Genomic DNA, 57,671 nt, shown 5'->3' on the forward strand with positions numbered 1-57,671 from the left:
CGCCCCGCAGAAACGGGTACGCCCGGGCCGGTGCCGATCCGGTCAGGCTGTGTTGTTATGTGCCGCCGGGGTATGGCCGATCTGCTTGATCGCCGGCGCCGCCACGGGCATGCCCAGGTACGGGTTCATGGCGGTAAAGTCGGTGCGGTTGCTGCGCTTGGGCACCACGCCGTTGAGGATGCCGCCCAGCAGCGTGGCATTGGCGCGCGCCAGCCGCTTCAGCGATTCGTCCACCTGCGACGGCAGCGTGGTATCGGCGCGCAGCACCAGCAGCGTGGCGCCGGCGCAGTTGGCCACCAGCGTCGCATCGGCCACGGCCATCACGGGCGGGGTGTCGATGATGACCAGGTCGAAGCGCTCCGCGCAGGCGTCCAGGCACTTGGCAAAGGCCGGGCTCATCAGCAGCTCCGACGGGTTGTCGGGCGGTGCGCCGGCCGGCAGCACCGACAGGCCGTTGACGATGGTCAGCTTGACGGCGTCCGGCAGCGTGGAGTGGCCCGCCAGCACATCGGCCAGGCCGGCACCGACGGGCAGGTCGAACCAGTTGGCCACCTTGCCGCGCCGCAGGTCGGCGTCGATCAGCAGCACGCGCTGGCCCGCTTCGGCAAACAGCACGGCCAGGTTGACCGAGGCGAACGTCTTGCCCGCGCCGGCCGTGGGGCTGGTCACGGCCACGGTGCGCAGCTTGCTGTCGCGCAGCGAGAAATGCAGCGCGGCGCGCACGTTGCGCAGCCCTTCCACGGCCATCGAATGCGGGGCGTTGCGGGCCAGCAGGAACTGGTCGTGCAGGCCCAGGCGCAGCAGGCGCTCGGCGCCGTCCATGTCGTCGTCGGTGGTCTCCGCCAGTTCGTCGGGATTGACCAGCGCGTGGCCCGGCTGCTGCGGCAGCAGGCCCGCCAGCGACCCCGGCGACCAGCCGGCCTGGGCGCGTGCGTCGATCAGGCGCTCCAGCTCCACCTGTTCCTGGCTGAACACCACGTCGCCCAGCATCGGCAGGCCCAGGCGCGCCTCGGCCTCGTTGACGTTTTCCAGCGTGGGGCGGATGCGCTGGCGCACGGTCACGCACGCCATGGCCAGGCACAGGCCCATCATGGCGCCGGCCAGCGTGGCCGGCCACGGGCCAAAGCCCACCGGGCGCACCGGCACCAGCGCGCTGTCCAGCACGCGCACCTGGCCCGTGCGGTCCAGCTGCACCAGCGACAGCTGCTCGGCCTTGTTGCGCAGCGTCATGTACATGTCCTCGGCCACCTTGACGTCGCGCGTCAGGGCCACCGATTCGCGCTCGGTCGACGACAGGTTCTGGTAGCGCGAATCCATGTCCTTGCGCTCGCGCATCAGCTGCTGGATCTGGCTGTCGATGGTCTTGACCTCGTTGGCCTCTTCCGTAAAGCGCTGCAGCATCTTGGTGCGTTCGAGCTTGAGCAGCGCGATCTGGCGCTGGTAGTCCATGCTGCCGGTCAGGTACGACTGGGCGTCCTGCGTGGGCGCGATGGTGCCGGCCTTCGAGCGGTAGCGCGTCAGCGCGGCCTCGGCGCGTTCCAGCTCGGCCTTCACGCGCGGGATCTCGGCGGACAGGAAGCCCAGCGTGGCGGCCGTGTCGTCGCGCCGCTGCATGGCCTGGTTGCCGATGAACGACTCGGTGATGCCGTTGACCAGCGCGGCGGCGGCCATGCGGTCGGTGGTGCGCCAGCCGATGCTGACGGTGCCGGCGTCGCCGGGCTGCATCTCGATGCGCAGCGCGTCGGCCACGGCATCCACGGTCTGCACCAGGTCATGCCGCGTCACGGTGAAACGCGTGCCGGGCCGGGCGTCGATGCGCGTGACCTGCATCGTCACGCCATTGGCCTGCGCCACGCCACCCACGGCGCCGGTCAGCAGTTCGGCATCGCGATAGGAGAGGCGGTAGCGGTCGCCCTGCAGCACTTCCAGCGTCAGCGGCGCGTTGAGCAGGCGCTCGGGCACGGCCAGACGGTCTACGGTGAGTTGCTCGCCGCCCCAGGCGTAGCCCAGGCTTTCGGGCCAGGGGCCGGACAACTGCCCGGGCGTGGCGAAGTACGCGGCCAGTCCGCCCAGCAGCGGCGCGCGCAGCGGACGCACCGAGATGTCCAGATGCAGCCGCTCCACGACCGGCGCCACGACGGTACGGCTGCGCAGCATGCCGACATCGAGCGGCATCGGCGTGGCGGCCATGGTGGCCGCCGCGTTGCGCGCCGCCGCCATGCCCTCGCGCGACTGCTGCACCTGCACCAGCGCGCTGGCGCTGTATTCGTGCGGCTGCGAGACCGCGCAGACCCATGCAACGAGCCCGCCGGCCAGTGCCGCGCCCAGGATCCAGCCGGCGTGGTCCAGCATCGCGCGCCGGGCGCTTCCGGTGCCCGCGGGCGGCGTGGCCGCTGTGGCCGGCGCCGCTGCGCCCGCATAAGTCATGTTGATCACGGTGTCCCCCTTCTACCTCGAAAGCCGCCCGGCCGCGCCGGGCGACGGATACTACTTGCGACCGTAGTTGTCCTCGTACCTGACGATGTCGTCCTCGCCCAGGTAGGAGCCCGACTGCACCTCGATGATCTCCAGCGGCGTCTTGCCCGGGTTTTCCAGCCGGTGCTGGGTGCCGATGGGGATGTAAGTCGACTGGTTCTCCGACAGGATGCTGACCGTGTCGCCACAGGTCACCCGTGCCGTGCCGCGCACCACCACCCAGTGCTCCGCGCGGTGGTAGTGCATCTGCAGCGACAGGCTGGCGCCCGGCTCCACCACGATGCGCTTGACCTGGAAGCGGTCGCCATGGTCGATGGAGTCGTAGCAGCCCCACGGCCGCTGCACCTTGCGGTGGTTGACGATCTCGGCGCCGTGCTCCGAGCGCAGCCGCTGCACCACGTTCTTCACGTCCTGCACGTGGGCCTTGTCGACCACCAGCACGGCGTCGGCGGTTTCCACCACCACCACGTCCTGCACGCCCACGCAGGCAATCAGCCGCCCTTCGGAATGGGCCAGACACGACGACGCGCCATCGAACAGCACGCGCCCGCGCGCCACGTTGCCGGCCGCGTCCTTTTCGGCGATGTCCCAGATCGCGGCCCACGAGCCCACGTCGGACCAGCCCGGGTCCATCGGCACCAGCATGGCCGGGATGTCGGCCAGCGTCTCGATCTGTTCCATCACCGCGTAGTCGATGGAGTCCGACGGGCACGCCTCGAACGCCTCCTTGCACAGGCACAGCGCGTCGCCCTTGGCGGCGCGCTCGGCGGCCTCGTAGGCGGCACGGCACTGGCGCGCCATCTCGGGCTGCAGTGCATCGAGCGCGCGCAGCCAGACCGTGGCGCGCACCACGTAGACGCCGCTGTTCCACCAGTAGTCGCCCGATTCCACGTACGCCTGTGCCAGTTCCAGGTGCGGCTTTTCGACAAAGCGCTCCAGCGGCAGCGCGCCTTCCTGCGACGCCTGGCCCGTGCGGATGTAGCCAAAGCCGGTTTCCGGCACGCTGGGCCGCACGCCCAGCGTCACGATGGCGCCGCGGTCGGCATGCCGCACCGCCACCGCCAGCGCGGCGCGGAACGCCTCGGGATCGGTCACGGCGTGATCGGCCGGCGTGGCCACCAGCACCGCGTCGCCCATCTCGCCGGCATTGGCCACCGCGTGCAGCGCGGCCATCGTCAGCGCGGGCGCGGTGTTGCGGCCGCACGGCTCGGCCAGGATCTGCGCGGGCTTGCCGCAGCGCTTCATCATCGCCTCGATCATGAAGCGATGTTCCTCGCCGCACACCACGATCTGCGGGGCTTCCACCCCGACCGTGCGCCCGGCCATGACCGCCAGCCCTTCGAGCCGGCGCGCCGTGGCTTCCAGCAGCGTGTTCTCGGCCACCAGGTTCAGCAACTGCTTGGGATGCTGCTCGCGCGACAGCGGCCAGAGCCGCGTGCCGGAACCGCCGGCCAGGATCACGGGCTGGATCAGCGCCTGTCGCGTCTGCGGCGCGGACATGCCGTGGCCCGTATGCTCCATCATCGTCGGCACGGCGGCGGAGGGAAGGCTTTTCCCCCGGGTCGGAAGTCTCATCATGTTCCCCTGCTGGTGACTGCTTGTCGGCGCGAACTGGCTTCCGGACCCGGCACGGCGGGCGCGACGCCACGCGCATGCCCGCCCCGTGTCCCGGAAGGATGGGGCCAGTGTAGGAATGTGCGTCGGCGGGACTCTGTTCGATTCCGCACACGCTGCCGCCCGCCGTGCGCGGCACCCCGGCCAGCGCGACTTTGTTGGACACCGTACCGATGCCCGGCGCGCACGGGGCTCCAATACGGTTGGCCATCCGACACGGACACGGAGGACACGAGATGGAGCAAGCAAACGCGCTGGCGCCGCTGGCCGACGCCCCCGCCCCCGCGCAGCCGCCGGCCCGCCCGGTGGTGGCGCCGCAGCGGCTGCTGCACGGCGAGGCATCGGTCTGGCAGGAGACCAACTGCTACATGGACGTGTGGATCGAGCTGCTGTACGGCTGGCACCTCGACCCGTGCGCGGCGCTGCCGTTCACGGTGGCGCAGGACTACGAAGGCGACCACTTCACCTTCTTCAAGTACCCGCAGGCCGACCTGGAACTGCTGTATGGCACGGTGGTGCAGGAAAGCGCGATCTACGACACGCTGGAGGCGCACGTCGCCGCGCAGGTGCGGCGCGGCCACGCGATGCTGGTGGAAGTGGACAGCTTCTACCTGCCGGACACCCGCGCCACCGCGTACCGCGCCGCCCACGTCAAGACGACGATCGCCATCGACGCGATCGACACTGGCGCGCAGCGGCTGCACTACTTTCACGGGCTGGGCCGGCACATGGCCGAGGGCGACGACTACCAGGGGCTGATGCGCCTGACCCCGGCGCTGCAGGGCGACGGCAACATCCTGTTCCCTTACGTGGAATGCGCCAAGCGGGTACGCGCGCCGTTGCAGGGCCGCGCGCTGTCCAACGCCGTGGCGCAACTGCTGCGCCGCCATCTGGGGCGCCGGCCGGCCGAGAGCCCGGTGGCGCGCTGGCGTGCCGAGTTTCCCGAGCATGTGGCGGCGATCCTGGCGCGCGGCGACGCCTATTTCCATCACTATGGCTTCAACCTGCCGCGCCAGCTTGGCGCGAACTTCGAGATGCTGCATCACGGGCTGAACTGGCTGGGCGAGCACGGCCACCGCGCGCCGCCGGACGTGGCCGAGGCGGCGCTGACCATCGCGTCGGAATGCAAGGTGCTGCAGTTCCGCCTGGCCCGCGCACTGGCGCGGCGGCGGCCCGATCCGTGCACGGAGAGCCTGGACACGCTGGAGGCGGCCTACGCCACCGTGATGGCCGGGCTGCTGGCGTCCTTCGGGAGCGTGGATCCGGCGCATGGCTAGCGGCCCGTGGCGCCGGCGCGGCGCGCGGCGGGCGGGCCGGACATCGCGGTCATGCGGCGACATCCGGCGCGCTGCCCGCCGGGCCGGTCAGGCGTGCGCCAGCGTCAGCGCCGGCAGCAGGCGGTCGTATTCGCGCTTGACCAGCTTGTAGCACTCGCAGGAGTGATGCTCCAGCCCGCAGCGGTCCAGCACGGTGATGTGGCCGCGGCTGTGGTGGATCAGGCCCAGGTCCTCCAGCTTGCCGGCGGCCTCGGTCACCCCCTCGCGGCGCACGCCGAGCATGTTGGCGATGACCTGCTGCGTGATGACCAGCTCGTTCGAGTTCATGCGGTCGATCGCCAGCAGCAGCCAGCGGCAGAGCTGCTTGTTCAGCGAATGGTGGCGGTTGCACGCGGCGGTCTGCGCGATCTGCGTCAGCACGGCCTGCACGTAGAGCAGCGTCACGCGCTGCAGCGACGGCAGGTGCGCCAGTTCGCTGCGCAGCGCGCGGGCCGGAATGCGGTAGGCAAAGCCGGGGCTGCGCACTTCCACGCGGCTGGGCATGGTGTCGCCGCCCGTGACCACCGGGATGCCGACCAGGCCCTCGTTGCCCACTGCCGCGAATTCCACCGTGGCGCCGTCTTCCAGCAGCGACAGCAGCGACACGACCGAGGTGGTGGGAAAGTACACGTGGACGATGCGCTGGCCCGAATCGGTCAGCAGTTCCCCTGCACGCAGGCGGACGAGTTCGAAATGGCGCGACAACACTTCCCACTCGTGGCGGGGCAGAGCGTTGAGCAGATGATTGACGTGCAGGTCAGACCGATGCGTGATCATTTTTCTTTCCTCCTATGTGCCAGGAGCGACATCGGTGTCCGCACGCAAGGGCGTCCCTGCGCGTGACGTGACCCGACTTCGCCGCCCCACCCGTTGCCGAAGCATGCTGGCGAATGCCCGGCGGCCTTCCAGCCGCCACCCGTAAATCCCGCCGGCGTTTCAGGCCCGGCGTTGTCTCTCGTTGTTGACTGTATTAAGTGGCATGGAACACAAACCTGACAGTAGGCAGACGGATAGGTCAGACGCTCATGCTTTGGTAGGTTGGATGGAGGAAAACGGCTGAGACGGGCCGCCTGCACGGGCGTGCGGTGGCACCCGTCGGGGTGGCCGCGTCGGGGGGATGGGACGGGGCGCCTGCCGGACCACCGCGCCGGTGCTGGACCGGCGGGTGGAAGGATGAGAAGGATGAGTCAGCCGGCGTAGCTGACGGGCCGGCCGGCGTTCAATGCGGCCACCTCGCCCGAAGGGATGGCGCCCGCACCTCCCGTGCCAGGGCCCTCGTGCATCAGGCGGATGCGGCGCGTTTCGCCCGGTCCCAGGTGGAACCAGTCGCACTCGGGCAGGTACGCGTGGTCATCCACGTGCACCCATCGTGCAAAGCGCTGGGCCGTGACGGTCAGCCACCAGACGCCGTCCTGGCGCGCCACGCTGGCGCACAGGCCAGGGTCCTGCAGCGCGTCGGCGCGGCGGTCGGGCAGGAAAACGGACTGGCTAAGCAACCGGTTGCCTGTCTCGTCCGCCGCTTCCGGCGCGTCGTCGTGCAGCGTGGCCAGCACCACATCGTGGGCCGGCGGGCCGAAGCGGTAGGCATAGGTCAGGTCGACAAAGTGATCGAACAGTTCCGCGGCCACCAGCCGGCGCGTCTCGCGCGGGGCCAGCGTCAGCGTACGCACGGCCGACTCCGCCACGTGTTCGCCATCGCGCAGGCAGCGCAGCGCCAGCCGCACCGTGCGCGGCGCGGGCGTCTCGTTGATCAGGTGCACGTGCAGGCCGTTGAGCCCCTCGTCGGTCAGGATGACCTGCAGCGGCTGCCACACCTGCCGCAGCGCGTGCCAGGCCGACTTGGGCCGCGCCATGGCATCGACGATGCCCCAGCCGGGGCCGGGCAGCAGGTCCTGCAACTGCCAGACCAGCCCGCCCTGGCAGGTGGAGCCGGCGCGACGCCATTCGCCAAAGACGTCGGTCATGATCTCGGCCACCACGGCGCGGGACAGCGCCAGGTAGCGTGCCGGGCGCTCGTAGCGCAGGCGCGGCGGATCGACGTCGAACAGCGCGCGCAGGTAGAAGTCGCGGATGTCCTCGAAATCCCAGGCCGCGCCGGCGTCGCGCGGCACGCGGGCCTTCCAGCGCGGGTCGTGCAGCGGCTGCGTCAGCCCCGCGTCTGCCAGCGTGCGCGCGCACGGCACGTTGGCAAACGCCAGGCATTCGGACGTGAAGCGGACATTGGCCAGCCGCGCATCGGCCAGCGGGCGCTGGTAGGCGCCCACGCCGTAGTAGTGCGACACGCCGGTATCGGCCTGGAACGGCCACGCGCCTTCGCACGGCGAATTGCGCACGTAGACCACGTCGGGGCGATGCTCGGCCACCAGCGACGGGATCAGCGTATCGAACAGCGGCTGGCGCCACGTGCCGCGCGGCGCGCCCATCATCGCCGCCTGTTGCTCGGACTCACTGCCGCCGCACAGCACGGCCACGCTGGCGTGCGCGCGCGTGGACGTGAGCCACTGCGACACCTCGCGCCGCGCATCGTCCATCAGCGTGGGGCTGGCGCTGGTCTCGCTGCCGTAGTCGAAGTTGGCGAACATGAAGTCCTGCCAGACCAGCAGGCCCAGCGCGTCGCACTGGCGGTAGAACGCCTCGCCGGGATAGCAGGTCACGCCGCTGACGCGGACCATGTTGGCGCCGGCGTCGCGCGCGAGCTGCAGCCAGCGGGCCACGGCCTCGTCGGTATCGGCCAGGCCGGGCAGGTCGTGGCTGGACACGCACGCGCCGCGGCAGAAGATGCGTTCGCCGTTGACGCGCAGCGCAAACGCGCCGGGATCGCCATCGCGGTCCTCGGTGACGGTGCGGAAGCCCACGTTGCCGCAGGCCAGCACCTGTCCGCCGATGCCGGCGTCGACGTGGTACAGCGCGGGCGTGCCGTGTGTATGCGGCCACCAGCGTTCCGCGTGGGGGATGCGTAGCGTGCCGGCCAGCGTATGCGGGCCGGCGCGGCGCAGTTCGCCATGCCAGACCGCGTGGTCCGGCCCGACGGCGGCGAACGTCGCCTGCGCCGGCGCCGCGCCCGGGAAATGCAGTTGCAGCGCGACGATGCCATCGGCGCCGTCGATGCTGCCCGACAGCTCGGCCCGCACGCCATGCGTGAGGTCGGTGGCGGCCGGATCGAGCAGTTCGATGTCGCGCCACGGGCCCACCGCGTGCACGGGCGGACACCAGCCGGCCATATGGCCGAGCAGCGTGGTGCGGACCGTGCGCAGCGACGGCGGCTGGATCATGCGCGGCTTCCACCGCACCGGGCCGCGCTGCGTGCGCAGGTATGGATGCAGCGCGCGGAAGCAGATATGCAGCACGTTGTCCGCGCCGGCCAGTTCCACCTCCACCTGGTGCGCGGCGAACATATGGCGCGTGGTCAGCACGTTCACGCCGTTGAGCCAGACCTCGGCGATCGTTGCCAGCCCGTTGCAGCGCAGCAGGCGGCGGCCGCTGCCCGAGAAATGCAGCCGGTACCAGTAGTCGTGCTGGTGCAGCGGCGGCGGCGCGGTGTCGTCCCAGCGCCGCGCGGCGCGCAGCGCGGCCGCCACGGTGCCCGGCACGGGCGCGGGCAGCCAGTGCCCGGTCTCCGACAGCTCGCCCGGATGCGCCGCCGCGTTGGCAAACGTCTCCAGGAAGGTCCAGTCGCCTTCCAGGCGTGCGCGGCCCACGGCCACGCCGGGGCGCAGGATGGGCAGCAGCGCCGGTACCGGATCGCGTGCGGTCATGTGACGGTCTCCCCGAAATGGGCCGCCAGCGCCGGCACCGTGCCCTGGTAGGCCAGCTCCAGCTGCTCCAGGCAGTCGTCGCAGCTATCGGGCTTGCGGCTGATGACCGCGCGCATCAGGCGGAACTGCATCACCATGGCCTCGGACGCCATCGTGTAGCACGCCTCGGCCACCGACTCGGGCAGGCTCTGGCCGTGCATCACCAGCCAGCGCACGTAGCGGCCCAGCAGCTCGAAGTTGGCCCCGAGCTGCCGCAGCACGCTGGCCGCGTAGATCTGGAAGTTCGGCTCGCCGCGCGCCATCAGTTGCTCCAGGTGCGCGGGAAACACGGCGCGGAACGCCTGGATCGGGTTGTCGCGCGGACGGCGCGCCAGATGGCCGCGCAGCAGGTCTACCGATGCCTGCAGCAGGTCGTCCTCGGTCAGCGCTGGAAAGCGCCGGCGCACCACCTCGGCCTGCGGGAACGTGGCCACGCCCCACATCGTCTCGTGGGCCGGCGTGCGGAAGATCGCCAGGTAGTCGTCGCCGCTGGCGGTGTGGTAGCCGTCGTGGTGGTAGTAGCCCACGGCCGTGGCGTCCGGCACCAGCACGTCGATGGCGATGCAGGCGCGCGCATGCTGGCGGCGGTAGGTGCTGGCCGGCTGCGGAAGCTGGTAGCTGTCCACCTCCAGCAGCACGGCGTTGCCGCGGTTGGTCTGCGCCGCCACGTGGGCCTCCAGCCGGCCGTAGGTGGACAGCTCGTCGCGCACGATGCCGAACAGCTGCTCCAGGTCGGCCGGCGGGATGTTCGACGGCGTGAACTGGTCGCCGGAGAAATCGAGCGTGACGGTAAAGGGCAGCGCGGCGATCGGTTCGAAGTTCCAGCCATGCAGCAGCTCGATCCATAGGTCGATATGCCGGTTGGCGTGCGACCAGACCGGATTGCCGCCGTGCAATGCATAGGCGCCCCCTCGCGCGCGAACAGCCTTGCCGTCACCGAACATTTACAGGTCTCCCAGCGTCTCGCGCACCGGTTGGGGCCACGCTGCCGGATCGAGCCCGTGATGCTTGAGCAGCGCCAGCGCCAGCCGCTCGATGCCGAAGCCGACGCAGCCCGTATGCGCCACGCCGCCATCGGCCAGGCCGATGTGCCACAGCGCGCCGAAGTGGTCCATGTGGTAGTTGAAACTCATGCAGGCGGTGGGCGGCGCGCCGTCGTTCACCGGCACCAGCAGCTCGAACTTGAGCTTCAGCTCGCGCTGGCTGTCGGCCACGATCTTGCCGCCGCGCCCGAAGAACGGGTCGTTGGCCACGTCCACCTGCACGGGCAGCTGCAGCGCCTCGGCCAGCGCCTGGCCGCGCGCCATCCAGAGCTGGCGGAAGGCCACGATGCGCTCGGGCGATCCCAGGCACACGTACTCGCGCTGCCGGAACAGCTGCATGCGCGTGGGCTCCAGCGACGGCTCGTGGCGGTAGCAGTACGACAGCACGTCCACCACCTTGCCCTCGGGCGGCAGCGGGCCGCGCCGCGCGACGACCGGATAGATCGGATAGCAGGCCGCCGGCGTCAGCACCACGCCGGTGAATGCCTGCTCGTCGGTCCACGGTTCCTTGTCTTCCAGCCGCGCCAGCAGGCGCCGGTGCCCGCGGTCGTCGCCGCAGAAGCTGTGGATGGTGCCGGCCAGTTGCGGAAAGCTCTTCAGGTACTCGCTGGTCTCGAAATCCTGCTGGCCCATGGCCGGCGGAAAGCGCAGCACCTCGGCGTGCTGGTCGGCGCCGATGCGCGAGATGGCCAGGTTCAGGCCGTCGGCGATGGCTTCGAACGCCGCGCTGCGGCCGTACAGGCCCTGGACGCCGGTGTCGATCAGCAGGCCGGCGGCGAGCAGCCGGTCAAGGTAGGTGGGCGCCGCGGCGACGGGCGCCGGGGCCATTTCACCGGCAGCGCCGCCCTGCGCGCGGTCGGTCAGTGCATGGGCATCCATCGGTCACTCCTCACGAACGGTCGGCCAGCAGCAGATTGGCCGTATTGGTCTGGATGCGGTCGTTGTTGATCATCAGCGGCGCGGACCACAGGTCGCGCAGGTGGCGGCCCAGGCTGTACGGCGTGCCCTGCTTGTAGCCGGCCATGCCGCACACCAGCAGCGCCTGCTGCACGACATCGAGCGCCATCGTCGACATCGACGTCTTGAGCCCGTTCATGCCGGCCGCGTGTGCGAACGCCGCGGACACCGACGCATTGGCGTGCCGCGCACGCTGGCGGGCCAGCGCCATTTCCAGCCGCGCCTCCATCATCTCCAGCATGCTCACGGCCTCGGCCACGCGCATGGCCGACGGCGGCAGCGTGCCGGGCCGGGCGCGTGCCTGGCCCTGGAAGAACGTCTTGGCGCGCGCCACGGCGTCGCCGCAGATGCCTACCCAGAGCGCGCTCCATAGGATGTGCGACACGGGCGTCATCGTGGCATCGGCAATCTCGCCGAACGGCACCGGCAGCACCTGGTCCACGTGGCCCGTGGCTTCGAGCCGGAAGCCGTTGCTGCACGTGCCGCGCATGCCCAGCGTGTCCCATGTGTTCAGCGACTGGAGCGTGTAGTCGGGCTGCATCGCGCAGACCAGCACCTGGTCGGACGGCGACGCATCGGCATGGCGCCGGGCCGTGATCAGGATGCCGTCGGCGTGCGCGCCGTACGAGATCGTGGGCGCCATCTTCAGCAGGTGAAAGCGGTCGCCGTCGGCATTGACCGCGCAGCCGCTGCTGCGCAGCGCGCCGCCGATGGCTTCCTCGGACGTGGCCGAGGCCAGCAGCAACTGCTCGGCGGTCACGCGGGCCAGCAGCGCCTGGTGCCAGTCGCTGGCGGCGCCGTGATCGACCAGGCAGGCCACCTGGATCTGGTGCATCGCGTAGATCATGCCCGTGGACGCGCAGCCCTGGCCCAGTTCGCGGCACAGCGCGGCCACCGTGGCCAGCGACGCGCCCGCGCCACCCTGGGCCTGCGGCACCATGGCGCCCAGCAGGCCGGCGGCGCGCAGCGCTGCGAACGCCTCGTGCGGAAAGCGGGCCTCTTGGTCCACGGCATCGGCATGGCGGCGGGCCACCTCGGCGGCGTCGCGCGCGGCGGCCAGCAGCGGGCCGGCATCGGGATTGGCGTGCGCCAGCGCCACCCGGTTGGTCGCGGCGCTCATGCCACTTCCTGCTTCTGGATGGTTTCCACGGCGGCCGCGAGCGAATCGACGCTGCGGAAGAGCTGCCGCGTCAGCATGCGGTCGGGGATCTCGATGTCGAAAGCATTCTCCAGCGCCAGCATCACGTGGACCGTGGCCAGCGAGGAAAGCCCCGCCTCGTACAGGTCGTCATGATCGGCAAGCGAAGCCACTGGCACATTGAGTCGGGCGACGTCGCCGAGTATGTTGCGGATGGTTGCTTTCATCTGGGGTCTCCGAATGCGTTGAGTGATCCATTTGACGACTTCCGGCCGCGTCGCTCGGTGCGACGTCGCACCAAACCGGGCCGGTGCCCGGGCGCCCTTCAGTAAGCGGTAGCGCCGGTCCAGCCGTGCAGCGCGGTGCGCAGGATGATCCGCAGGTCGAGCTGGAACGACCAGTGCTGGATGTAATAGATGTCGAACTCGATGCGCTTGCGCATCTTGTCGATGGTGTCGGTCTGGCCGCGCAGCCCGTTGATCTGCGCCCAGCCCGTGATGCCCGGCTTCACGCGGTGGCGCAGCATGTAGCGGTCGATCAGTTCCTTGTAGAGCTCGTTGTGCTCCATCGCGTGCGGGCGCGGGCCCACCACCGACATCTCGCCGCGCAGCACGTTCAGGAACTGCGGCAACTCGTCCAGGCTGGTGCGGCGCAGGAACGCGCCGATGCGCGTCACGCGCGGATCGCCGCGCGTGGCCTGCGTGACACCATGGTCCGCGTGCATCCGCATGGTGCGGAACTTGTACACCGCGAACGGCCGGCCATCGATGCCCAGCCGCTGCTGGCGGAACAGCACCGGCCCCGGCGACGACAGCTTCACCAGCGCGGCGATCACCAGCAGCAGCGGGCTCAGGCCCACCAGCACGGCGAACGAAAACACGCGGTCGAAGCTGGCCTTGACCACGCCCGTGATGCCCGACACCGGCGGGCTGTTCAGGTCGATCACGGGCAGGCCCATGAATTCGCTGAAGCGGTGGCCCAGCAGCTCCACCGACGAGACGTCGGGCACCCAGCGGATGTCGATCAGGTCGTTGCGGAACTGGCGCACCACGTCGGACAGGTCGCGGCAGGCGGCCATCGGCAGGGTCAGCCAGATCTCGCGCACGCCCTGGCCGCGCACGAAGGCGCTGACTTCGTCCAGCGTGCGCAGCGCGGGCACTTCGGGCGGCGTGGCGTCGGTGCCGTCGTCGTAGATGCCCACCACGCTGTAGCCGGCCGAGCGGAACTGCTGCACGCGGCGGTACATCTCGCGGCCGAGCGGGCCGTAGCCGAAGATCAGCACGCGCTTGGCGTTGATGCCCTGCTCGCGCACGTTGCCGAGCATGCGGAACATCACCGCGCGTCCCACCAGCAGCGCCAGGCCGGCCGACACGAACCAGCCGATCGACCAGACCCGCGACACGGCGCCGATCTGGTGGATCAGGAACGCGCCGAGCAGGCCGGTAATGAACACCAGCGTCCACGCCGCCGCAATGCGCAGCACCAGCGCGGCCAGGCTGCGGCCGCGCCACGATTCGTAGATGCCGAACGCCGGGAACACGACCAGGGCGCCCAGCGCGCAGAGCATGGTCAGGAAGCCGTTGACGGGCGCGCTGTCGCGCAGGCCGCCCGCGAAGTACAGCTCGCCCATCAGCACGCCCATCGCCGCGATCAGCAATGCGTCCGATAACCTGTAGAGATAGTGCAATGCACTACGCCGCTCGCCGGCCACGCCCCAGTTCGATGCCATGACTGCTCCCCGTCCATCCATCAATGACTGGGGTCATGGTTGCGTACGGCAATCGGGGCGTCTGTGGGCGGACGCACAAAGCGCCGGCCCGCTGCGGGGGTGTCAGCCGGATTGGAGCGATGGCGCACACAACGGGCGCGCACCGAGCGTGCGGCAGCCGGGACAGGGCCGCCGGCCCGACCACTCGCCGCGCTGGAACGGCCGCTCGCGGCCGGACAGGAACGTGGCGATGTCCTCGACCCAGACGTGCGTCACGCCCGCCACGCCGCCGATGGGCAGCACCAGCAGCATGGCCAGCGCGCCCGAGGCCACCAGCATCGCCACCGGGCCGCGCGGCACCTCGCGCCGGGCGATGAACGGCAGGCTGGCGCAGAACCCGAGCGCCAGGCCGCTGGCCACCTCGGACACCGAATGCGCGTGCAGCGCCAGCCGCGACAGCCCCACGGCCAGCGCCAGCAGCACGCCGGCCCCGGCCGCCAGCCAGCTCAGCGTGCGATGGCGCGCCGGCACGGCCAGGCAGGCCAGCACCGGCAGGATGGCCGCCGCCATCATCGCGTGGCCCGAGAAACCGGTGAAGTTCAGCGCCTGGCTGCCGACGCCCCAACCCATGAAGGCCAGCTTCGAGAGCAGCACGGCCAGCGCCGTGGCCGAGAACGCGAGCAGCCAGTGGCGCGCCACGGCGTGCGCGCCATGCCAGCGCAGCCATGCGTAGAGAAAGACCGCGCACGGCAGCAGGAAGGCGGATTCACCGAAGAACGAGATCAGTTGCCAGCGGCTCACGGTTGCGTCGGGCACATGCGGTGGGTGGGCTGCGGCGGGGTACGTCGGGAGCGCCGCGCGAACCGGCAGCGTAACACCCGATCGGGGCCCGATCCATGCTGCCACGGGCCCGCCGGCCACCGGGCTCCATCCAGAAGCATGAGCCGAATGTGCGGTGCTGAACGTAGTGTCCGGGGGTGCCGCCGACCCGCCAGCACGCACCAGGCATGGCGCACACGGCCGCGCGGTGCCGCGTGGCGCAGGGTTGAGGGCCGCCCGGGCAGTGCGTCTTCTGGTTGATGTTGTCCGTAGCCGCGATTCGTTATGTTCGATGCAATGGCCGCCCACCACGTGAGCGGCCATTTCAAAGCCCGCATGGTCCCCCGGTCGGCGGGCTTCTTTTTTGGTCCGGCGCGATGGGGCCGTACGCGCGCGCAGGCGCTGGGGCGGGATCAGGGTAGCGGCAGGCGGGTCAGCGCGACGAACATCGCGCGGGCGGTATCGAGATGCCGGCTTGCCTCGCGCTCGCCGATCTCGCGCGCCGCCGTGATGGCGGCGTCCTCGGTGGCGAAGCAGCGTCCGTGCAGTTCGCCCCGGTACAACAACGGCCCGCCGATGATGGCGAGCCGTATCTCATAGCAACATGCCCACTTGCCCCGGCCCTCGCGCACGGCAAACCCGTGGACGACCAGGATATCGAGACTGCGTTCCATACGACCCCCTGCCCCCACGGCGGCCGGTCTCGCCAAGGCACCGGCTTCTGACCGCGGGCACATCCAGCATAGTCGGCGCAGCGCGTGCGCGCCCTCATCCGATGGCAGTAGTCCCGTCCGGGCCGGACCGTACCGCAGGGATGAAGCGCGCCGCCGGCGCGGCCGGCGCGTCCTGCGGATGCAGCGCCCGCAGCAGCGACAGCGCGCTGCGCGGAAAGCACTGGCCGCCGGCCCATACCAGCGTGGCCGCCGCGCAGACCAGTTCCACCGGCGCGGGCACGGCCAGGCAGCCGTTGGCGCCCAGCAGCGCGGCGTGGGCCATCAACGTGGGATCGAGCGCGTCGGACAACACCAGCCAGCGGCGCGGTGCCAGGCGCTGGAGCACGCGGTCCAGCAGCGCGCGCGGATCGCCGTCGACGCCGCTGCAATCGACCAGCGCCATCTCCACCGGCTGCGCCGGCAGCGGCTCGGCCGCGTCAGGGTTGTCGATCGATGGGGGCCGGGCCGCGCCGCGCTCGGCGGTATCCGCGCCGTCGCCCTCCAGCAGCCATTCGGGCCCGTGCCAGCGCACCGGCGAGGGAATGTCCTGCGCCTCCATGCGCCGCGCAAGGATGCGGCACATCATTTCGTTGCTGGCGATGAGGTAGGTCGTCATCTGTCTGCCATCCGCGCTTGCCACGCGTGTATCCGCCGGCGGGGTACGCCGGCGGGCGCCCTGCCGGGGCGCGTCGTTGTCTTTTGGAACGGATGGCGTCGAGGGTCTCAGGGATGCCCATGATCCCGATGGCTGCCCCCGGCGCCGGACCTGAGATACAAGCTAGCAACGCCAGCCGGCCGCCGCCTCATGCTTTTGGATGAGGGCTCGGCGGCGGATGGCGCAGACAGGTGGTGGGCCAAGGGCGGCCGGGCGCAGGCGACTGCGGTCAGGCGGCCTCACAGGCCTCCCGCGCGGCCAGGGGCGCCATCGGGACATGCGTCGGCTTGGCCGGCGTGGGGCCGGTCCAGTTCAGCGTGGCGCCGCGCTGCAGCGCCACGTACACCGCCTCGCCCTTGTTGCGCACGTGCAGGCGCTGGTAGAGCGTGCAGGCGTGGGTCTTGGCGGTGGCCACCGAGATGTTCAGCAGCCGGCTGACCGTCTTGATCGGATAGCCGCGCGCCAGCAGTGCCAGCACCTCGTACTGGCGCTCGGTGATATTGAGCAGGTGCGCGCCGGCGGCCGGCGTTTCCATTGCGGCCGGCGTGGCTCCGCCCGGCAGCGCGGGCACGGCGTGCAGCGGCACGACGATCGGCGCGGCATCGTGGCGGGCGTCGGGCAGCGATGGCTCGGCGGCGCGCGTGGGCGGCAGTTGCGACGGGAAGCATTCGCCCCCGGCCAGCACCAGCCGGATGGCCGCTTCCAGCGCATCGGCCGAGCACGTCTTGGCCAGCAGGCCGCGCACGGCGTCGGGCAGGCCCGCTTCGGGCAGCGGCGCGGGCAGATGATCGGCCAGCACCAGCACGCGCAGCGGCGACAGGCGGCGGCACAGGTCGGCCAGCGTCTGCCAGCCAGCCTCGGCATCGGCCGGCAGGCCGAACAGCAGCAGGTCGGCGTGGTGTGTCCACGGGTCCGGGTCGTTCAGGCCGGCGGGATCGAGGTCGATGAGATCGCCCGGTACATGCGCCTGTGCCAACAGATGGCGCAGACCGAGACGCAACAATGGGTGTGGCTCAAGCAACAGGATGGTGGCCATGGCCGCTCACTTCTTTTTGGCGCCCCGCTGCGGTGTGTGGAATGTCCCGCGGTGCGCTGATTGGAGATGCTCCGCTTATGGCGCGGCTGCATGTCCATACGGTCTGCATCACCTCCCGAGCCGCGGCAGCGCCAGCCCTCTCTGGCACGCTGCCGAACCGTCTGGCCCTCCCTCGGAGGATGTCCGACCGCCCCGATTGCGTATGTAACGCGTTAGATCCTTCTGAATACAGATTCAAATTAAATTGAATTCTGGTGTTAAGCATAGGCAGCACGTCGTGTGATTGCAAGCGGATGCTGCGGCGCAACGGGTTTTCCCTTGGTTGTATGGCACCCGCCGGCAAAACGTATCGCAAACGCCGCTTCTGCCGCGAACGATCGTGCGGAAGTGATAAAAGTGATGCCGGGAGCGCTATGTTGCATTGCACTAAAGTCGGCGGCCGGGGTGCCGTCAATGCGTGGGCAATTTTCCTGCCCCGACCCGGGCCGACCCGAGAGAAGAGTTAGACACCATGCTTTCCTCCCTACGCGCGCGCATCGTGGCCCTATCCGTGGCCATCGTGATCGTGGCGCTGGCGGCCAACGCCATCGTGAACCAGTTCGTGGCCCGCGCTTATAACGACGAGGCCATCGACAACAACCTTGCCGCGGTGCAGACCGGCCACGTGGATGCCATTGCGGCGTGGGTTTCCGGCCATTCCCGGATGATCGAATCGCTGCAGGACGCGGCGCTGCAGGACGATCCGATTCCCGCGCTCAGGCTGGTGGCAAGCGCCGGCGGCTTCATCAAGACCTATGTCGGCTATCCGGACAAGAGCCACCGGTTCTCGGACGCGGCGGGACTGAAGCCCGACTACGACCCCACCGCGCGGCCCTGGTACAAGCAGGCCGTGGCGGCGGGCAAGCCGATTGTCACGCCGCCCTATATCGCGGCCAGCAGCGGCAAGCTGGTGGTGACATTTGCCGTGCCGGTGCTGCGCGACGGCGGCGTCAAGGCCGTGATCGGCGGCGACGTGGCCATGGACGCCGTGGTGGCCAACGTGCGGGCGATCCATCCGACGCCGGCCAGCTTCGGCATCCTGGTGGCGCGCGACGGCAAGATCGTCGCCCATCCCGACGACAAGCTGACGCTGAAGCCCATCGGCGAACTGGTACCCGCGCTGGAGGGCGACCGGCTGGGCGCGCTGGTGTCCGCCGCCGCGCCGATCGACGCCAGGATCGGCGGCGCCGACAAGCTGCTGCGCGGCCGCGAGATCGCCGGCACCGAGTGGGTGGCCGTGATCGCGCTGGACAAGGCCGAGGCCACGGCCGGCATGCGGTCTGTGCTGATTGCGTCGATGGTGTCGCTGGTGATCGTGGCGTGCGCGGCCGCGGCCATCGTGGCCGGCGTGACGGCGGTATCGTTCCGTCGGCTGTCGGGCATCCGCGATGCGATGGTCGCCATCGGCTCCGGCGACGGCGACCTGACGCGCCGCCTGCCGGCCGACGGCACCGACGAGGTGGCGCAGATCGCGCGCGCGTTCAACGCCTTCGCCGACAAGCTCGTGCATGTGATGCGCCAGATCCGCGACGCGAGCGAATCGGTGCACGTGGCGGCCAACGAGATTGCCGAGGGCAACGCGGATCTGTCGCGGCGCACCGAATCCGCCGCGGCCAGCCTGGAGCAGACCGCCGCGTCGATGGAGGAAATCACGGCGACGGTCGGCCAGTCGGAAAGCTCGGCGCACCAGGCCGACCAGACGGCCAGCGCCGCCCAGCAGGTGGCGACGGACGGCGGCCAGGCCATCGCCGGGGCCATCGAGACCATGAGCGACATCGAGCGCGCGGCGGTCAAGGTGTCGGACATCATCGGCGTGATCGAGGGCATCGCCTTCCAGACCAATATCCTGGCGCTCAACGCGGCGGTGGAAGCGGCCCGCGCGGGCGAGCAGGGGCGCGGCTTTGCCGTGGTGGCGGGCGAGGTGCGGGCGCTGGCGCAGCGCAGTTCGCAGGCGGCCAAGGAGATCAAGACGCTGATCGAATCGACCGTGGACAGCGTGAGCGCCGGGTCCGGCCAGGTGCGGATGAGCGGCGAGACGATGCGCGAGATCGTGGGCAACGTGGGACGCGTGACGCAGATCATCTCGGAAATCACCCGCGCGGCGCGGGAACAGACGCGCGGCATCCAGGAGGTGAACGTGGCGGTCAGCCAGCTGGACCAGATGGTCCAGCAGAACGCGGCGCTGGTGGAGCAGTCGACCGCCGCAGCCGCCGCCTTGCAGGGCCAGGCCGCGACGCTGGCCGACGTGGTACGGACATTCCGGCTCGATTGAGAGGGCTGGTCAGCCCTGACAGAGAGGCCGCCTGCGGGCGGCCTTTTTTCTATCTTTCTCCTCGATTCAATTATTTTGAATAACTATGACAGCGATAGCCTGTTTGCGCCGGGCCGGCGGTCGCTATAGTTCAGCACATGGACGGCGCGACAACGCAGCGAAGCGAAACGAAGCGCGACGAAGCGAAGCCAGCACCGCCCAATAACCACTCAAATTCATTGAATCACCTTTTATACCGGAGCCCATCATGTCGAACGCCAACAACGCCAAGCTGCAAGTCCTGACCCCGCGCAACAGCCAGCTGATCATCATCGACCACCAGCCCCAGATGGCCTTCGGCGTCCAGTCGATGGACCGCCAGACGATGAAGAACAACGTCGTCGGCCTGGCCAAGGCGGCCAAGATCTTCGACGTGCCGACCACCATCACCACGGTCGAGAGCGATTCGTTCTCGGGCTATACCTACCCCGAGCTGCTCGACGTCTTCCCGGGCAAGGAAACGCTGGAACGCACGTCGATGAACTCGTGGGACGACCAGAAGGTGCGCGACGCGCTGGCCGCCAACGGCCGCAAGAAGATCGTGGTGGCCGGGCTCTGGACCGAAGTCTGCAACACCACCTTCGCGCTGTCGGCCATGCTGGAAGGCGACTACGAGATCTACATGGTGGCCGACGCCTCGGGCGGCACCACCAAGGAAGCGCACGACTACGCCATGCAGCGCATGATCCAGGCCGGCGTGGTGCCGGTCACCTGGCAGCAGGTGCTGCTGGAATGGCAGCGCGACTGGAAGAACAAGGAAACGTACGACGCGGTGACCGGCCTGGCCAAGGAACACTCGGGCGCCTACGGCATGGGCATCGACTACGCCTACACGATGGTCCACAAGGCCGCCCAGCGCACGCAGACCCAGCACGCATCGATCGCGCCGGTGCATGCGCCGGTGACGGAGTACTAAATCGCACAGACAGCACCGCCTGACTCTCCGGGCGTGAAGGGGCCACATATTCGTGGCGCTTTCACGCCCTTTTCGTTTGGCGCGGCGCTATTCGGTGGATTAGTAATGGCCCCCTGAAATAGGGAGCCAAAACTTGTTCGACGAATGATGTAGGCGGCCTTGGTTTTGGGGTGGATCGCATGGCGTATACGATGACTCCGCGACGTGTGGTCGATGCGTATACCCCCTATACGTATACGCTTTTCGCGTTTTTCGGCGGTTCGAGAACGGTGGCTGGTGCCGTCGTTTTCCAGGCTTCGACGCACGGAGCGTACTCACTGCTGCGTATGAATTTCCTTTTAAATCAATGCCGCAGAAAGAGGTTGCGTCGGGGAGTTTTTTGACGCGTGGCGGGTGTTGTTGGGTGGTCTCACGGAGTTCCCGGCACGGGTGGTGGCATGGGTGATGTGGGACGGACTTCTCTGCGTGTGGGGCGTTATCGGAGGTGGGTTCGGCTGTGTGCCGGTCCACATGCTAGCTGCGCTTGTCGGCGGGAAGAATGGAGCTGTTGTGACGAGACGCCCCAACATTCGTTTGCTGGATTGATGGGTTGGGCGGAGTTGTGCGGCTGGCGCATCCAGAGACAACGCTGCCAGGGTTGCAGAGCGCGGCTCACCCCCTGCGGTGAAGGTCGAATCGCCCCTGGGTACGGCCAGTGCGGCCCAAACCGTAGCTGAATCTATCGCTTCCCAGACATGACACACCTCTCGTAAAATAATTTGCATAGCATTTCCATGTGCAGAATGGGCCGGTTCAGCGTGGCACCCGGAAGTTTCGGTTGCAAATCAGTCACTTAGGTGACTTTCTCGCCGTGGCTCGACGGAACGTGATCAGCGCTCTGCCCTATTATCCGCACGCATTGTGATGTAGCTTTCGCAGCATATTTACTGAAAGACTCCGTGGCAGAAGACCGCGACACCATCGCCGCAACCAAGCTCACCCGCACCGAATTTGCCGTGGTGCGCGCCTATGCGCAGGGCATGCGGCCGGTCGATATCGCCAACCGCTACCTGCTGGACCCCGACGATGACGGCGAACTGACCGAACACCAGGCGGTGCAGCGCATCCTGGCGCTGCGCGACCGGCTGGTGCAGTTCGCCTTGCAGCACGACCGGCCGGACATCGCCGAGATGTTCGAAGCCCTGCGCGGCCGTTCGGATAGCGGGATGACCCGGCGCGTCGAGGCGCTGTCGTCGATCGAGCAGCTGGGACAGGGGCGGCCGCAGGCTTCCCATCGGGTGACGCTATGGTTCGGGCCCAGCCTGGCGCGCCGGCTGACGTCGGCTAACGTGCACACGATCGCGGATCTGGTCGACTTGGCCAATCGCCACGGCAGCAGTTGGTGGAGGCACGTGCCACGCATCGGCCGGCATTCGTGCGAGACGATTGTCCGTTGGCTGGCGGCGCAGCGGCCGGTGCTCGACACACGGCTGCGGGAATTCGTCCAGGCCCCGTCTGATGTGCCGCATCGGGCCTCCCCGACGTACGCAGCATTGGGTACGGCAATGGCCGCGCCGGCCCCGCTGGAATGGCTCCAGGCGGCGCCGGGAGAGGATTTGACCCGGCGGAAGCTGGCCGAAGATCTGAGTACGGTGCGGCAATGGCTGCGGTCCAAAGAGGCGTCGCCAAACACCTGGAAAAGCTACCGCCGTGAAGCCGAGCGGCTGCTGCTCTGGGCGGCGCGCCGGGGCCAGTCGCTGCGAGATCTGGCTGACGATGACCTGCAGGCTTATCGCGAATTCCTGGCCGATCCGCAGCCGGCCGACTTCTGGTGCGGCCCCGCGAGCGCCCGCGACAAGGTGCATTGGCGTCCGTTCGAAGGCCCGCTTGGCGAGCGTTCGCGGGAAGCTGCGCTGCGGGTGGTCCGGCTGGTGCTGGGAGTCGTGCGGTCGGGCGGGCCCGCGCCTCGGGCACGTCGGCGCCCGTCCGTACCCGCTGCGGCGGACTCCGCATCGGATGAATCCGATCCGCCGATCGCGTCGCATGTATCAGCCGCGCCGACCGGTCTTTTCGTGCACAGATTTTTTGATTGGCTGGCGACGGATGCCACAACCCCACAGGATCGCGCCGCGCTGGCGGCGGCGTTGCTGATCGCCCGGCATGGGCTTCGGGTCGTCGAATTGCCGTTGTTGCGGTACGCGGACGTGGTCAGCGATGCCGAGCCATGGCGGCTTTCCATCCCCGGAAAACGGGCGGGCGGTGGCGAGCAGATCGAACTGGGCGCCGATGTCCGCCACGCCCTGTTGGCTCACTGGCAGGACCGGGGCATGTACTGGCAAGAGATGGCTTCGGACGGCGGCGCGCCCGAGGCGGCGCTGCTTGCGCCGGTCGATTATCCCGACACGGCGCGCGGCCGTGCCAAGCGGGCGCAGCCATCGGCAGGTTATTCGGCGAGCGGCCTGGACCGGCTGCTGCGGGCCACGTGGCGGCGTTTTGCGGCGGCGCACGCGGACGTGCCTGCCGCCTTCACGCCGCGCCGGCTTCGGCTCGCCTGAGCGTCAGAGCAAGGTCTTGTCGAGGCCGAAGCGGGCCTTCAGGACTTCCAGCAAATCCTCGCGCGCATTGCGGTCGGTCAGTTGGACGTCGAGCATGATCCGGCCGGAATCCCACTCCTTGATCGTGCCCAGCAGTTGGCCGTTCTCGGTCCGGATCTTGTACTGGCGGCTGATTTCCTTGACCTTGCGCGCCTTGCCTTCCTGCGCCTGCTTGCGGATCGATTCCACCTCGCGGCTCGACAGCCCGTCGTTCATGATGCGGGCCGCCAGTTCGCGGGTCCGGTCCTCGCCGGCGATCTTGTAGTACAGCGTCAGCTCGTACCCCGCCGCGATGCCGATGGCGCTCGGCCGCTCGCGCATCACGCCAATCACCGATTCTGGCAGCTTCAGCAGCGCCAGCGTCTTGTTCACTGTGCCAGCCGACATGCCGGTCAGCTCGCAGATTTCCTCTTCCTTCAGAACCTTGCCCTCGTCCAGCAACTGCCGCCACGCGATGGCATTGTCCAGCGCCGACTGGTCCGACCGCTGTTCGTTGAGCAGGAACGACAGCCGGTAGAAATCGAGGTCGCTCAGGTCGTCCTCGATAAAGCATTCCATTTCCAGCTTGCCGGCCGATGCCAGCGCGCGCTTGCGGTAGTGGCCGTCGATCAGGATGTAGTGGCCCGGCCGTGTCGGGTCCGGCGCGGCAAGACCGGGAGTCTTCTGGCCGTGCGTGGCGATCGATGCGGCGCGCTCCTGCACCACGGCAGGGTCGTAGATCCGGCGCGCATTGAACGGGTTGTCATGCAACTGGGCGATCGGCACGCGGATGAGCTGGCGCCCCTCGACACCGGCCGCCGCACTTTCAGCGCTGAAAGTTGCGCCCGCGGTGCCAGCACGCTGCGACTGCAGCAGCCCGTTGGGATGCTCGGAGAGCGCGGCTTCCGCACGTGCGAACCGGTCGATCGCATCGTTGCGGGTCTTTTCCGCAGCCATGCCGGCGAGCATGCCGGCCTTCAGGCTTTTCAATTTCGTTGGCATTCTTGTTACTCGATCAAGGACAGGATTTCGTCCACCATCATGTCGACTTCCTGGATGGCCTCGCGCGCGCCGGGCACACCGTGGACCGTGCAGCCGATGGCCTGGCATTCGCGGAACGCTGAACGGGACCCGATCATCGAGTTCAGCAGCGGCACATCGCCGTCGTCACCCAGGATCTCGATGGCCTGCCGGGCGATCGACACGCGGCGCTGGACCATATTGGCCATCACCCGGATCTGCAGCGTCTCGTTCTGGACCTGAGCGTGCTGGGCCAAGGTCTTGGCGGCCACGGCAGCCCACAGGTCGGGCGGCGACGGGACCACCGGAATGATCGCGAGGTCGGAAATCAGCAGCGCGCTCGACGGCGCCGCCGAGTGCACGGCGGGCGGGCAATCGACCAGGATGTAGTCGTAGTCGTGAACGAACTTGCGGACTTCGCGGTGCATGGCGCCGCCCGACGGGGCCAGCCCGATCACGGACGCCGGAAAAGGCCGCTCGTCGCTGGCCTGCGCGGCCCAGCGTGTGGCGGTGCCCTGTTCGTCCATGTCGACGAGCATCGAGCGCGCGCCGCGTAGGCCCAAGGTGCCAGCCAGATGCATGCTGACCGTGGTCTTGCCGCAGCCGCCTTTCTGGTTGAAAACGGTGATGATCTTTGCTGCCACTTGGGGCCTCACTTTCAGCGCTGAAAGTCGCGCGGGATGGTGTTCAATCAAGGCGAGACTTTAGCCAATCCAACCATGGGCTACAACCCGTTGTCGAAAATTTAAATTTTTGGATGGATGAAAGAGACGCCGCCGCAGCGGCTAGTCGGACGGCATTCCCGGAAAATCGGACTACATCAACCTTGCGGGATTCTTCTTCTTGAAAAGCGGTAGAGAATCCGCCTAAAGTAAAGACAGTGCGCATTACGCCGCACATGACACCGCAACACAATGTGGTTATGATGCCCGCTACAGTCGAGTCAAGTCGTTTCAACCTCGTTGACCTCCGTTCGGTATCTACGAGACCCCAGCGTGCTTGAACGGTTGTTTGCGTTTAAACGAACTTGCTTCGAAAGGAATTTCTTATGGCAACCGGTACGGTCAAGTGGTTCAACGAGACCAAGGGTTTCGGCTTCATTACTCCGGACGATGGTGGTGCAGACCTGTTCGCCCACTTCTCGGAGATTCAGGGTACGGGTTTCAAGACCCTGAAGGACGGCCAGCGCGTGACGTTTGAAGTCAAGCAAGGCCCGAAGGGCCTGCAGGCGTCCGCGATCAAGCCCGCCTGAGGCGAACCGCTGCAGCATCCGGTCGTCAGTCTGATGGGCCGGTAAGTGAAAAGGGCAAGCGCAATGCTTGCCCTTTTTGCATGCGCCGTCCGAACGGCGGCAGCCATCACCCCAGCTTGCGGACGCTCGTGCGCGACGGCTGCAGGATCAGCGCCTTCGACGAATCCGCGTCGACCTTGGCGCCCGGATACACGACCAGCACGTCCTTGAGCGCCTTGCGGAACAGCGCGCGGAACTTGCGCTCGCTCTCGGTCTCGGTGCCGAACTGCATCTGCAGCGCTTCCCACGGGATCTCCGTGCGGCGCTGGATCGTGAAAAAACGGTAGGTCAGCCAGGAATACACATCGAGCGCGAACGGCGACTGTTTGAGCGCCTTCAGCGCGCGCATGTCGACCGGCACCGGCCGGTTCACCAGTTCGTTGAAGAACGGCTCCGACAGCACCACGAAGCTCTCGAACATCGAGCCCTGGCCCGGCTGCATCGGGTCCCACCAGGTCGACAACTGGTCGGCCAGCAGGTAACCCACGCGATCGATCGACAGCGGCTCGTGGTTGGGCGCCTGGTTCGGCACCGGGGTGGACTTGTTCTGGACGATGGCGATCGTGGCCGAGAACAGTCGGATCATCTGCTGGCGAACCAGCGTCATCGTGCCGCGCTTGCCGCCCGTGGCCATCGGGATGCCGAGGTTGTACATGAACTCGGACAGCGAGTTGCCCAGCGAGATGCGACGGTCCTCCACCGTGCCGGTGAACTCGCCCCGCTTCTTCTTGGCCATGATCTCCTTGCCGATCCACGCCAGCATCAGCCGCGGATAGGAGCCATAGGGGTAGCCCAGCGACACGGTCTCGGACACCAGCTTCTGGCGGCCGTTGGAGGCACGTTCCGAGCGTTGCTGCGTGAAGTACCCGGGCTGGATCATCAGCGAGATGTTGCCGCTAGTGCGCGTCCAGACCGGCGGCGCGCCCTTGGGCGCCCGGTACGGCAGCGTGACTTGCACGCTGGCGCGGCTCAGGAAGCCGACCTCGCCGCTTTGCCAGGCGTCCTCGCGCTCCATGGCCTGGGCTTCGTCGAAGAGGCGCTGGAATTTCTCGGATGGCACGACGACGTTCTCGCTGCCGGGAACGATGATGCGGGACGGTTCCCCGTCCGCGTCCAGGGCTGAGCGGTCCGCCACGGAGGCCATAGAGCGTTTGATCGACATATTGGTGGGCTTCGGATTACCCGCCTTTTTACGCGATCGCGTATACGTTGTCACGCAGAAACGGGTACGACGGGCAGCGTATACGCGGTTTCCCGTGGTTTCGGCAGGGCGTTCGGGCTTGGTACGCCGATGTCGTCTGCGATCCCGCGGCAGGTCTCGCCGTCTTGTCTGCCGGCTGTGTGGGTTGCCTGGCCGGGTATCCGGCGATTGGCAGGATGGCAGGCACACGGTGGGCAACCCCGAAGGGTTGTCCACGGTTGGCTGTCCATCAGCTACAAGTAAACGATACCGATACGGGTTAACTACTTGTAAACCGTATACGGAGTCTTCACGCGCTTGATTTGAAAGCGATTTCAGACGCTCTGCGTACCCGATTCTGCGCGCATCCGTACTCGTTTCTGCGACGTGCCGAACCCGATTCTGCGGCAGACCGAACCCGTTTCAGCGCACGGCGCGAACCGAATTCTGCGGGGATAACCCATTGATCCCACAGGCTTTTCCACAGGCTGGCAGAACGAAAGCGTACCCGTTTCTGCGCCGTGGGCTGGTGAAGTGTGTGCCTGGCCGTCCTTCCGCGATGGAAACCGCGTTATCCACGCAGAATCTGGTACGCATTGGCGGCCAAGGACACTGGGCGGAAGCGGTGGGCGTACCCGATTCTGCGGGCACGGACTGCCGAAGCGTACCCAATTCTGCGCGAAACGGCTTCGGCGGCCGCCAAGACGACAGCGAACCCGTTTCTGCGGCGTACCCGATTCTGCGAAATTGGCGTTGCGGGACAACTTCGACGCGGCCGTACCTGTTTCTGCGGGCAAACAGGGGGCAGCAAATCACAGGGGCGTACCCGTTTCTGCGTACCGCATCGGTGTGGGTGGACGGGCAGCCAGCGTACACGCGGACGTATACGTAAAGTTGGTGCCCACTAAGGAACGGCCAACCTGCGGATCAAGCGGCAAGCCCGTACCTATTTCTGCGTGTGAATAAGTGCTCCATTAGGCCGGTGACCAACACCTGAGCCACCTCCATCTAGGGCCCGTACCCATTTCTGCGCAGGATGACGCTTCGTGGGCGTACCCGTTTCTGCGGCGGCCAGGCAGCAGTGGGACGCATACGTGCCGCAAGCCGAAAACGTACCCAGTTCTGCGTGGATAACCTGGTTGCTCAAAACGAAGGCGGGATAACTGGAGAGCGAAGCGAGCGTTTCGGCCCTCGCCGCGCGAAAGCGTACCCGTTTCTGCGTCGCACCATAGCGTGGCAATTCCGACCGCAGCGCGCCCAACCGTACCCATTTCTGCGCAGGACAGCGGCGACAACCGTACCCATTTCTGCGTTGCAACAATGCGACGATCCGGAGCGTACCCGTTTCTGCGACGGAGTGCGGGGGAGGGACGCGGCGGCACACCGCAAGAAGGAAGCAACGCCGACAAAAGCGATGTAAAGCCGCCGCGAGACAACCCAGGCCCACCGCACGGACGAAAAAAAACCCGCCATAAGGCGGGTTTTTCTGAAGCTGGCCGTGCCGTTGCAGGCGCGGCCGACTTGAGCGGGACTTAGATCGGCGTGATGTTGGCCGCTTGCAGACCCTTCGGGCCGTTCTTCACTTCGAACGACACGCGCTGGTTTTCTTGCAGCGACTTGAAGCCCTCGACGCGAACTTCCGAGAAGTGCGCGAACAGGTCGTCACCGCCGGCGTCCGGCTTGATGAAGCCAAAGCCCTTGGCGTCGTTGAACCACTTGACGATACCGGTTTGCATGGTATTGCTTTCCAAAAAAGATAAAAAGAAACCGATGGTGCTCACACCACCGTACTGCCAACTCAAGGAAAGGACACCATGGACAACCGAAGTACCAAGACGGTGGCTAACGAATGAACTGTTGCCTCGTCGCTTGAATCTGGCGGAGATTTATACGGGGGATTGTCGTCCCCGTCAAGGCAGGGATTCCCCCGGCCCCGGACTGGCTGCCCGCGCGGGCTTGTGGGATCATCCGGCCTTTTCCGACTTGCCCAGTCAACAAGGCGCCCGGCGCGCGTGCGATGCATGCGCCACCCAAGAACCTGGAGACCCCATGACCACGCCCGATCAGGCCCCCCGGCCCAGCCCATCCTCCCCGCCCGCCGGCGCCCCGGCCAGTCTCGTCGAACGGCTGTTCAAGCTGCGCGAACACAACACGAACGTGCGCACCGAACTGCTGGCCGGCGTGACGACGTTCCTGACGATGGCCTACATCGTCTTCGTCAACCCCAGCATCCTGGGTGATGCCGGCGTGCCGAAGGACGCCGTGTTCGTCGCCACCTGCCTGGCCGCCGCCATCGGTACGCTGATCATGGGCTTCTACGCGAACTATCCGATCGCGATGGCGCCGGGCATGGGGCTGAACGCCTACTTTGCCTACACCGTGGTCAAGGGCATGGGCCTGCCGTGGGAAGCGGCGCTCGGGGCCGTGTTCATCTCGGGCTGCCTGTTCCTGATCGTGACGCTGTTCCGCGTGCGCGAAGCCATCGTGAAAGGTATCCCCGCCGCCATCCGCGGGGCGATCACGGCCGGCATCGGCCTGTTCCTGGCGATCATCGCGCTGCACAGCGCGGGCATCATCACCGGCAACCCGGCCACGCTGGTGACGCTGGGCGACCTGCACCAGCCCCCGGCCGTGCTGGCCATCATCGGCTTCTTCGTCATCGTCGCGCTGGACCGGCTCAAGGTGAAGGGCGCGATCCTGATCGGCATCTTGCTGACCACGGTGCTGAGCTTCGTGTTTGCGGGCAACCAGTTCCATGGCGTGGTGTCGGCCCCGCCGTCCATCTCGCCGACGCTGTTCAAGCTCGACATCTCCGCCGCCCTGTCCATCGGCATCATCAACGTGGTCCTGGTGTTCTTCCTCGTCGAGCTGTTCGATGCCACCGGCACGCTGATGGGCGTGGCCAACCGGGCGGGGCTGCTCAAGGCCGGCAAGATGGACCGCCTGAACAAGGCGCTGATGGCCGACAGCACGGCCATCATGGCCGGTTCGCTGCTCGGCACGTCGTCCACCACGGCCTATATCGAGAGCGCGTCGGGCGTGCAGGCCGGCGGCCGCACCGGGCTGACCGCCGTGACCGTGGCCGTGCTGTTCCTGGCCTGCCTGTTCATCGCCCCGCTGGCCGGCACCGTGCCGGCCTACGCCACGGCGCCGGCGCTGCTGTACGTGTCGTGCCTGATGCTGCGCGAACTGGTCGATATCGACTGGAGCGACGTCACCGAGGTCGTGCCCGCCGTGCTGACCGCGCTGGGCATGCCGTTCACCTACTCGGTGGCCAACGGCGTCGCGTTCGGCTTCATTTCCTATGCCGTGCTCAAGCTGCTCACCGGCCGCGCGCGCGAGGTGCCGCTGATGGCGTGGATCATCGCCGCGGTGTTCCTGTTCAAGTTCTACTACCTGCCGGGTCACTGAGCGGCGGCGGCTTCCGCCCGCCCGACGTGCGAAGGGACAGCCCGCTGGCTGTCCCTTTTTCATGGCGCTGTCATCGTATGTTCAAAATGAAAACGATGACATCGGGCCCGTCCGAGGGATGAAAGCGTACCCGTTTCTTCGTATCAAACGACCGACCGCCGCCGACACGGCGTACCCGTTTCTGCGTCGAATGTAAGGACTCATTAACCTAATGGGCGATGCGCCAAGCCGCTCTCGCGTCTCATACAAAAGTATGAGACTTGGGTGAAGCCGAACATTCCGGGCTGGACAAAAGGGGTGAAATGCACTGAACTAGAGGCGTGGCAAAAATTTGAGGGCGCGTCGGAGCGCCCTTTGTTGACTCCGGGATCCGCAGGCGCCGCCGACGCATCGGCCGTGCTTGCCCGATGGACACGCGGCCAGGCCCGCCAGCCGTGACAGAGAAGCCGGCCAGCCGATTAAGAGACCGTCCGCAACAGGACGGCTTCGCCACCACGATACAAAGAGTGCGCGCAGCCATGCGCACCAGACAAAGACAGCTCGATTCCAGAACAGAGAAAGTGGTAACCGCGAACGTGTAGTGCCGGGGGATGTTGTTCAACGGGGAACAAATCATGACCGCAGGAGAAATCCGGCGTCCCGCCATCGGGCCCGACAGCCAGGCCGGCAGCCAGCCGGTACCGGGTGCCTGGGCTGCCCTGGGAGAAGCCTCAGCAGACGTCGCGCTTCAGGAAGCCGGCGAAAAGGGGCACGAGGATTACGCCATCACCGACGTCGCCGCGCTGCTGGCCGAAGACCGCGACGTCTCGCCACGCACCCGCGCGGCCGTCCAGAGCCTGTTGCAGCGCCATCGGCTGCTGTCCGAAGAACTGCACCGGCAACGCCTGCTGCTGCAGGAATGGATCCTGAGCCAGCTTACCTACAAGGCGCTCTACTACCAGTATTCGGGCCAGAAGCCCGAGGCGCCCAGCATCGAGCTGATGCGCGAGAAGGACATGGTGCGCCGGCGCATCCGCGACGAACTGTACGCGGGGGCCGACCCGGCGGCGCTGTCCGACGATTCCCCTCGCAGTCTGTCCAGACCGTGATTCACCAGACGTTGCGCGCGGACCCTTCCGCGCAGCCGGCGGAACCCGAGCGGGCCCAGTGGCCCGTGGCCGCGCGCGCGGCCGGCCCCGCCGCACCCAACAAGAAGTCCAACGTCAGGGAGAAGGTCATGGACCGACTGTGCAAGGCGCCGGCACGCACCGCACAGATCGTGCTCGTGTCGCGTTACGAAGATTTTGGTTTCAGTGCGAACCAGTTTGGTTCGGGGTGGGAGATCCGGCGCGTGCAACAGGTGCGAGACCTGGAACGCACCGTGCGCGGCAGCGCGCCCATGGCCGGCATCATCGACCTGCAGGCCCCCTATACCGATGCCGAACTGGCCCAGCTCGAACAGGGGCTGCAGCACCTGCACGTGATGTGGGTGGCCATCACGTCCACGGCCATGCTCGAAGACGAACGCGTGCGCCGCCTGATCCGCGACTACTGCGTGGATTACGTGCGCACGCCGTTCTCGTTCGACGAACTGCTCTACACGCTCAAGCACGCCCACGGCATGGCCTGCCTGCACGGCGCCCGGCTGCCGGAGCAGGCCGCGCGCGGCCCGATGATCGGCGAATGCCAGGCCATGCGCGCGATGTTCCGCTCGCTGGCCAAGGTGGCCCACAACGATGCGCCGGTGTTCATCTCGGGCGAATCGGGCACGGGCAAGGAACTGGCCGCGCAGGCCATCCACGAGTCATCCAGCCGCCGCAAGGGCCCGTTTGTCGCCATCAACTGCGGGGCGATCCCGTCGCACCTGGTGCAGTCCGAACTGTTCGGCTACGAGAAAGGCGCGTTCACCGGCGCCAACCAGCGCAAGATCGGCTGGATCGAGCAGGCGCAGGGCGGCACGCTGTTCCTGGACGAAATCGGCGACCTGCCGCTCGAAAGCCAGGTGGCGCTGCTGCGCTTTCTGCAGCAGGGCACGATCACGCGGCTGGGCGGCCACCAGTCGATCCCGCTGGACTTGCGCATCATCTCGGCCACGCACGTGGACCTGGTGGCGGCGCAGGCCGACGGCCGCTTCCGGGCCGACCTGTTCCACCGCCTGTGCGTGCTGACGCTGACGATCCCGCCGCTGCGCGAGCGCGGCGAGGACATCCTGCTGCTGGCCAACGCGGTGCTGGCCGAGCACGGCCACGAGGCGCACCGGCGCATCCGCGGCTTCTCGTCGTGCGCCACGCAGTCGATGATGCAGTACACGTGGCCTGGCAACGTGCGCGAGCTGATCAACCGGGTGCGGCGGGCCATCGTGATGACCGACAACCGCAAGATCACCGCCGAGGACCTGCAGCTCCACAGCGGCGTGGAAGTGCCCCGCAAGACGCTCGATGCGATCCGCGAGGAAGCCGAGCGCGAGGCCATCCGCACGGTGATGGCCAGCCACGGCTTCCACGTGGTGCCGGCGGCGCGCGAGCTGAACGTGTCGCGCGTGACGCTCTACCGGCTGATGCACAAGCACAACATCCGCGTCGATCTGCAGCCGGGCGCGCCGGGCGAGTAGTTTCGAAGCAAGGGATGGCAGGCGCGCCACGGCTTGCCCGAGGCGCCAAGGGGGCCCCGGCGACGTCCGCTCGCCGGAGCCCCTTCGTCCTTTCGCCCGGACAGCGGCGGAAGGCTGGCGCGGCTTGGCCCGCGCAACATCGTCCTAGCTCATGCTGACCTTGCCGCGACGCCCGCGTGGCGGGGCGCTGTCGTCGTGCGGCAGCCGCCCCGGCGCCAGGCCGTGCGGGTCGGTCAGGTTATCGCGCGCCTGCCGCTCGGGCGGTTGCGGCGGCTGCGGCGTGCCGGGCTCCTGTTTGAACTGCAGGTCGCCCCAGGTCCAGCCGAATGCCCGCACGTAGCTGTCGTTGCTGACGGCGGCGTGGCTGTTCAGGTTGGCCGCCTCGGGCCGGTCGAAATAGGCATAGTTGCCGGCCAGCGCCGGCGCGGCAGCGGTCGAGAGCAGCGCCAGCGCGAAGGCGGCAAGGACTCTGGCGTACATGGGTGGCTCCCTCCCTTGCTGGAAAAAGGTGCCCGCCGGGGGACGGAGCACGTAAACCGGTTTAGGTCCGGCCGCGCGAAAAAGCAACGTGGACATGCCCGGACCCGATGCCCGCCAGGCGTCGCACCCGCGCCTCAGCAGCCCGGATGGCCGTTGCGCTGGCGGCTGGCGGCCGCGGCCACGCCACGCTGCGCGGTGGCGCAAAAGGTCGTCGCGGGGCGCGCCGTGGGGCGCGGGGACGGCAACAGGGGCGGCGACAGCAGCTCCCTGACGGATGGGGCCGGGCCGGCTAGCCGATGGGCGCGCCGGCGGGCCGTCATTCGCGCTGGTGGATGACGCATGGCAGTGGTCCTCTCCTGCGTGCTGACGCTATTGTTTTTTGACTCGAACTTCTCCCGGCATGGACAAGAGCGACAAGCGTGCCAATCGTCGGTAAACGCTTGTTCCAAAAGGGTTGTGGCAAGGCCGCCCGCGACCGTGCGGTGCCGATGACCGGCAGGCGGCGGCAATCGGTTACGCCGTTGCAACCCGATGCGGACGGCAGGCCGCGTGGCGGCGCCGGGCGTGAAACGTCGGCCCACCGGCGGCGCGCGACGGGCGTGCGGCCGATGTCGCGCGCGGTGGGAGCGCGGCCCCCTGGCGCGTTCTAAACAAACACTTATGTCTGCCTTTCAGCGCGCGGGACGCCCGCCACAGGCGCAAAGTGCGGCACCGGGCGCGCGCCACCCCGGCCGGCGGGCCGGGCGTGCATCCGGTTGCATCGCTGAAACCCGCTGCGCCCGCAGAAATGGGTACGCCCGGGTGGTCAGCGCGGCGTGCCTTGCGCGCCCGAGGCGCCGCTGGCGGCCGGGGTGGGCGCGCCGTTGCCCGAGATCGGCTTGGGGCCCGGGCCGGGCTGGTTGCGTTCGCAGCCGGCCAGCAGGGCCAGGCAGAGCGCCAGGCCGGCGCACGCGGCGTATCGACGGCCGTTCAGGGAGAGGATCACGATGGCTCCTGTTCTGGCCGGCCGCCGCGCGTCCAGCGTCGGCGGTCCGGCATGTGTGCCTGAATCAACTGTAGCAGGCGCCGCGTGCGCCGGCGGCCAAGCGGACTATGATGAACGCAGGCCGGTTTCGGGCCCCGCATGGGCATCAGACGCCGGCCGACAGACGCGGCGCGCGGCGCCAGCCAGACTCCACGGGTGTTCCGGCGGAACCTTCGGCCCGACACCTCCCAAGCCTTTCAAGGACGCCACGGCATGCCTTCCGACCACGTGCCCGAGAATCCCGACCGCTCGCCGCCCAGCCCCCGCCGCGGCCGCCTGCTGCCCGACCGCCACACCGGTGCCCGCACGGTGCGCGTGGTGTCCGCCGCGGTGATGTCGTGGTTCGACCACCGGGCGGCCAGCAAGGGCGCGGCGCTGTCGTTCTACATGCTGTTCTCGCTGGCGCCGATCCTGGTGCTCGTCATTTCGATTGCCGGCCTGTTCTTCGGCGCCGAGGCCGCGCGCGGCGAGATCTTCATGCAGCTCAACGGGCTGGTCGGCGAGCAGGGCGCCGCGGCCATCCAGGAAATCCTCGCGGCCACGCACCGGGCCGGCGGCGGCGGCGTGGCGGCCCTGATCGCGTTCGGCATCCTCGTGCTGGGCGCCACCAGTGCCTTTGCCGAGCTCAAGAGCAGCCTGGACGATATCTGGCAGGCGCCGCCGCCCACTGGCGCCGGCTGGAAGAAGCTGCTGCGGGCGCGGCTGCTGTCGTTCAGCATCGTGCTGGCGCTGGCGTTCATGCTGCTGGTGTCCCTGGTGGTCAACGCCGCGCTGGCCGTGGTCAACCGCTTCTGGGGCCAGCTGTGGACGGCGTCGTGGTTCGCGCCGGTGGCCGACGCCATTTCCACCGCGTTCTCGTTCGCCGTGGTGACCGCGCTGTTCGCCACGATCTTCAAGATGCTGCCCAACGTGCGCATCGCCTGGCGCGACGTGCTGATGGGGTCGATCATCACCGCGCTGCTGTTCTCGGTGGGCAAGCGGCTGATCGGCATCTACCTGGGCAACAGCGCGGTGGCGTCGTCCTATGGCGCGGCCGGCTCGGTCGTGGCGCTGATGCTCTGGGTGTATTACTCGGCACAAATCTTCTTCTTCGGCGCCGAGCTGACGCGCCAGTACGCGCTGCAGTTCGGCAGCCTGCGCGGCCACGATCCGGCCCGCGAAAACCGGGCGGCGCCAGGCCATGCCCCGGCCGGCACCGCGAACCGGTAAAATAGCGCCCCAATCCGATCCCCGGGACGCGTCCCGGGCTGCCCCTGGCCTTTGGCGCCGCCCCCTGCCGCGCCAGCGCTCCGCCCGGGCCATCGCCCTTACCCGATTCCAGAAGCCGTGAGTTCGCTCGTTTCCGAAATTGCGCGTCGTCGCACGTTTGCCATCATTTCCCACCCGGATGCGGGTAAGACCACGCTGACCGAGAAGCTGCTCTGGTTCGGCGGCGCCATCCAGGTGGCCGGCGAGGTCCGCGCGCGCAAGGCCGACCGCCACGCCACGTCCGACTGGATGGAGCTGGAAAAGCAGCGCGGCATCTCGGTGACGTCGTCGGTGATGCAGTTCCCGTATCAGTCCCGCCCGGACCAGCCCGAGAACATTGTCAACCTGCTCGACACCCCGGGCCACGAGGACTTCTCGGAAGACACCTACCGCACGCTGACGGCCGTGGACTCGGCCGTGATGGTGATCGACTCGGTCAACGGCGTGGAAGCGCAGACCATCAAGCTGCTGAACGTCTGCCGGCTGCGCGACACGCCCATCCTGACGTTCATCAACAAGCTGGACCGCGAGGGCCGCTCGCCCATCGAACTGCTCGACGAGATCGAGGACGTGCTGAAGATCCAGTGCGCGCCGATGACGTGGCCCATCGGCATGGGCAAGGCGTTCCGCGGCGTGTACCACATGATCGACGACAAGGTGCAGCTCTTCGACCCCAAGGGGGAGAAGGGCACCGCCGCCATCCTGGACGGGCTGGACAGCCCCGAGCTGGACCGCATCCTCGGCTCGCAGGCCGACGAACTGCGCATGGAGATCGAACTGGTGCGCGGCGCGTCGCACACGTTCGACAAGGACGCGTTCCTGGCCGGCAAGCAGACGCCGGTCTACTTTGGCTCGGCCATCAACAACTTCGGCGTGCAGTCGCTGCTGGACGCGCTGTGCCAGCTCTCGCCGCCGCCGCTGGCGCGCCAGACCGAGACGCGCACCGTGGAGCCCGAGGAAGCCAAGTTCAGCGGCTTCGTGTTCAAGATCCAGGCCAACATGGACCCGCGCCACCGCGACCGCATTGCGTTCGTGCGCGTGTGCTCGGGCCGCTTCGACCGCGGCATGAAGCTGCTGCACGTGTCGCAGGGCAAGACCGTGGCGATCAACAACGCCATCACGTTCATGGCGCAGGACCGCAACACGACCGAGGAAGCGTTTGCCGGCGACATCATCGGCGTGCCCAACCACGGCACGATCCGGCTGGGCGACGTATTCACCGAGGGCGAGCCGCTGCGCTTTACCGGCATCCCGTCGTTCGCGCCCGAGTTCTTCCGCCGCGCGCGACTGAACAACCCGCTCAAGGTCAAGCAGCTCCAGAAGGGCCTGCAGCAACTGGCCGAGGAGGGCGCCACGCAGATGTTCCGCCCGCTGATGTCGAACGAGCTGGTGCTGGGCGCCGTGGGCATGCTGCAGTTCGACGTGGTGGCGCACCGGCTGGAGCACGAGTACGGCGTGGATGCGATCTTCGAGTCGCACGAATGCGCCACGGCGCGCTGGCTCAAGGGCGACCCGGCCGAGATCGAGAAGCTGATCGACAAGAACGGCCACAACGTGGCGGTGGATGGCGCGGGCGACCACGTCTACCTGGCGCCCAGCATGGTCAACCTGCGCCTGACGCAGGAGCGCTTTCCGAACATCCGCTTCCTGGAGACGCGGGAAATCGCCTGATCCGCGCCGCGGGGGCCGGGGCGCCCCCTGGCCGCGATGTATCGTTGCCGATACAACATTCGGCCGGCGCGATCGGCCGGGCTCGGCTAGAATCCCGAGCTTTGTACGCGATTGCGTACATTGCATCCGCCCGGCCTGTCCGGCGCCCCTTCGCCCCATGTCCAACGCCCCTGCGCAGCCGGCCGACGAGCCGGACACCGTCTTTCGCGACCCCGCCTTCCGGCATTTCTGGTTCGCGCGGCTCTGTACCACCATCGGCTACCAGATCTTCACGGTTGCCGTGGGCTGGCAGATGTACGACCTGACGCGCGACCCGTTCATGCTCGGCATGGTCGGGCTGGTGCAGTTCCTGCCGTCGATCGTGCTGCTGCTGATGTCCGGCCACGTGGCCGACCGCTTCGACCGCCGCATCATCGTGCGCACTTGCCAGATGCTGGAGGCCGTCATCGCGGCCGCGATGGCCGTGGCCAGTTTTTCGGGCTGGGTCACCAGCGAGCACATCTTCCTGTTCGTGGCGGCCATCGGCGGCTGCCGGGCGTTCGAGATGCCGACGTTCCAGGCGCTGCTGCCGAGCGTGGTGACGCCGCGCCAGTTGCCGCGTGCCGTGGCGCTGTCCAGTTCGGCCGCGCAGACGGCCATCATCATCGGCCCGGCGCTGGGCGGGTTTGCCTACGTGGCCGGCCCCGGCGTGGTCTACACGATCAGCGCCGTGCTGTTCGCCATCGCGGCGGGCCTGGTGTTCACGCTGAAGCTGCGCCAGGCGGCCCAGCGCCTGACGGCGCCGGTCAGCGTCAAGACCCTGTTTGCCGGCTTTGCGTACATCCGCAGCCATCAGGTGCTGCTGGGCGCGGTGTCGCTGGACCTGTTCGCGGTGCTGCTCGGCGGCGCCACGGCGCTGCTGCCGATCTATGCGCGCGACCTCCTGCACACCGGGCCGTGGGGCCTGGGGCTGCTGCGCTCGTCGCCGGCCATCGGCGCGCTGGTCACGGCGCTCTGGCTGGCCCGGCATCCGCTGAACCGCCGCGTGGGCCGCGTGATGTTCGGCGCGGTGGCGATCTTCGGGGTGGCGACGATGGTGTTCGGCATCTCCACGTGGCTGCCGCTGTCGATGGGTGCGCTGGTGGTGCTGGGCGCATCTGACATGATCAGCGTCGTGGTGCGCCAGACGCTGGTGCAGCTCGATACCCCGGACGACATGCGCGGCCGCGTGGGCGCGGTCAATTCGGTCTTCATCGGCGCGTCGAACCAGCTGGGCGAGTTCGAATCGGGCGTCACGGCCGCGCTGCTGGGCCCGGTGGGCGCGGTGCTGCTGGGCGGCGCCGGCACGCTGTTGGTGGTGGGCGTCTGGATGAAGCTGTTCCCGGCGCTGACCAGCCGCGACCGCCTGCACGACCATCCCACCGAACCCAAGGCCGGGCAGGGCGCGGCGGCGGCACGCTAGGACCGGCAGGGCGGCCAGACCGCCCTTTTTTGATGGCCGGGCGTACCCGTTTCTGCGTGAACGCCGGGTGGTCCTCCGGGTCCGCCATCCGCCCGCCATCGCCACCGATTTGGGATAGAGTCACGTGATGCCCGACGCCCCCCAGCCCCTCAGCGGCAACGCCGTGTTCTCCGCGCTCGCGCAGTCGCGTGCGTCGCTGGAGCGCGCCTGCGTGCTGGGCGACGGCCTGGGCCTGGCGCTATGGCGCAACCGCCAGGACGACACCGCCTACGCCCGGCCGGGCCACCACACGATGTCGGTCTACCTGGAAGGCGGGCAGGGCACCTATCGCCGCGACGCGCCGGACCGCAAGGGCGGCCCCGACCGGCTGTGCCTGCTGCCGGCCGACCATGAATCGGCCTGGCACGTCGGCGGCACCCAGCGCTTTCTCCATCTCTACTTCCAGCCCGAGCACCTGGCGTGGCACTGCGTGCGCGTGCTCGATGCGGAGCCGCGCGCGTTGCAGTTGCAGGACCGGCTGTTCGCCGAGGATGCCCGGCTGGTGGCGATGTCGCGCCGGCTGGTGGCGCTGGACTGGCAGGACCCCGACAGCCGCATGATCGGCAACGCCATGGCGCACGAGGCCGTGACGCACATGCTGCTGTCCCATGGTGCGCGCCGGCCGTCCGCCGACTGGCGCGGCGGGCTGTCCGCCACGGCGCGGCGCCGCGTGGCCGACTGGATCCACGCCCATCCGGCCGACAATCCCACGCTCGGACAGCTTGCCGAACTGGCCGGCCTGTCGGAATTCCATTTCGCGCGGATGTTCCGCGTCTCGTTCGGCATGGCCCCGCACGCCTGGGTCATGCGGGCGCGGTTGGAACGGGCCCGGGGCCTGCTGGACGACCGCCGGCTGCCGTTGCAGCAGGTGGCGGCCCGCGCCGGCTTTGCATCGGCCAGCCACCTCAGCAACCGCTTCCGCGCCGCCTACGGCGTCACCCCCGGCCAATGGCGCGGGGCGGCAACAATTCCCACCGCGTTGTAAAGACTGCACCCGCAGGGCCGCCCCGCCGGCAATAGTGACGCCGGCGGCGCGCCCGCCTGCGCGACACCCCGGCTCGCCGCCAGCCGTTGCGCGGCTTTGGCTCACGCAGAAACGGGTACGCCCGGGCGCCGCCGGGCGGCCCGGCTGGCACAGCCTTCGCAAGTCTGGCGGGGTTTGCCACCCGGAGCCTTTGCATGGACCTGAACCTGATCGATCACGCCAAGCTGGAAGCCACCTGGGCCTACCTGACCCAGTTCGCCGTCAGCCAGGGCCTGAACTGCCTGGCGGCCCTGGCCATCCTGACCATCGGCTGGTGGCTGTCCGGCCGCGCCGCCCGCGCGTTGCGCCAGACCCTGCAGCGCACCCATGTCGACGACACGCTGCGCCCGATGCTGGCCAGCGTCGCCCAGTGGGTGATCCGCGTGCTGACCGTGGTGCTGGTGCTGTCCCAGTTCGGCGTGCAGACCGCCAGCATCATCGCCATGCTCGGCGCCGCCGGGCTGGCCATCGGCCTGGCGCTGCAGGGCACGCTGCAGAACATTGCCGCCGGCATCATGCTGGTGCTGCTGCGGCCGTTCCGCGTCGGGCAGTACATCGACGCCCAGGGCGTGGCCGGCACCGTGCGCGAGACCGGGCTGTTCATGACCGAATTGCAGACGTTCGACGGCGTCTGCCTGCGCGTGCCCAACGGCAAGATCTGGGGCAGCCCGATCATGAACTACAGCGAGAACCCCACGCGGCGGATGGACATCGAGGTCACCGTCACCTTCGACAGCCCCGTGCAGGCCGGGCTGGACGCGCTGGCCGCCATGCTCGACAGCGAGAAGCGCCTGCTGCCCGAGCCGCGGCGCGAAGTCATGGTGGTGCGCTACACCGACCGCGGCGTCACGCTGAACGCCCGCTACTGGACGTCGAACGACAACTTCTGGACCGTGCAGTACGGCTTCTTCGCGCGGCTGAAGTCGGTGCTGGAAGGCGCCGGCTGCCGCATCGCCGTGCCGATCCAGGAAGTGCACGTGCCCGAGATGGAAGACGCCGAACCGGCCGAATCGGGCAACGGCGACGCCCGCAGCCTGCCGTATCGCGGACGGCCAAACTAGCACGCAGAATTGGGTACGCTTTGGGCGCGCGGCTGACGGTTTTGCTCCCCTCTCTTGCAGGCGGGAGAGGGGAATAAGACATCGGGACGTCGAGCTCGCAGCCGAATTGCAGCGATGGTGGTCTCCCCTCTCCCGCAACGCGGGAGAGGGGCTGGGGGAGAGGGCGTTGAGGCGCTGCTTGCCGACCACATCGCATTTTGAGCCGCCGGCCCTCTCCCCTGACCCCTCTCCCGCAGGCGGGAGAGGGGAGCAAGACATCGGGACGTCGAGCCCGCGCCGAATTCCAGCGATGGTGGTCTCCCCTCTCCCGCAACGCGGGAGAGGGCAATAACCAACAACCCTCAGCCCTCGTCCGCGAACAGCGAGCACGCGCCCATCTCGGCCGTGCCCACGTGCTTGCGGAAGCCGCCGAACAGGTCGCGGCCCACGCCGTGGCGGTTGGCCGTGAGATCGGGGATCTGGACGGCGCGCGCGGCCCAGTCGTCATCGGCGGCCAGCACGGTCAGCACGCCGGCCGGGGCGTCCACGCGGACGATATCGCCGGTGCGGACCTTGCCGATCGGCCCGCCGGCCAGCGCTTCCGGGCAGACGTGGATGGCGGCCGGCACCTTGCCCGACGCGCCCGACATGCGGCCATCGGTCACCAGCGCCACCTGGAAGCCGCGGTCCTGCAGCAGCGTCAGCGTCGGCGTCAGCTTGTGCAGCTCGGGCATGCCGCACGCCGACGGCCCCTGCCACGGCAGCACGGCCACGAAATCGCGTTCCAGCTCGCCGCGCTTGAAGGCGGCCAGCACGTCGTCCTGATGCTGGAACACGATGGCCGGCGCCTCCACCACCTGGTGCTCGGGCTTGACCGCCGACGTCTTGATCACGCAGCGGCCCAGCTTTCCGTCCAGCAGCTTGATGCCGCCGTCCGGTGCAAACGGCTGGTCGGGGCCGCGCACGATGGTGTCGTCGAGCGACTTCTCCGGGCCGTCGGCCCACGTCAGCCGGCCCTCGCGCAGCGTCGGCTCGCGCGTGTAGTCGGCCAGCCCGCGCCCGACAATCGTCGTCACGTCGTCATGGAGCAGCCCCAGCGACAGCAGGCCCCGGATCACCAGCGACAGCCCGCCGGCGGCCTGGAACTGGTTCACGTCGGCCTTGCCGTTCGGATAGACGCGCGCCAGCAGCGGCACTGCGGCGGACAGCTCGTGGAAGTCGTCCCACGTGAGCTGGATGCCGGCCACGCGGGCCATGGCGATCAGGTGCAGCGTGTGGTTGGTGGACCCGCCCGTGGCCACCAGGCCGACGATGCCGTTCACGAACGCGCGTTCGTCCAGCACGTCGGCAATCGGCGTGTAGCGCTCGCCGCCGTGCACCAGCCGCAGGGCGTGGCGCGCCGATTCGCGTGTCAGCGCCTCGCGCAGCGGCGTGTTGGGGTTGATGAATGCGGTGCCCGGCAGGTGCAGGCCCATGATTTCCATGAGCATCTGGTTCGAATTGGCCGTGCCGTAGAACGTGCAGGTGCCGGGGCCGTGGTACGACCTGGATTCGGCCTCCAGCAGCCCGGCGCGGTCGATCTTGCCTTCGGCGTAGAGCTGGCGGATGTGGGCCTTCTCGTCGTTGCTCATGCCCGTGGTCATCGGCCCGGCCGGCACGAACACGGCGGGCAGGTGGCCAAACGACAGCGCGCCCATCACCAGGCCGGGGACGATCTTGTCGCACACGCCCAGGCACAGCACGCCGTCGAACATCTGGTGCGACAGCGCCACGGCCGTGGCCATCGCGATCACGTCGCGCGAGAACAGTGACAGGTCCATGCCGTCCTGCCCCTGGGTCACGCCGTCGCACATGGCCGGGGTGCCGCCCGCGAACTGCGCCGTGCCGCCCGCTTCGAGCGCGGCTTGCTTGATCCATTGCGGAAACGCCTGCAGCGGCTGGTGCGCCGACAGCATGTCGTTGTAGGCCGACACGATGGCCAGGTTCGGCCGCTCCTGCGCCTTCAGGCGGATCTTGGCCTCGTCGGGCATGGCGGCCACGGCATGGGCCAGGTTGGTACACGAGATGTTGGCGCGCTCGACCTTCTGGCCGGCCAAGGCGCGGGTGCGGTCCAGATACGCCTGCCGGGTGGCGGCGCTGCGGGCCACGATACGGGCCGTGACCTGCTCCAGAACGGGGTGGCGGGGCATTGTGATCTCCTGAAAGGGCGATTCTCAGCGTAGCCGAAAAAACGGGGCGCCACCGTCACGGCGGCGTCATCGAATGGGGACTGCCAGCCGTTGGGAGTGACGAAAGGGGGCGGATGTTCCGCATCCGACCCGCCGGCGCGGCCCGCAGAAACGGGTACGCCCGTGCTGCCTGGCGGCGCGCCCGCCTGTCCAAGCGGCCATGAGTGACGTAACATCACTGGAACCAATGCGCCGCCCGGCGGCACTCAGTAGTTGCCGGGGGCGATCCCCCGAAGGAGCCCAGGGTGAGCATGCCCGATTTCGACATGGTGCTGTTTGGCGGCACCGGTGACCTGGCGCGGCGCAAGCTGCTGCCGTCCCTCTTCGACGCCCACCGCTGCGGCGTGCTGCATCCGTCGGCCCGCATCCTGGCCACGGGCAGCCATCCGCAGACCACCGAGCAGTACAAGGCCACGCTGGAAGACACCGTGCGCCCCGGCCTGGAGCACGCGCCGCCCGAGGCGTGGGCGTCGTTCCTGGACCGCATCTGCTACGTGCAGGCCGACGCCCGCGAGCCGGCCCACTTCGACGCGCTGGCCCAGAAGGTGCTGGCCCGCAAGCCCGAGGTGGTGGTCTGCTACCTGGCCACGGCGCCCCACATCTTCGTGCCGATCTGCGAACAGCTGGCCCGCACCGGGCTGAACACGCCGAACGTGCGCGTGGTGCTGGAGAAGCCGCTCGGCCATGACCTGGATTCGTCCGAGGCCATCAACGCGGCCGTGGGCAAGTACTTTGCCGAGGACCAGATCTACCGGATCGACCACTACCTGGGCAAGGAATCGGTCCAGAACCTGATGGCGATCCGCTTCGGCAATGCGCTGTTCGAGCCGCTGTGGCGGCGCGAATGGGTGCAGGACGTGCAGATCACGATTGCCGAGGAACTGGGCGTGGAGAAGCGCGGCGACTTCTACGACCAGACCGGCGCGCTGCGCGACATGGTGCAGAACCACCTGCTCCAGCTGCTGTGCATGGTGGCGATGGAGCCGCCGGCCAGCCTCAGCGAGGACGCCATCCGCGACGAGAAGATCAAGATCCTCAAGGCGCTCAAGCCCATCCTGCCGCAGGACGTCGCCGAGAAGACCGTGCGCGGCCAGTACCGCTCGGGCGCCATCGCCGGCAAGCCCGTGGTGGGCTATCTGGAAGAGCAGGGCATTGCGCCGGACAGCCGCACCGAGACGTTCGTCGCCATCAAGGCCGAGATTGCCAACTGGCGCTGGGAAGGCGTGCCGTTCTACCTGCGCACCGGCAAGCGCATGCAGTCTCGCGTGGCCGAGATCGTGGTGCACTTCCGCGACGTGCCGCACGCCATCTTTCCCAAGCCGCTGGGCCTGTCGCCGCAGAACCGGCTGGTGATCCGGCTGCAGCCCGAGGAAAGCATCCGGCTGTACTTCCTGGTCAAGCAGGCCGGCGACACGCTGGAGCTGACGCCCACCTCGCTCGATCTCGATTTCGCCAACTCGTTCAAGGCGCGCCGCGCCGGGGCCTACGAGCGCCTGCTGCTGGACGTGATCCGCGGCCGGCTGGGCCTGTTCGTGCGGCGCGACGAGCAGGTGCAGGCGTGGCGCTGGGTGGAGCCGATCATCGACACCTGGGACGCCAGCACCGTGCCGCCCAAGCCGTACACGGCGGGCACGTGGGGGCCGGCGGCGTCCACGGCGCTGATGTCGCGCGACGGCGCGCTCTGGCACGAGGAAGTCTGATCCCGACCGAAAGGAGCCGCGCCATGCGCCAGTTCGAACATCCCACGCTGATGGACCAGGCCGAATCGCTGGCCATCTCGGTCAGCCACGCGCTGGACCTCGTCATCAAGGCCAAGGGCTGGGCCGTGCTGGCGGTATCGGGCGGCAAGTCGCCGGTGCCGATGTTCGAGCGGCTGCGCTACCGCCCCATCCGCTGGGACGCCGTGACCGTGACGCTGGTGGACGACCGCGCCGTGCCGCCCGACCATGCCGACAGCAACGGCGCGCTGGTGCGCAGCCACCTGCTGCGCGAGGGCGCGGCCGTGGCCGGCTGGGCGCCGCTGATCCGCGACGACGCCGAGGCCGCCGCGCCGCTGCAGGCCGTGCAGCGGCTGAACGCCAGCTTCCAGCAGCCCGACGTGGTGGTGCTGGGCATGGGCGAGGACGGGCACACGGCGTCGCTGTTCCCGGACGCGCCGGAGCTGCAGACCGGCCTGTCCGAGCCGCAGCCCGGCTACCTGGTCACCCATCCGTCCGTGGCGCCGCACGCGCGCGTGACGCTGAACCTGGCCGCGCTGCTGGCCGCCGAACGCACCTTCCTGGCCATCTCGGGCGCGCGCAAGAACGCGGTGTTGGCGCGCGCGCTGGAGGCACCCACGCCGTCGCTGCCCGTCAGCGTCGTGCTGGCCCGGCACCGGCGCGGCGTGGACATCTTCCGCACCGAAGGCGGCTGACCCGCCATCCCACCCCACGCATCAACGCCTTAACGCATCCACGCATCCACGCAGCGATCCACATGTCCTATCCCAGACTGCTGGCCGACGTCGGCGGCACCAATGTCCGTTTTGCCCTGGAAACCGCGCCGATGCGCATTGGCGCGGTCACGGCCTACAAGGTGGCCGATCACGTGTCGCTGGAAGCGGCGATGCGCCAGTACCTGTCCACGCTGCCCGACGACGCGCGGCCGGCCCATGCCGCCATCGGCCTGGCCAACCCGGTAACGGGCGACCACGTCAAGCTGACCAACCACAACTGGGCGTTCTCGGTCGAGGCCATGCGCCAGTCGCTGGCGCTGCAGACGCTGGTGGCCATCAACGACTTCACGTCGCTGGCGCTGGCGCTGCCGCACCTGTCCGACGACGACATCGTGCAGGTGCGGCCCGGCACGGCCGTGGCCACGGCGCCGCGCGCGCTGATCGGCCCGGGTACCGGGCTGGGCGTCTCCGGCCTCGTGCCGGCCCCTGGCGGCGGCGCGGTGGCGCTGGCGGGCGAGGGCGGCCACATCGAGGTCATGCCGGTCACGGACGACGAATGGATTGCCTGGCGCGCCGCGCATGACCAGTTGGGCCGGGTGTCGGCCGAGCGGCTGCTGTCGGGCATGGGGCTGTCGCACATCCACGCGTCGCTGTCCGCAGAAACGGGTACGCCGCTGGATACGCCGCTCACGCCCGCGCAGGTCACCGACGGCGCGCTGAAGCAGGGCGACCCGCTGTGCCGCCGCGCATTCGACGCCTTCTGCGGGCTGCTGGGCTCGGTGGCGGGCGACATCGCGCTGGTGCTGGGCGCGCGCGGCGGCGTCTACATCGGCGGCGGCATCGTGCCGCGCTTCGTGCAGGCGTTCCATGCCTCGCCGTTCAACGCGCGCTTTGTCGACAAGGGGCGCATGGGCAAGTACCTGGCCGAGGTGCCCGTGTTCGTGATTGCCGCCGAATTCCCGGCCCTGCCGGGCCTGGCCCGCGCGCTGGCCGACCGGCTGCAGGGCGACATGCGCCACCCCGCCACCTGAGCGCCGACGACCATGCGAGTCCTGCTGGTGGAAGACGATGCCATGATCGGCGAAAGCGTGAAGACGGCGCTGCGCCAGGAGGGCTTTACGGTGGACTGGGTGACCGATGGCGACGCGGGGCTGGACGCCGCGTCCGACCAGCACGGCCCCCGCGCCGATGGCGGCTACGACCTCGTGCTGCTGGACCTGGGGCTGCCGCGCCGCTCGGGCATCGACGTGCTCAAGACGCTGCGCGCGCGCAACGTGCGCACGCCGGTGCTGATCGTCACCGCCCGCGACGCCGTGGCGGACCGCGTGGCCGGGCTCAACGCCGGCGCCGATGACTACGTGATCAAGCCATTCGACCTGCAGGAGCTGGTGGCGCGCATGCACGCGATGGCGCGCCGCGCCGAAGGCCGGGCGGAGCCGGAGCTGCGCTACGGCGACATCGTGCTGAACCCGTCCACGCGCGAGGCCACGCAGGCCGGCACGCCGGTGCGGCTGTCGGCGCGCGAGTACGCGCTGCTGTCGGCGCTGATGGCCCGGCCTGGCAAGGTCTGGTCGGTGCCGCAACTGCAGGAGCGGCTGTACGGCTGGGACGACGAGGTCGGCAGCAACACGGTGGAGGTCTATATCCACGCGCTGCGCCGCAAGTTTGGCGCGGGGCTGATCCGCAACATCCGCGGCGTCGGCTACCTGATGCCGCAGCTGGATGACGCGGCCAGCAAGGCGGCCGACTGATGCGATCGATCCAGCGAACGTTGCTGTGGTGGCTCGCGGCGGGCCTGGCGCTGGGCATCGCCGTGGCCACGGGCCTGATCTACGGCCAGGCGCGGCAGGAAGCCAACGCGCTGTTCGACTACCAGATGAAGCAGCTTGCCGCCGCGCTGCCCAGCCAGTTCCAGGCCCCGATGGCGCCGCCGTTCGATGGCGGCGGCAGTGCCACGGGCGCCGACCTGCTGCGTGCCGACGAGGACGTCGTGATCCATATCTGGGACGGCTCGGGCCGCAGCCTCTATCTGTCGCATTCCCGCCCGGCGCTGCCGCCGCGCGCCGAGCTGGGTTTCACCAACGCGCAGACCGAATCGGGCGAATGGCGCATCTACAGCGTCCAGCTGGGGCCGGCCGTGGTGCAGATCGCCCAGCCGCTCAGCGCGCGCCGCACGCTGGCGGCCCATATGGCGCTGCGCACCGTGGCACCGCTGCTGCTGTTGCTGCCGCTGCTGGCGTGGCTGGTGTGGATGGCGGTGGGACGCGGCCTGCGTCCGCTGCGCGAGATTGCCACCGAGGTGCGCGCGCGCGATGCCAACACGCTGGCGCCGCTGGCCGTGCGCGACATGCCCGACGAGATCGCGCCGCTGTCGGCCGCGCTGAACCAGTTGCTGGCACGGCTGGCCCATGCCATCGACACCCAGCGTGCCTTCGTGGCCGATGCCGCGCACGCGCTGCGCACGCCGCTGACCGCGTTGCAGCTCCAGGCCCAGCTGGTGGAGCGCGCCGAGAGCGCCGACGCGCGGCAGGCGGCGCTGGGCCAGCTACGGCAGGGGCTGGAGCGGCTCACGCATATGGTGGCGCAGTTGCTGACGCTGGCACGCCAGGAGCCCGGCGCCGCGCCGCCGCCGCACGAACCGGTGAACCTGCGGGCGCTGGCTGGCGAAGTGGTGGTGCAGATGTCGCAGGCGGCCATCGACCGCGACATCGACCTGGGGCTGGAGGATGGCGGCACGCAGGGGCCGGTCACGGTGCGTGGCGATGCCGACGCGCTGCGCATCCTGTTGACCAACCTCGTCGACAACGCGCTGCACTACATCCCGCGCGGCGGCCGGGTCGACGTCTGCGTGGCGCACACCGGGCGCGGCATCGAACTGGTGGTGACCGACAACGGCCCCGGCATCCCGCCCGACGAACGCGCGCGCGTGTTCGACCGCTTCTACCGTGCGCCCGACGCACCCACGGGCGGCAGCGGCCTGGGCCTGGCGATCGTCGCCGAGGTGGCGCAGTCCCACGGCGCGCAGGTGGCGCTGGAAGACGCGGCGCCGGGCCTGCGCGTGCGCGTGGTGTTTCCGGCCGTCGGCTGAGGCCGGGGCGTCAGCCCACCGGGGCCACCAGCGGCTCGCCGGCAAAGTGGCGGCGGGCGTTTTCCAGGAACTGGTTCACCGATGCCAGCACCGCCTCGGGCGACCATCCGCCCACGTGCGGCGTCAGCACGACGTTCGGGCAATCGAACAGTTCGGCCGGCGGCTCGGGCTCGCTCTCGTAGACGTCCAGCCCGGCGCCGCCAAGCTGGCCGGACCGCAGCGCGTTGCCGAGCGCGGCCGTGTCGACCACGCTGCCGCGCGCGATGTTGACCAGGTAGCCGCCCGGCCCCAGCGCGCGCAGCACGCCCGCATTGACCATATGGCGCGTGGCCGGGCCGCCCGGCGTGGCGACCACGAGATAGTCGGCCCATTCGGCCAGCGCCATCACATCGGCAAAGTAACGGTACGGAGCGTCCTCGCGCGGGCGGCGGTTGTGGTAGCCCACCTCCAGGTCGAACGCCTGGCCGCGCTGGGCGATGCGCCGGCCAATCGTCCCCAGCCCGATGATGCCCAGCCGCTTGCCGGACACATTGGGCGGCAGCGCGATGGTCGTGCGCCAGATGCCGTCGCGCGTGGCGCGGTCCAGCGAGGGCACGCGGCGCACGGTGGCCAGCAGCAGCGCCATCGCGTGGTCGGCCACGCAGCTATCGTTGGTGCCCGCGCCGTTGCCCACGGCAATGCCGCGCGCCCGGCAGGCGGCGATGTCGATGTTCTCGTACCCGGCGCCCAGCGCGCACACCAGCGTCAGTTGCGGCATGGCGGCCACGTCCGCGGCCGTCAGGCCCGTGGTGCCGTTGGTCAGCACCGCGCGGAACGTGCCGCCCTTGCTGGCGATGGCTTCGGCCCGTTGCGCGGCATCGGGCGCGTAGCAGACGTCGTATTGGCGGGAAACGAGGACGAGGTGGTCCGGTTCGAGCTGGACCAGGACGAGCAGGGCGGGCTTCATGCGTGACAGCGGATCGAGAGAGGAAAGTCGTAAAGGCCGGCCGGGGCCGACCCCGCATTCTATGCCCGGGGGCGCCGGGCTGCCTGCGGCGCGACGGTGTTGTGGGCGATTATCAGTCGGGATCGGCGGGGGTGGCGGGGCGCAGAAATGGGTACGCTGTGGCTGTGCGGAGGCCGCAGAAATGGGTACGCTTTTGCAGGTGGGTGTTGTTTTTGGCGGGGTCGGTACGCACGCGCCTGCCCTCTCCCCCGGCCCCTCTCCCGCGTTGCGGGAGAGGGGAGAACTCCGCAGGTCTTTCGATCGCTCGCGGTTTGCTCCCCTCTCCCGCGCGCATTGCGGGAGAGGGGAGAACCCCGCAAGTCTTTCGATGGCTCACGGTTTGCTCCCCTCTCCCGCTTGCGGGAGAGGGGCCGGGGGAGAGGGCCAGCCGGCCAATTGCCGACCACCCTGATTCGCCGCCACAATCGAGCCATGCGCCTGCCCACCCCCCACACCTGGCCCTACCACCTGCTGCTCGGCGCGGCCGGCATGCTTGTGCTGGGGCCGCTGGGAGGCGTGGCCGCGGCGTACATGAACTTCTCGCTGGGGTTCTTCGTGGGCGGGCAGGTGCTGGCCGGCATCCTTGGCTCGGCGGTGACGGCCGGGTATGGCGCGGCGGGGCGGCATGGGGCCAACTACATCCAGACCGCGGCGGCGTCGGTGGCGGGGATGGGTGGCATGGTGGTCGTCATCCAGGCGATGGGATGGATGGGCATGGCGCAGCCGCCGCTGTGGCAGCTGATCGGCTACATGCTCTGCATCGGTATGTACGGCGTGGGCGTGGGCATGCTCTACACGCCGTTGCTGGTGGATCGCATGCAGCTCACGTTCCCGTCCGGGCTGGCCGTGGCCAACATCCTGCGCGCGCTGACCGATCCGGTGCTGCTGCGCCGGTCGCTGGCGCGGCTGGCCGGCGGGATGGGCGCGGGCGTGCTGGCCGGGGTGGGGGCCACGCGCGTGGCGTGGCTGGGTGCCATCGACCTGTCGGCGTCGACGTTCGGGGTCGGGATGATCGTCGGCGCGCGCATCGGCATCGCCGCGCTGGTGGGCGGGCTGGCCGGGTGGGCGCTGACGCCGTACTTCGTGTCCATCGGCTGGCTGGCGCCGGGCGATCCCTATCGCAAGATCACGTTCCTGCTGGCGCTGGGGATGATCATGGGCGCCGCCGCCGTGGACGTGCTGCTCCTGCTGGCGCGTGCCTGGCAGCGCGCGCGGCGGGCCACCGGCGGATCGGCGGGCCGTGCGTCGGCGCCGCAACGCTGGATCGTCGCCTGGGTCGTGGTCTGGGGCCTAGCGGTGGTCGCCAGCGGCGCCGCATGGTTCGACCAGCCCGTCGGCTACCAGTTGATGGCCGTCGGGCTGGTGCTGGTCTTTGCGCTGGTCAACGGCATCTCGGTGGGGATGGTCGACCAGAATCCGATTTCGTCCGCGTTCGTGCTGACCGTGATCCTAATGGCGGCGGTGGGGCTGCGCCAGCCCCATGTCGGGCTGATCGCGGCGACGGTGCTGCTGGTCTCCACGGCCGAGGCGTGCGACATGCAGCAGGACCGCTCCACGGGCTGGCGGCTCGGCACCAACCGCACGGTGCAGTTTGCCTACCAGGTGGCGGGGATCGTGGTGGGCGCGGTGCTGGCGGTGCTGCTGGCGCGGCTGTTCATGGATGCCTATCCGGTGCTGCGGCTCGACCAGACCGTGCTGCCGGCCGACCAGCAGCCGGCGCGCTGGACATCGGCCATGACCTACAAGATCGTCGGCGCGCTGCGCAGCATGACCGAGGACCGGCCCTACCAGCGGCTGGCGGTCTGGATCGGCGTGGGTATCGGGCTGGTGACCGAGGTCCTGCGCAAGGCGCTGCGCGCGTGGCCGCGCTATATGCGGTTTGCCCAGGCGGGCCGGGCCGGCCGGACCTGCGATTTCTTGCTCGATGCGGTGGTGCTGCCGTCGCCGTATGCGTCGTCGTTTGGCGGCTTTGTCAACCTGCCGGCCACCGTATGGATGGCGGCCGGCGGCGTGGCGGCCAGCCTGTGGGACAGCCGGGCGCGCGGGGCGTCGCGCGACGCGGCGCTGCCCGAGGACATGAGCACGACTTCGCTGGTGGGCGGCGGGCTGATTGCCGGCGACGCGCTTGCCGCGCTGGGCTTCGGCGTGGCCGGGCTGCTGGCCGTGGTGGGCTGACGCCGGCTCAGATCACCGGCATCGACGCATGGGGCGGCTTGCCCGCCAGCAGGCCCGACAGCTTCTTCAGTGCCATCGATAGCTGCGCGCGGTCCGGCACGCCGCCCAGCGCGATGCGGATGGCGTTGGGCGGCGCGGCGCCGTCGTGGAACACGTCAGACGCGGTGACGCGCAGCGAGGCGTCCTGCGCCGCGCGGCTGAATCCGGCCGATGACCAGTAGCTGGGCAGCGCGTGCCAGACGTGGATGCCCGACGGCGCAAACGGGCCGCTGGCCGCCAGCCATTGCCGGGCAATCTGCTGGCGCGCGGCCGCTTCCTCGCGGATGCCGGCCAGCAGCGCGGCGGCCGAGCCGTCGCGGATCCACTGGGTCGCCAGCGCCGTGGCAATCGGCGACGCCATCAGCGTGATCGCGCGCAGCGCGCCGAGGATCGATTCCTGCATGTCGCGGTCGGGCGCCACCACGTAGGCGGTGCGCAGGCCCGGACTCAGGCATTTGGCCAGCGTGGCGATGTAGACGGTCTGGTCCGGCGCGATGGCGGCCAGCGGCGGCGGCGCGTCGGGCGTCAGCAGCCAGTACGGGTCGTCCTCGACGATCAGCACGCCATGCTGCCGGGCCACGCGGACGATCTCGCGCCGGCGCGCCGCGGGCATCGTGTGGGTGGTGGGGTTCTGCAGCGTCGGGTTGAGGTAGACGAGCTGGACGTTGCCGCTGCGGCAGGCGGCGTCGAGCGCGTCGGGGCGCATGCCGTCGGCGTCGACGGCGATGGTGGCCACCTGCCGGCCCAGTTCGGCGGCCGCGCCGCGCACGCCCGGGTAGACCAGCGGTTCGGCGGCGATCGTGCCGCCGGGCGTGGTGCGGCTCAGGATGAGCGCAGCCAGCGCGGGCTGGGCGCCGGGGCTGGCCATCACGCGCTCGGGCGCCACGTCGCCCAGCATCGGCGCCAGCCACTGCGCGCCGGCCACACGGTCGGGCATGGTGCCGCCGCCAAGCTGGTAGGTCATCAGCAGGTTGGCGTCGGCACGCAGCGTCACCTGGGCCAGCCCGCGCCGCAGCAGGTCGGCAAAGTCGATGCCGGCCGGCGGGGGCGGCACGTTCATGCTCAGGTCCACGGCCTGCGCCAGTTCAAAGGCCGGGGCGGCGACGAACGTGCCGAGCGAACCGCGCGGCGCCACCAGACCGCGCCGGCGGGCCTCGGCCAGCGCCCGGGTGACCGTGGTCAGGTCGACGGCGAACAGCGCCGCCAGTTCGCGCTGGGGCGGCAGGCGGTCGCCGGGCACCAGCCGGCCGTCGGCCATTGCCGTTTCCAGAAAACCGGCGATCTGGATGTAGCGCGGCCCGCCGCCGGGCGCGAACGCGCCGATCCACGCGGGTTTGGCGGTCGGCGGGTTGCCGGGGCGCACGGGCTGCGTTGTAGGCAAGACAAGACTCCGCTTGTATGGATGTTGTCTTACCTTAGCATGCGCCGCACCGCAGGCAAATCCATACAAATACCCGGTTGCCGGGTCTGCCCCGCCTGCGCCCCCGAACCAAGGTGTTTGACATGCGTAAGCCACCAGCCGACCCGTGCGGGCGTCGGCGCCCCCCGTCCCGTCCTGCCGCCTCATCGTTCCTGCCGCCCGGCGCCTGCCTGGCCGCCATCGCGCCGCTGATCCTGACCGGCTGCACGTGGGACCTGCTGAACCCCAGCGGCTCCATCGGCGTGCAGACGCGCAACCTGATCGTGCTGGCCACGGCGCTGATGCTGCTGGTGGTGGTGCCCGTGATCATCCTGACGCTGGTGTTCGCGTGGCGCTACCGCGAAGGCAACACCCGGGCCGCGTACGCGCCGCGCTGGTCGCATTCCACCCGGATCGAGGTGGAGGTGTGGGGCATCCCGTGCGTGATCGTGGCGCTGCTGGGCATCATCATCTGGGACACCACGCACAAGCTGGACCCGTTCCGCCCGCTGGAATCGACCGTCGCGCCGCTGCAGGTGGACGTGGTGGCGCTGGACTGGAAGTGGCTGTTCATCTATCCGCAGTACGGCGTGGCGTCGCTGAACGAACTGCCGATCCCGGTGGGCACGCCGGTCAACTTCCGCATCACGGCCGAGTCGACGATGAACGCGCTGTTCATCCCGCGGCTGGGCAGCATGGTCTATGCGATGGCCGGCATGCAGACGAAGCTGCACCTGATTGCCGACCAGCCCGGCGTCTTCGACGGCCGCTCGGCGGCCTACAGCGGCGCGGGGTTCTCGGACATGCATTTCCGGACCGTTGCCACGTCGCGGGCCGATTTCGACGCCTGGGTGGCGCGCGCCCGCGCATCGGGCCACACGCTGGACGCGGCGGCCTACCGCCGGCTGGAGCAGCCCAGCAGCAAGGACCCCGTCACCGTCTACGGCAAGGTGGACCCGCGCCTGTTCCAGGGCGTGGTGGACCAGTACATGGCCGGCAACGGCGACATCTGCCGGGCCGACAGCCCGGTCACCCTGAGCGCCATTGCCGGCGCCAACATGCCGCCGCTCCCGGCGCAGCAGACCACGCTGGAGCGCTAACCCATCATGTTCGGAAAACTTTCTCTCGACGCCATTCCGCTGCACGAGCCCATCATCATGGGCACGCTGGTGGCGGTGCTGCTGGGCGGCGCCGCGCTGCTGGCCGCGATCACGCGCTACCGCAAGTGGGGCTATCTCTGGACCGAGTGGATCTGCTCGGTGGACCACAAGCGCATTGGCGTGATGTACATCGTGCTGGCGCTGGTCATGCTGCTGCGCGGGTTTGCCGACGCCATCATGATGCGCACGCAGCAGGCCATTGCCGTGGGCGAGGCGGCCGGCTACCTGCCGCCGCACCACTACGACCAGATCTTCACCGCGCACGGCGTGATCATGATCTTCTTCGTCGCCACGCCGTTCATCCTGGGCCTGATGAACGTGATCGTGCCGCTGCAGATTGGCGCGCGCGACGTGGCGTACCCGTTCGTCAACTCGCTGAGCTTCTGGATGTCGGCCATGGGCGCGGTGCTGGTCATGCTGTCGATGTTCGTCGGCGACTTCGCGGCCACGGGCTGGGTGGCCTATCCGCCGCTGAGCGGGCTCGGGTACAGCCCGACCGTGGGCGTGGACTACTACATCTGGTCGCTGCAGATATCGGGGCTGGGCACCACGCTGACCGGCATCAACTTCATCGTGACGATCCTGCGCATGCGCGCGCCGGGCCTGACGCTGATGAAGATGCCGGTGTTCACGTGGACGGCGCTGATCACCAACATCCTGATCGTGGCCATCTTCCCGGTGCTGACGGCCACGCTGGCGCTGCTGGCGGCCGACCGCTACCTGGACATGCACATCTTCACGACCGAACTGGGCGGCAACGCGATGATGTACGTGAACCTGATCTGGATCTGGGGCCACCCGGAGGTCTACGTGCTGATCCTGCCGTGCTTCGGCGCGTTCTCGGAGATCATCGCCACGTTCTCGCGCAAGCCGCTGTTCGGATACACGTCGATGGTGTACGCCACGTCGTCCATCGGCGTGCTGTCGTTCTTCGTCTGGCTGCACCACTTCTTCACGATGGGATCGGGCGCCAGCGTCAATGCGTTCTTCGGCATCATGACGTCGATCATCTCGATTCCCACCGGCGTCAAGCTGTTCAACTGGCTGTTCACGATGTACCGGGGGCGCATCCGCTTCCACTCGTCCACGCTCTGGACCATCGGCTTCATGGTCACGTTTGCCGTGGGCGGTATGACCGGCGTGCTGCTGGCCGTGCCGGGCGCGGACTTCGTGCTGCACAACAGCCTGTTCCTGATCGCCCACTTCCACAACGTGATCATCGGCGGCGTGGTGTTCGGCTGCCTGGCGGCCATGACGTTCTGGTTCCCCAAGGTGTTCGGCTTCACGCTGAACGAGTTCTGGGGCAAGGTGGCGTTCTGGTGCTGGCTGGTGGGCTTCTACCTGGCCTTCATGCCGCTCTACGCGCTGGGCCTGCAGGGCATGACGCGGCGCATGAACCACTACAACAACCCTGACTGGCAGCCGTACCTGATCGTCGCGCTGGTGGGCGCCGTGGTCATCGGCTGCGGCATCCTGGCGATCCTCTGGCAGCTGTTTGTCAGCGTGCGCGACCGCCACCAGCACCGCGACCTGACCGGCGACCCATGGGGCGGCCGCAGCCTGGAATGGGCCACCGCGTCGCCGGCGCCGTTCTACAACTTCGCGCACGTGCCGCAGATCACGTCGCTGGAGCAGCACTGGGACGACAAGGAGACCGGCCGTGCCTACCGGGTCGACGCGCCGTACGCGGACATCCACATGCCGCGCAACACGTCGGCAGGGTTCATCGTGTCGGCGTTCGGGCTGGTGCTGTGCTTCGCGCTGGTCTGGCACATCTGGTGGCTGGCCGGCTTCGGTCTGGTGGCGATGATCCTGACGTTCATCGCCCGCAGCTACGACCGCGACGTGGACTACTACGTGCCGGCCGCCGAGGTCGCGCGCATCGAACAGGCCCGCCACGCCCAGCTGGGCGCCGCGCTGGCCGCCCGGGGAGCCAACTGACCATGACCACCACCCTGAAACTCCAGGCCGGCGCGGCGGACGTGCCGCACGCGGCCGCCGCCCCTGCGCACGACGCCGGGCACGACCATCACGCCCAGGCCCAGGCATCGACGCTGAAGCTCGGGTTCTGGATCTACCTGATGAGCGACTGCCTGATCTTCGCGTCGCTGTTTGCCACGTTCGGCGTGCTGCTGCACGGCACGGCCGGCGGCCCCACCGGGCGCGAGCTGTTCGACCTGCGCTTCGTGCTGGCCGAGACCGTGCTGCTGCTGACCAGCAGCCTGACGTTCGGCGTGGCGATGCTGAAGCTGGACGAAGCCGGCAAGGGCGCCCCGCAGGCCGTGATCCGCTGGCTGGTGCTGACGTTCGCGCTGGGCGCCGCCTTCGTGTGCATGGAGGTCTACGAATTCCGCGAACTGCTGCACGAGGGCGCGGGGCCGCACCGCAGCGCCTACCTGTCGGCGTTCTTCATGCTGGTGGGCACGCACGGGCTGCACGTCAGCGCCGGCCTGCTGTGGATCATCGTCATGGTCAACCAGATGCAGGTGTTCGGGCTGGACGCGGTGGTGCGCCGCCGGCTGGCCTGCCTGAGCCTGTTCTGGCATTTCCTGGACCTGGTGTGGATCTTCGTGTTCACGGTGGTCTACCTGCGGGAGTTCCTGTGATGTCCCATTCCGAAGCCATCCATCCTGCCGCCCATGGCAGCCTGCGCAGCCACCTGATCGGCTATGCGCTGTCGCTGGTGCTGACGTTCCTGTCGTTTGGCGCCGTGATGGGCCGGCTGCTGCCGCCGCGCGCCGGGCTGGCGCTGATCGTGGCGCTGTGCGTGGTGCAGCTGCTGGTGCAGCACGTGTACTTCCTGCATCTGGGGCCGCGCCGCGGCCAGCGCGGCAATACGGCGATCTTCGCGTGCACGGTGGGCCTGATCGCCATCGTCGTGTCGGGATCGCTGTGGGTCATGCACAACGCCAACCAGAACATGATGCCGATGCCGTCCGTGCCAGCTGGGGCGCGCGCGCCAGGCTGAGGCATCTGTGCCCGGCTCGGGCTGGAGCCGGTTCTTGACAGGACAGACGTGCGTTCCCCGCACGGCCTGTCCTTTTTTGCTGTGGAGGCCGGGCTAGTCGTCGGTGATGACGCTGATCTTGCCGTCGGGCTCCAGGTACATGACCTTGACGTGCCGGTACGACTCCACGCCCTTCTCGCGCAGCTGTGCGGCCAGTTCCTCGTCGGTGATCGTGTGGCGCTCCATGTTGCGCACCACCTTCTTGCCGTTGCGCACCAGCACCACCTTCTGCGGCGTGACAAAGCGCCGGATCGTGGGCGACAGCCATGCGCCCAGGTCGAACAGCCGGTTCCAGGCCACCAGCGTGCCCACCAGCAGCGCGGCGTCGGCCACGCTGTCACCCTTGCCGGCCATGCCGTTCTGCGCGGCATCGGCCACGATCACCACGATCAGCAGGTCGGCAATGCCAAGCGAGCCCACGTCGCGCCGGGCGACAAAGCGGAACATCAGGAACAGGAACCAGTACATCAGCGTGCCGCGCAGCATGGTTTCGAGCGGCGAAATGCTGAAGTGGAGCAGGTTGCCCCAGTCGACCGAAAGGTCCATGGCGGGTGCGGCGCAGGGCGCCTTGTTGAGCCTGCTTCCATGGTAAGGACCGGCGCGCGGGCGGT

Annotated in this window: 46 protein-coding genes; 23 read left to right on the forward strand and 23 right to left on the reverse strand. The window is 68.9% G+C overall.

The features are described 5' to 3' along the window. Positions 1-42: 42 nt before the first annotated feature. Together QTN24_RS20370 and QTN24_RS20375 are read right to left on the reverse strand one after the other, a co-directional pair. The gene (locus QTN24_RS20370; RefSeq protein WP_313839417.1) at positions 43-2,427 is read right to left on the reverse strand and encodes a polysaccharide biosynthesis tyrosine autokinase; all 2,385 of its coding nucleotides are present in this window, start codon (positions 2,425-2,427) and stop codon (positions 43-45) included. Between the two features lie 60 nt (positions 2,428-2,487). Further along, complete coding sequence (locus tag QTN24_RS20375) at positions 2,488-3,999, reverse strand: mannose-1-phosphate guanylyltransferase/mannose-6-phosphate isomerase (protein WP_313839419.1); 1,512 nt, start codon at positions 3,997-3,999, stop codon at positions 2,488-2,490. Between the two features lie 326 nt (positions 4,000-4,325). On the opposite strand from QTN24_RS20375, the gene QTN24_RS20380 reads away from it, so the two are divergent. Beyond that, entirely contained in the window at positions 4,326-5,366 is a 1,041-nt protein-coding gene (locus tag QTN24_RS20380) for a DUF1839 family protein (RefSeq protein WP_313839359.1), read from the forward strand. An 87-nt stretch (positions 5,367-5,453) separates the two neighbouring features. Here the strand turns inward: QTN24_RS20380 and QTN24_RS20385 are convergent, their stop codons facing one another. The 11 genes from QTN24_RS20385 to QTN24_RS20435 form a co-directional block, all read right to left on the reverse strand. After that, entirely contained in the window at positions 5,454-6,182 is a 729-nt protein-coding gene (locus QTN24_RS20385; protein WP_124685805.1) for a Crp/Fnr family transcriptional regulator, read from the reverse strand. Between the two features lie 410 nt (positions 6,183-6,592). Continuing rightward, complete coding sequence (locus tag QTN24_RS20390) at positions 6,593-9,160, reverse strand: glycosyl hydrolase 2 galactose-binding domain-containing protein (protein ID WP_313839361.1); 2,568 nt, start codon at positions 9,158-9,160, stop codon at positions 6,593-6,595. Further along, positions 9,157-10,143 carry a DUF1839 family protein gene (locus QTN24_RS20395; RefSeq protein WP_124685803.1) on the reverse strand — a complete coding sequence of 329 codons (987 nt, stop codon included), beginning with the start codon at positions 10,141-10,143 and terminating at the stop codon, positions 9,157-9,159. The genes QTN24_RS20390 and QTN24_RS20395 overlap by 4 nt, the downstream gene beginning before the upstream one ends. After that, entirely contained in the window at positions 10,144-11,121 is a 978-nt protein-coding gene (locus tag QTN24_RS20400; RefSeq protein WP_313839362.1) for an amino acid--[acyl-carrier-protein] ligase, read from the reverse strand. A gap of 10 nt (positions 11,122-11,131) precedes the next feature. Beyond that, the gene (locus tag QTN24_RS20405) at positions 11,132-12,319 is read right to left on the reverse strand and encodes an acyl-CoA dehydrogenase family protein (RefSeq protein WP_313839363.1); all 1,188 of its coding nucleotides are present in this window, start codon (positions 12,317-12,319) and stop codon (positions 11,132-11,134) included. Further along, positions 12,316-12,564 carry an acyl carrier protein gene (locus QTN24_RS20410; protein WP_124685800.1) on the reverse strand — a complete coding sequence of 83 codons (249 nt, stop codon included), beginning with the start codon at positions 12,562-12,564 and terminating at the stop codon, positions 12,316-12,318. Before QTN24_RS20410 ends, QTN24_RS20405 begins: the two co-directional genes overlap by 4 nt. A gap of 98 nt (positions 12,565-12,662) precedes the next feature. Continuing rightward, entirely contained in the window at positions 12,663-14,066 is a 1,404-nt protein-coding gene (locus QTN24_RS20415; protein ID WP_124685799.1) for an undecaprenyl-phosphate glucose phosphotransferase, read from the reverse strand. 102 nt (positions 14,067-14,168) lie between these two features. After that, entirely contained in the window at positions 14,169-14,846 is a 678-nt protein-coding gene (locus QTN24_RS20420) for a phosphatase PAP2 family protein (protein WP_313839364.1), read from the reverse strand. Between the two features lie 431 nt (positions 14,847-15,277). Beyond that, positions 15,278-15,538: a hypothetical protein gene (locus tag QTN24_RS20425; protein ID WP_124685797.1), complete on the reverse strand. Its 261-nt coding sequence runs from the start codon at positions 15,536-15,538 to the stop codon at positions 15,278-15,280. Positions 15,539-15,632: 94 nt separating this feature from the next. Then, positions 15,633-16,193, reverse strand: a complete 561-nt coding sequence (locus tag QTN24_RS20430) for a DNA-binding response regulator (protein ID WP_253700320.1) — start codon at positions 16,191-16,193, stop codon at positions 15,633-15,635. Between the two features lie 268 nt (positions 16,194-16,461). Further along, complete coding sequence (locus QTN24_RS20435; RefSeq protein WP_124685796.1) at positions 16,462-17,268, reverse strand: helix-turn-helix transcriptional regulator; 807 nt, start codon at positions 17,266-17,268, stop codon at positions 16,462-16,464. Between the two features lie 511 nt (positions 17,269-17,779). On the opposite strand from QTN24_RS20435, the gene QTN24_RS20440 reads away from it, so the two are divergent. The 3 genes from QTN24_RS20440 to QTN24_RS20450 all read left to right on the forward strand — a co-directional run bounded on the left by QTN24_RS20440 (position 17,780) and on the right by QTN24_RS20450 (position 23,068). Then, the gene (locus tag QTN24_RS20440; RefSeq protein ID WP_313839365.1) at positions 17,780-19,579 is read left to right on the forward strand and encodes a methyl-accepting chemotaxis protein; all 1,800 of its coding nucleotides are present in this window, start codon (positions 17,780-17,782) and stop codon (positions 19,577-19,579) included. A 247-nt stretch (positions 19,580-19,826) separates the two neighbouring features. Continuing rightward, positions 19,827-20,534, forward strand: a complete 708-nt coding sequence (locus tag QTN24_RS20445; protein ID WP_124685794.1) for a hydrolase — start codon at positions 19,827-19,829, stop codon at positions 20,532-20,534. A gap of 938 nt (positions 20,535-21,472) precedes the next feature. After that, complete coding sequence (locus tag QTN24_RS20450) at positions 21,473-23,068, forward strand: phage integrase family protein (RefSeq protein WP_313839366.1); 1,596 nt, start codon at positions 21,473-21,475, stop codon at positions 23,066-23,068. Positions 23,069-23,071: 3 nt separating this feature from the next. Here the strand turns inward: QTN24_RS20450 and QTN24_RS20455 are convergent, their stop codons facing one another. Together QTN24_RS20455 and QTN24_RS20460 are read right to left on the reverse strand one after the other, a co-directional pair. Continuing rightward, positions 23,072-24,088: a ParB/RepB/Spo0J family partition protein gene (locus QTN24_RS20455; RefSeq protein ID WP_124685792.1), complete on the reverse strand. Its 1,017-nt coding sequence runs from the start codon at positions 24,086-24,088 to the stop codon at positions 23,072-23,074. A 5-nt stretch (positions 24,089-24,093) separates the two neighbouring features. Continuing rightward, entirely contained in the window at positions 24,094-24,750 is a 657-nt protein-coding gene (locus QTN24_RS20460; RefSeq protein ID WP_066737651.1) for an AAA family ATPase, read from the reverse strand. Between the two features lie 404 nt (positions 24,751-25,154). On the opposite strand from QTN24_RS20460, the gene QTN24_RS20465 reads away from it, so the two are divergent. Beyond that, positions 25,155-25,358, forward strand: coding sequence for a cold-shock protein (locus tag QTN24_RS20465; protein WP_124685791.1), 204 nt, complete (start codon positions 25,155-25,157; stop codon positions 25,356-25,358). 106 nt (positions 25,359-25,464) lie between these two features. On the opposite strand, the gene QTN24_RS20470 is transcribed toward QTN24_RS20465, so the two are convergent. Both QTN24_RS20470 and QTN24_RS20475 read right to left on the reverse strand, forming a co-directional pair. Beyond that, the gene (locus tag QTN24_RS20470) at positions 25,465-26,559 is read right to left on the reverse strand and encodes a replication protein RepA (protein WP_124685790.1); all 1,095 of its coding nucleotides are present in this window, start codon (positions 26,557-26,559) and stop codon (positions 25,465-25,467) included. A gap of 1,550 nt (positions 26,560-28,109) precedes the next feature. After that, positions 28,110-28,313, reverse strand: a complete 204-nt coding sequence (locus tag QTN24_RS20475; protein ID WP_124685789.1) for a cold-shock protein — start codon at positions 28,311-28,313, stop codon at positions 28,110-28,112. A gap of 313 nt (positions 28,314-28,626) precedes the next feature. On the opposite strand from QTN24_RS20475, the gene QTN24_RS20480 reads away from it, so the two are divergent. The 3 genes from QTN24_RS20480 (at position 28,627) to QTN24_RS20490 (ending at position 32,578) form a co-directional block, all read left to right on the forward strand. Beyond that, positions 28,627-29,988: an NCS2 family permease gene (locus QTN24_RS20480; RefSeq protein ID WP_313839367.1), complete on the forward strand. Its 1,362-nt coding sequence runs from the start codon at positions 28,627-28,629 to the stop codon at positions 29,986-29,988. Between the two features lie 614 nt (positions 29,989-30,602). Beyond that, positions 30,603-31,076 (forward strand): hypothetical protein, encoded by a 474-nt coding sequence (locus tag QTN24_RS20485; protein WP_124685787.1) that lies wholly within the window; start codon positions 30,603-30,605, stop codon positions 31,074-31,076. 128 nt (positions 31,077-31,204) lie between these two features. Further along, on the forward strand, positions 31,205-32,578 hold the full coding sequence (locus tag QTN24_RS20490; protein WP_124685786.1) for a sigma-54-dependent transcriptional regulator: 1,374 nt from the start codon (positions 31,205-31,207) through the stop codon (positions 32,576-32,578). Positions 32,579-32,722: 144 nt separating this feature from the next. Here QTN24_RS20490 and QTN24_RS20495 read toward each other — a convergent pair whose 3' ends face one another. Together QTN24_RS20495 and QTN24_RS20500 are read right to left on the reverse strand one after the other, a co-directional pair. Further along, positions 32,723-33,058, reverse strand: a complete 336-nt coding sequence (locus QTN24_RS20495) for a hypothetical protein (RefSeq protein ID WP_124685785.1) — start codon at positions 33,056-33,058, stop codon at positions 32,723-32,725. 805 nt (positions 33,059-33,863) lie between these two features. After that, entirely contained in the window at positions 33,864-34,043 is a 180-nt protein-coding gene (locus QTN24_RS20500) for a hypothetical protein (protein WP_313839369.1), read from the reverse strand. 252 nt (positions 34,044-34,295) lie between these two features. On the opposite strand from QTN24_RS20500, the gene QTN24_RS20505 reads away from it, so the two are divergent. The 5 genes from QTN24_RS20505 (at position 34,296) to QTN24_RS20525 (ending at position 40,566) form a co-directional block, all read left to right on the forward strand. Continuing rightward, the gene (locus QTN24_RS20505) at positions 34,296-35,291 is read left to right on the forward strand and encodes a YihY/virulence factor BrkB family protein (RefSeq protein ID WP_124685782.1); all 996 of its coding nucleotides are present in this window, start codon (positions 34,296-34,298) and stop codon (positions 35,289-35,291) included. A gap of 117 nt (positions 35,292-35,408) precedes the next feature. Continuing rightward, a complete protein-coding gene (locus tag QTN24_RS20510; protein ID WP_313839371.1) occupies positions 35,409-37,001 on the forward strand; it encodes a peptide chain release factor 3 in 1,593 nt (530 codons plus the stop codon). Positions 37,002-37,158: 157 nt separating this feature from the next. Beyond that, complete coding sequence (locus QTN24_RS20515; protein WP_313839373.1) at positions 37,159-38,442, forward strand: MFS transporter; 1,284 nt, start codon at positions 37,159-37,161, stop codon at positions 38,440-38,442. Between the two features lie 127 nt (positions 38,443-38,569). Then, positions 38,570-39,466: an AraC family transcriptional regulator gene (locus QTN24_RS20520; RefSeq protein ID WP_313839375.1), complete on the forward strand. Its 897-nt coding sequence runs from the start codon at positions 38,570-38,572 to the stop codon at positions 39,464-39,466. 194 nt (positions 39,467-39,660) lie between these two features. Then, on the forward strand, positions 39,661-40,566 hold the full coding sequence (locus QTN24_RS20525) for a mechanosensitive ion channel family protein (protein ID WP_124685778.1): 906 nt from the start codon (positions 39,661-39,663) through the stop codon (positions 40,564-40,566). A gap of 341 nt (positions 40,567-40,907) precedes the next feature. Here the strand turns inward: QTN24_RS20525 and edd are convergent, their stop codons facing one another. Continuing rightward, positions 40,908-42,734, reverse strand: a complete 1,827-nt coding sequence (gene edd / locus QTN24_RS20530; RefSeq protein ID WP_313839378.1) for a phosphogluconate dehydratase — start codon at positions 42,732-42,734, stop codon at positions 40,908-40,910. Between the two features lie 290 nt (positions 42,735-43,024). Here edd and zwf point away from each other — a divergent pair, with 290 nt between their 5' ends. The 5 genes from zwf to QTN24_RS20555 all read left to right on the forward strand — a co-directional run bounded on the left by zwf (position 43,025) and on the right by QTN24_RS20555 (position 48,295). Continuing rightward, on the forward strand, positions 43,025-44,473 hold the full coding sequence (gene zwf / locus QTN24_RS20535; RefSeq protein ID WP_124685776.1) for a glucose-6-phosphate dehydrogenase: 1,449 nt from the start codon (positions 43,025-43,027) through the stop codon (positions 44,471-44,473). A gap of 23 nt (positions 44,474-44,496) precedes the next feature. Next, positions 44,497-45,186, forward strand: coding sequence for a 6-phosphogluconolactonase (gene pgl / locus QTN24_RS20540; protein ID WP_313839381.1), 690 nt, complete (start codon positions 44,497-44,499; stop codon positions 45,184-45,186). Between the two features lie 62 nt (positions 45,187-45,248). Beyond that, on the forward strand, positions 45,249-46,238 hold the full coding sequence (locus tag QTN24_RS20545; RefSeq protein ID WP_124685774.1) for a glucokinase: 990 nt from the start codon (positions 45,249-45,251) through the stop codon (positions 46,236-46,238). A gap of 12 nt (positions 46,239-46,250) precedes the next feature. After that, positions 46,251-46,958 carry a response regulator transcription factor gene (locus QTN24_RS20550; RefSeq protein WP_124685773.1) on the forward strand — a complete coding sequence of 236 codons (708 nt, stop codon included), beginning with the start codon at positions 46,251-46,253 and terminating at the stop codon, positions 46,956-46,958. Continuing rightward, positions 46,958-48,295: an ATP-binding protein gene (locus tag QTN24_RS20555; protein ID WP_124685772.1), complete on the forward strand. Its 1,338-nt coding sequence runs from the start codon at positions 46,958-46,960 to the stop codon at positions 48,293-48,295. Before QTN24_RS20550 ends, QTN24_RS20555 begins: the two co-directional genes overlap by 1 nt. A 10-nt stretch (positions 48,296-48,305) precedes the next feature. Here QTN24_RS20555 and QTN24_RS20560 read toward each other — a convergent pair whose 3' ends face one another. Then, complete coding sequence (locus QTN24_RS20560; protein ID WP_313839384.1) at positions 48,306-49,241, reverse strand: 2-hydroxyacid dehydrogenase; 936 nt, start codon at positions 49,239-49,241, stop codon at positions 48,306-48,308. Positions 49,242-49,712: 471 nt separating this feature from the next. On the opposite strand from QTN24_RS20560, the gene QTN24_RS20565 reads away from it, so the two are divergent. Beyond that, the gene (locus tag QTN24_RS20565; protein ID WP_313839385.1) at positions 49,713-51,455 is read left to right on the forward strand and encodes an OPT/YSL family transporter; all 1,743 of its coding nucleotides are present in this window, start codon (positions 49,713-49,715) and stop codon (positions 51,453-51,455) included. Between the two features lie 7 nt (positions 51,456-51,462). On the opposite strand, the gene QTN24_RS20570 is transcribed toward QTN24_RS20565, so the two are convergent. Continuing rightward, entirely contained in the window at positions 51,463-52,875 is a 1,413-nt protein-coding gene (locus tag QTN24_RS20570) for a PLP-dependent aminotransferase family protein (protein ID WP_409559064.1), read from the reverse strand. Positions 52,876-52,997: 122 nt separating this feature from the next. Between QTN24_RS20570 and cyoA the strand changes: the two genes are divergently transcribed. Genes cyoA through cyoD form a run of 4 tightly spaced genes read left to right on the forward strand, consistent with a single transcriptional unit; the run spans position 52,998 to position 57,021 of the window. Beyond that, positions 52,998-53,993 carry a ubiquinol oxidase subunit II gene (gene cyoA / locus QTN24_RS20575; protein ID WP_313839386.1) on the forward strand — a complete coding sequence of 332 codons (996 nt, stop codon included), beginning with the start codon at positions 52,998-53,000 and terminating at the stop codon, positions 53,991-53,993. 6 nt (positions 53,994-53,999) lie between these two features. Beyond that, positions 54,000-55,994 (forward strand): cytochrome o ubiquinol oxidase subunit I, encoded by a 1,995-nt coding sequence (cyoB, locus tag QTN24_RS20580; RefSeq protein WP_124685767.1) that lies wholly within the window; start codon positions 54,000-54,002, stop codon positions 55,992-55,994. 2 nt (positions 55,995-55,996) lie between these two features. After that, positions 55,997-56,659: a cytochrome o ubiquinol oxidase subunit III gene (gene cyoC / locus QTN24_RS20585; protein WP_313839388.1), complete on the forward strand. Its 663-nt coding sequence runs from the start codon at positions 55,997-55,999 to the stop codon at positions 56,657-56,659. Further along, positions 56,659-57,021, forward strand: coding sequence for a cytochrome o ubiquinol oxidase subunit IV (cyoD, locus tag QTN24_RS20590; RefSeq protein WP_313839390.1), 363 nt, complete (start codon positions 56,659-56,661; stop codon positions 57,019-57,021). Before cyoC ends, cyoD begins: the two co-directional genes overlap by 1 nt. A 93-nt stretch (positions 57,022-57,114) precedes the next feature. Here cyoD and QTN24_RS20595 read toward each other — a convergent pair whose 3' ends face one another. After that, complete coding sequence (locus tag QTN24_RS20595; protein WP_313839392.1) at positions 57,115-57,606, reverse strand: DUF421 domain-containing protein; 492 nt, start codon at positions 57,604-57,606, stop codon at positions 57,115-57,117. Positions 57,607-57,671: the final 65 nt, after the last annotated feature.

The organism is Cupriavidus sp. SZY C1, from assembly GCF_032190535.1.
GTDB lineage: Bacteria > Pseudomonadota > Gammaproteobacteria > Burkholderiales > Burkholderiaceae > Cupriavidus > Cupriavidus pauculus_C.

Excerpts from the sequence above, each read along its gene's own strand:
- QTN24_RS20370 (WP_313839417.1), bottom strand. The coding sequence starts at position 2,427 with ATGACTTATGCGGGCGCAGCGGCGCCGGCCACAGCGGCCACGCCGCCC.
- QTN24_RS20375 (WP_313839419.1), bottom strand. The coding sequence starts at position 3,999 with ATGATGGAGCATACGGGCCACGGCATGTCCGCGCCGCAGACGCGACAG.
- QTN24_RS20380 (WP_313839359.1), top strand. The coding sequence starts at position 4,326 with ATGGAGCAAGCAAACGCGCTGGCGCCGCTGGCCGACGCCCCCGCCCCC.
- QTN24_RS20385 (WP_124685805.1), bottom strand. The coding sequence starts at position 6,182 with ATGATCACGCATCGGTCTGACCTGCACGTCAATCATCTGCTCAACGCT.
- QTN24_RS20390 (WP_313839361.1), bottom strand. The coding sequence starts at position 9,160 with ATGACCGCACGCGATCCGGTACCGGCGCTGCTGCCCATCCTGCGCCCC.
- QTN24_RS20395 (WP_124685803.1), bottom strand. The coding sequence starts at position 10,143 with ATGTTCGGTGACGGCAAGGCTGTTCGCGCGCGAGGGGGCGCCTATGCA.
- QTN24_RS20400 (WP_313839362.1), bottom strand. The coding sequence starts at position 11,121 with ATGGATGCCCATGCACTGACCGACCGCGCGCAGGGCGGCGCTGCCGGT.
- QTN24_RS20405 (WP_313839363.1), bottom strand. The coding sequence starts at position 12,319 with ATGAGCGCCGCGACCAACCGGGTGGCGCTGGCGCACGCCAATCCCGAT.
- QTN24_RS20410 (WP_124685800.1), bottom strand. The coding sequence starts at position 12,564 with ATGAAAGCAACCATCCGCAACATACTCGGCGACGTCGCCCGACTCAAT.
- QTN24_RS20415 (WP_124685799.1), bottom strand. The coding sequence starts at position 14,066 with ATGGCATCGAACTGGGGCGTGGCCGGCGAGCGGCGTAGTGCATTGCAC.
- QTN24_RS20425 (WP_124685797.1), bottom strand. The coding sequence starts at position 15,538 with ATGGAACGCAGTCTCGATATCCTGGTCGTCCACGGGTTTGCCGTGCGC.
- QTN24_RS20430 (WP_253700320.1), bottom strand. The coding sequence starts at position 16,193 with ATGACGACCTACCTCATCGCCAGCAACGAAATGATGTGCCGCATCCTT.
- QTN24_RS20435 (WP_124685796.1), bottom strand. The coding sequence starts at position 17,268 with ATGGCCACCATCCTGTTGCTTGAGCCACACCCATTGTTGCGTCTCGGT.
- QTN24_RS20440 (WP_313839365.1), top strand. The coding sequence starts at position 17,780 with ATGCTTTCCTCCCTACGCGCGCGCATCGTGGCCCTATCCGTGGCCATC.
- QTN24_RS20445 (WP_124685794.1), top strand. The coding sequence starts at position 19,827 with ATGTCGAACGCCAACAACGCCAAGCTGCAAGTCCTGACCCCGCGCAAC.
- QTN24_RS20455 (WP_124685792.1), bottom strand. The coding sequence starts at position 24,088 with ATGCCAACGAAATTGAAAAGCCTGAAGGCCGGCATGCTCGCCGGCATG.
- QTN24_RS20465 (WP_124685791.1), top strand. The coding sequence starts at position 25,155 with ATGGCAACCGGTACGGTCAAGTGGTTCAACGAGACCAAGGGTTTCGGC.
- QTN24_RS20470 (WP_124685790.1), bottom strand. The coding sequence starts at position 26,559 with ATGTCGATCAAACGCTCTATGGCCTCCGTGGCGGACCGCTCAGCCCTG.
- QTN24_RS20475 (WP_124685789.1), bottom strand. The coding sequence starts at position 28,313 with ATGCAAACCGGTATCGTCAAGTGGTTCAACGACGCCAAGGGCTTTGGC.
- QTN24_RS20480 (WP_313839367.1), top strand. The coding sequence starts at position 28,627 with ATGACCACGCCCGATCAGGCCCCCCGGCCCAGCCCATCCTCCCCGCCC.
- QTN24_RS20485 (WP_124685787.1), top strand. The coding sequence starts at position 30,603 with ATGACCGCAGGAGAAATCCGGCGTCCCGCCATCGGGCCCGACAGCCAG.
- QTN24_RS20490 (WP_124685786.1), top strand. The coding sequence starts at position 31,205 with ATGGACCGACTGTGCAAGGCGCCGGCACGCACCGCACAGATCGTGCTC.
- QTN24_RS20495 (WP_124685785.1), bottom strand. The coding sequence starts at position 33,058 with ATGTACGCCAGAGTCCTTGCCGCCTTCGCGCTGGCGCTGCTCTCGACC.
- QTN24_RS20505 (WP_124685782.1), top strand. The coding sequence starts at position 34,296 with ATGCCTTCCGACCACGTGCCCGAGAATCCCGACCGCTCGCCGCCCAGC.
- QTN24_RS20515 (WP_313839373.1), top strand. The coding sequence starts at position 37,159 with ATGTCCAACGCCCCTGCGCAGCCGGCCGACGAGCCGGACACCGTCTTT.
- QTN24_RS20520 (WP_313839375.1), top strand. The coding sequence starts at position 38,570 with ATGCCCGACGCCCCCCAGCCCCTCAGCGGCAACGCCGTGTTCTCCGCG.
- QTN24_RS20525 (WP_124685778.1), top strand. The coding sequence starts at position 39,661 with ATGGACCTGAACCTGATCGATCACGCCAAGCTGGAAGCCACCTGGGCC.
- edd (WP_313839378.1), bottom strand. The coding sequence starts at position 42,734 with ATGCCCCGCCACCCCGTTCTGGAGCAGGTCACGGCCCGTATCGTGGCC.
- zwf (WP_124685776.1), top strand. The coding sequence starts at position 43,025 with ATGCCCGATTTCGACATGGTGCTGTTTGGCGGCACCGGTGACCTGGCG.
- pgl (WP_313839381.1), top strand. The coding sequence starts at position 44,497 with ATGCGCCAGTTCGAACATCCCACGCTGATGGACCAGGCCGAATCGCTG.
- QTN24_RS20545 (WP_124685774.1), top strand. The coding sequence starts at position 45,249 with ATGTCCTATCCCAGACTGCTGGCCGACGTCGGCGGCACCAATGTCCGT.
- QTN24_RS20550 (WP_124685773.1), top strand. The coding sequence starts at position 46,251 with ATGCGAGTCCTGCTGGTGGAAGACGATGCCATGATCGGCGAAAGCGTG.
- QTN24_RS20555 (WP_124685772.1), top strand. The coding sequence starts at position 46,958 with ATGCGATCGATCCAGCGAACGTTGCTGTGGTGGCTCGCGGCGGGCCTG.
- QTN24_RS20560 (WP_313839384.1), bottom strand. The coding sequence starts at position 49,241 with ATGAAGCCCGCCCTGCTCGTCCTGGTCCAGCTCGAACCGGACCACCTC.
- QTN24_RS20565 (WP_313839385.1), top strand. The coding sequence starts at position 49,713 with ATGCGCCTGCCCACCCCCCACACCTGGCCCTACCACCTGCTGCTCGGC.
- cyoA (WP_313839386.1), top strand. The coding sequence starts at position 52,998 with ATGCGTAAGCCACCAGCCGACCCGTGCGGGCGTCGGCGCCCCCCGTCC.
- cyoB (WP_124685767.1), top strand. The coding sequence starts at position 54,000 with ATGTTCGGAAAACTTTCTCTCGACGCCATTCCGCTGCACGAGCCCATC.
- cyoC (WP_313839388.1), top strand. The coding sequence starts at position 55,997 with ATGACCACCACCCTGAAACTCCAGGCCGGCGCGGCGGACGTGCCGCAC.
- cyoD (WP_313839390.1), top strand. The coding sequence starts at position 56,659 with ATGTCCCATTCCGAAGCCATCCATCCTGCCGCCCATGGCAGCCTGCGC.
- QTN24_RS20595 (WP_313839392.1), bottom strand. The coding sequence starts at position 57,606 with ATGGACCTTTCGGTCGACTGGGGCAACCTGCTCCACTTCAGCATTTCG.